54 protein-coding genes (1 of these 54 running past the window's edge) are annotated in these 57,671 nt (G+C 40.9%); 24 read left to right on the forward strand and 30 right to left on the reverse strand.

Going from position 1 to position 57,671, the window contains the following annotated elements; all coding sequences use genetic code 11:
* The first annotated feature begins 138 nt into the window (after positions 1-138).
* From CDG79_RS02760 to CDG79_RS02810, 11 genes are all read left to right on the forward strand, one after another.
* Positions 139-717 carry a hypothetical protein gene (locus CDG79_RS02760; protein ID WP_094340409.1) on the forward strand — a complete coding sequence of 193 codons (579 nt, stop codon included), beginning with the start codon at positions 139-141 and terminating at the stop codon, positions 715-717.
* Positions 718-748: 31 nt separating this feature from the next.
* Complete coding sequence (locus CDG79_RS02765; protein WP_189524856.1) at positions 749-1,306, forward strand: hypothetical protein; 558 nt, start codon at positions 749-751, stop codon at positions 1,304-1,306.
* Positions 1,303-2,487 (forward strand): hypothetical protein, encoded by a 1,185-nt coding sequence (locus tag CDG79_RS02770; RefSeq protein WP_094340414.1) that lies wholly within the window; start codon positions 1,303-1,305, stop codon positions 2,485-2,487. The genes CDG79_RS02765 and CDG79_RS02770 overlap by 4 nt, the downstream gene beginning before the upstream one ends.
* Positions 2,484-3,854 (forward strand): collagen-like triple helix repeat-containing protein, encoded by a 1,371-nt coding sequence (locus tag CDG79_RS02775; protein WP_094340417.1) that lies wholly within the window; start codon positions 2,484-2,486, stop codon positions 3,852-3,854. Before CDG79_RS02770 ends, CDG79_RS02775 begins: the two co-directional genes overlap by 4 nt.
* A gap of 2 nt (positions 3,855-3,856) precedes the next feature.
* A complete protein-coding gene (locus CDG79_RS02780; RefSeq protein WP_094340420.1) occupies positions 3,857-4,804 on the forward strand; it encodes a hypothetical protein in 948 nt (315 codons plus the stop codon).
* A 356-nt stretch (positions 4,805-5,160) separates the two neighbouring features.
* Positions 5,161-5,520 carry a hypothetical protein gene (locus tag CDG79_RS02785; RefSeq protein WP_143855400.1) on the forward strand — a complete coding sequence of 120 codons (360 nt, stop codon included), beginning with the start codon at positions 5,161-5,163 and terminating at the stop codon, positions 5,518-5,520.
* Positions 5,521-5,556: 36 nt separating this feature from the next.
* The gene (locus CDG79_RS02790) at positions 5,557-5,988 is read left to right on the forward strand and encodes a hypothetical protein (protein ID WP_094340426.1); all 432 of its coding nucleotides are present in this window, start codon (positions 5,557-5,559) and stop codon (positions 5,986-5,988) included.
* 5 nt (positions 5,989-5,993) lie between these two features.
* Complete coding sequence (locus tag CDG79_RS02795; RefSeq protein ID WP_094340429.1) at positions 5,994-6,395, forward strand: hypothetical protein; 402 nt, start codon at positions 5,994-5,996, stop codon at positions 6,393-6,395.
* 100 nt (positions 6,396-6,495) lie between these two features.
* Positions 6,496-6,633, forward strand: coding sequence for a hypothetical protein (locus CDG79_RS42060; RefSeq protein ID WP_189524857.1), 138 nt, complete (start codon positions 6,496-6,498; stop codon positions 6,631-6,633).
* A gap of 53 nt (positions 6,634-6,686) precedes the next feature.
* Complete coding sequence (locus CDG79_RS02800) at positions 6,687-7,121, forward strand: hypothetical protein (RefSeq protein WP_094340432.1); 435 nt, start codon at positions 6,687-6,689, stop codon at positions 7,119-7,121.
* A gap of 218 nt (positions 7,122-7,339) precedes the next feature.
* Positions 7,340-7,744, forward strand: coding sequence for a hypothetical protein (locus CDG79_RS02810; RefSeq protein ID WP_094340440.1), 405 nt, complete (start codon positions 7,340-7,342; stop codon positions 7,742-7,744).
* A 12-nt stretch (positions 7,745-7,756) separates the two neighbouring features.
* Here the strand turns inward: CDG79_RS02810 and CDG79_RS02815 are convergent, their stop codons facing one another.
* The 5 genes from CDG79_RS02815 to mnmE all read right to left on the reverse strand — a co-directional run bounded on the left by CDG79_RS02815 (position 7,757) and on the right by mnmE (position 11,088).
* Positions 7,757-7,972, reverse strand: a complete 216-nt coding sequence (locus CDG79_RS02815; RefSeq protein WP_094340443.1) for a hypothetical protein — start codon at positions 7,970-7,972, stop codon at positions 7,757-7,759.
* A 95-nt stretch (positions 7,973-8,067) separates the two neighbouring features.
* Entirely contained in the window at positions 8,068-8,298 is a 231-nt protein-coding gene (locus CDG79_RS02820) for a hypothetical protein (RefSeq protein ID WP_189524862.1), read from the reverse strand.
* 62 nt (positions 8,299-8,360) lie between these two features.
* Positions 8,361-9,131, reverse strand: coding sequence for an SDR family NAD(P)-dependent oxidoreductase (locus CDG79_RS02825; protein ID WP_094340447.1), 771 nt, complete (start codon positions 9,129-9,131; stop codon positions 8,361-8,363).
* A gap of 6 nt (positions 9,132-9,137) precedes the next feature.
* Positions 9,138-9,641, reverse strand: a complete 504-nt coding sequence (locus tag CDG79_RS02830) for a GNAT family N-acetyltransferase (protein WP_094340449.1) — start codon at positions 9,639-9,641, stop codon at positions 9,138-9,140.
* 25 nt (positions 9,642-9,666) lie between these two features.
* Entirely contained in the window at positions 9,667-11,088 is a 1,422-nt protein-coding gene (gene mnmE / locus CDG79_RS02835; RefSeq protein ID WP_094340455.1) for a tRNA uridine-5-carboxymethylaminomethyl(34) synthesis GTPase MnmE, read from the reverse strand.
* A gap of 234 nt (positions 11,089-11,322) precedes the next feature.
* On the opposite strand from mnmE, the gene CDG79_RS02840 reads away from it, so the two are divergent.
* The gene (locus CDG79_RS02840) at positions 11,323-11,523 is read left to right on the forward strand and encodes a hypothetical protein (RefSeq protein WP_094340457.1); all 201 of its coding nucleotides are present in this window, start codon (positions 11,323-11,325) and stop codon (positions 11,521-11,523) included.
* Between the two features lie 344 nt (positions 11,524-11,867).
* Here CDG79_RS02840 and CDG79_RS02845 read toward each other — a convergent pair whose 3' ends face one another.
* On the reverse strand, positions 11,868-12,884 hold the full coding sequence (locus CDG79_RS02845; RefSeq protein WP_094340459.1) for an HNH endonuclease: 1,017 nt from the start codon (positions 12,882-12,884) through the stop codon (positions 11,868-11,870).
* 130 nt (positions 12,885-13,014) lie between these two features.
* Entirely contained in the window at positions 13,015-13,503 is a 489-nt protein-coding gene (locus tag CDG79_RS02850; RefSeq protein WP_094340462.1) for a hypothetical protein, read from the reverse strand.
* Positions 13,504-13,666: 163 nt separating this feature from the next.
* Between CDG79_RS02850 and CDG79_RS02855 the strand changes: the two genes are divergently transcribed.
* A complete protein-coding gene (locus CDG79_RS02855; RefSeq protein WP_094340465.1) occupies positions 13,667-15,556 on the forward strand; it encodes a serine/threonine protein kinase in 1,890 nt (629 codons plus the stop codon).
* A gap of 151 nt (positions 15,557-15,707) precedes the next feature.
* Here CDG79_RS02855 and CDG79_RS02860 read toward each other — a convergent pair whose 3' ends face one another.
* The 4 genes from CDG79_RS02860 to ndhL form a co-directional block, all read right to left on the reverse strand.
* Entirely contained in the window at positions 15,708-16,373 is a 666-nt protein-coding gene (locus CDG79_RS02860) for a heterocyst differentiation related protein (RefSeq protein WP_094340468.1), read from the reverse strand.
* 235 nt (positions 16,374-16,608) lie between these two features.
* The gene (gene trpA / locus CDG79_RS02865) at positions 16,609-17,436 is read right to left on the reverse strand and encodes a tryptophan synthase subunit alpha (RefSeq protein ID WP_094340470.1); all 828 of its coding nucleotides are present in this window, start codon (positions 17,434-17,436) and stop codon (positions 16,609-16,611) included.
* Between the two features lie 87 nt (positions 17,437-17,523).
* Positions 17,524-17,835, reverse strand: coding sequence for a DUF3007 family protein (locus CDG79_RS02870; protein WP_094340472.1), 312 nt, complete (start codon positions 17,833-17,835; stop codon positions 17,524-17,526).
* A 24-nt stretch (positions 17,836-17,859) separates the two neighbouring features.
* Entirely contained in the window at positions 17,860-18,072 is a 213-nt protein-coding gene (ndhL, locus tag CDG79_RS02875) for an NAD(P)H-quinone oxidoreductase subunit L (protein WP_094327754.1), read from the reverse strand.
* Between the two features lie 1,035 nt (positions 18,073-19,107).
* On the opposite strand from ndhL, the gene CDG79_RS02880 reads away from it, so the two are divergent.
* A complete protein-coding gene (locus tag CDG79_RS02880) occupies positions 19,108-20,427 on the forward strand; it encodes a hypothetical protein (protein WP_094340474.1) in 1,320 nt (439 codons plus the stop codon).
* 12 nt (positions 20,428-20,439) lie between these two features.
* Here CDG79_RS02880 and CDG79_RS02885 read toward each other — a convergent pair whose 3' ends face one another.
* Entirely contained in the window at positions 20,440-21,360 is a 921-nt protein-coding gene (locus tag CDG79_RS02885) for a lysylphosphatidylglycerol synthase transmembrane domain-containing protein (RefSeq protein WP_094340476.1), read from the reverse strand.
* 337 nt (positions 21,361-21,697) lie between these two features.
* Here CDG79_RS02885 and CDG79_RS02890 point away from each other — a divergent pair, with 337 nt between their 5' ends.
* The 3 genes from CDG79_RS02890 (at position 21,698) to CDG79_RS02900 (ending at position 23,894) form a co-directional block, all read left to right on the forward strand.
* The gene (locus CDG79_RS02890; protein WP_094340478.1) at positions 21,698-22,297 is read left to right on the forward strand and encodes a hypothetical protein; all 600 of its coding nucleotides are present in this window, start codon (positions 21,698-21,700) and stop codon (positions 22,295-22,297) included.
* Between the two features lie 261 nt (positions 22,298-22,558).
* The gene (locus CDG79_RS02895) at positions 22,559-23,038 is read left to right on the forward strand and encodes a YbjN domain-containing protein (RefSeq protein WP_094340480.1); all 480 of its coding nucleotides are present in this window, start codon (positions 22,559-22,561) and stop codon (positions 23,036-23,038) included.
* Positions 23,039-23,225: 187 nt separating this feature from the next.
* A complete protein-coding gene (locus CDG79_RS02900) occupies positions 23,226-23,894 on the forward strand; it encodes a lipoate--protein ligase family protein (protein WP_094340654.1) in 669 nt (222 codons plus the stop codon).
* On the opposite strand, the gene CDG79_RS02905 is transcribed toward CDG79_RS02900, so the two are convergent.
* The 4 genes from CDG79_RS02905 to CDG79_RS02920 form a co-directional block, all read right to left on the reverse strand.
* Positions 23,891-24,499, reverse strand: coding sequence for an HD domain-containing protein (locus CDG79_RS02905; protein WP_094340483.1), 609 nt, complete (start codon positions 24,497-24,499; stop codon positions 23,891-23,893). The two genes, CDG79_RS02900 and CDG79_RS02905, sit on opposite strands and share 4 nt — an antisense overlap.
* 752 nt (positions 24,500-25,251) lie before the next feature.
* Positions 25,252-26,772, reverse strand: a complete 1,521-nt coding sequence (gene purH, locus CDG79_RS02910) for a bifunctional phosphoribosylaminoimidazolecarboxamide formyltransferase/IMP cyclohydrolase (RefSeq protein ID WP_094340485.1) — start codon at positions 26,770-26,772, stop codon at positions 25,252-25,254.
* A gap of 163 nt (positions 26,773-26,935) precedes the next feature.
* Complete coding sequence (locus CDG79_RS02915; RefSeq protein WP_094340487.1) at positions 26,936-27,331, reverse strand: hypothetical protein; 396 nt, start codon at positions 27,329-27,331, stop codon at positions 26,936-26,938.
* Between the two features lie 129 nt (positions 27,332-27,460).
* The gene (locus CDG79_RS02920) at positions 27,461-27,793 is read right to left on the reverse strand and encodes a hypothetical protein (protein WP_094340489.1); all 333 of its coding nucleotides are present in this window, start codon (positions 27,791-27,793) and stop codon (positions 27,461-27,463) included.
* A 277-nt stretch (positions 27,794-28,070) separates the two neighbouring features.
* Here CDG79_RS02920 and CDG79_RS02925 point away from each other — a divergent pair, with 277 nt between their 5' ends.
* Together CDG79_RS02925 and CDG79_RS02930 are read left to right on the forward strand one after the other, a co-directional pair.
* Positions 28,071-31,265: a hypothetical protein gene (locus CDG79_RS02925; protein WP_094340491.1), complete on the forward strand. Its 3,195-nt coding sequence runs from the start codon at positions 28,071-28,073 to the stop codon at positions 31,263-31,265.
* Positions 31,265-35,212 (forward strand): helicase-related protein, encoded by a 3,948-nt coding sequence (locus CDG79_RS02930; protein WP_094340494.1) that lies wholly within the window; start codon positions 31,265-31,267, stop codon positions 35,210-35,212. The genes CDG79_RS02925 and CDG79_RS02930 overlap by 1 nt, the downstream gene beginning before the upstream one ends.
* A gap of 304 nt (positions 35,213-35,516) precedes the next feature.
* On the opposite strand, the gene CDG79_RS02935 is transcribed toward CDG79_RS02930, so the two are convergent.
* Positions 35,517-35,789 carry a GlsB/YeaQ/YmgE family stress response membrane protein gene (locus tag CDG79_RS02935; RefSeq protein WP_094340656.1) on the reverse strand — a complete coding sequence of 91 codons (273 nt, stop codon included), beginning with the start codon at positions 35,787-35,789 and terminating at the stop codon, positions 35,517-35,519.
* A gap of 527 nt (positions 35,790-36,316) precedes the next feature.
* Between CDG79_RS02935 and CDG79_RS02945 the strand changes: the two genes are divergently transcribed.
* Positions 36,317-37,471 carry an endo-1,4-beta-xylanase gene (locus CDG79_RS02945; RefSeq protein WP_094340500.1) on the forward strand — a complete coding sequence of 385 codons (1,155 nt, stop codon included), beginning with the start codon at positions 36,317-36,319 and terminating at the stop codon, positions 37,469-37,471.
* Between the two features lie 352 nt (positions 37,472-37,823).
* On the forward strand, positions 37,824-38,462 hold the full coding sequence (locus CDG79_RS02950) for a peroxiredoxin (protein ID WP_094340502.1): 639 nt from the start codon (positions 37,824-37,826) through the stop codon (positions 38,460-38,462).
* A 296-nt stretch (positions 38,463-38,758) separates the two neighbouring features.
* Here CDG79_RS02950 and CDG79_RS02955 read toward each other — a convergent pair whose 3' ends face one another.
* Together CDG79_RS02955 and CDG79_RS02960 are read right to left on the reverse strand one after the other, a co-directional pair.
* A complete protein-coding gene (locus tag CDG79_RS02955) occupies positions 38,759-39,436 on the reverse strand; it encodes a DUF305 domain-containing protein (RefSeq protein ID WP_094340504.1) in 678 nt (225 codons plus the stop codon).
* Positions 39,437-39,599: 163 nt separating this feature from the next.
* The gene (locus CDG79_RS02960) at positions 39,600-40,064 is read right to left on the reverse strand and encodes a CYTH domain-containing protein (protein ID WP_094340507.1); all 465 of its coding nucleotides are present in this window, start codon (positions 40,062-40,064) and stop codon (positions 39,600-39,602) included.
* A gap of 964 nt (positions 40,065-41,028) precedes the next feature.
* Here CDG79_RS02960 and dnaN point away from each other — a divergent pair.
* Positions 41,029-42,192: a DNA polymerase III subunit beta gene (dnaN, locus tag CDG79_RS02965; RefSeq protein WP_094327737.1), complete on the forward strand. Its 1,164-nt coding sequence runs from the start codon at positions 41,029-41,031 to the stop codon at positions 42,190-42,192.
* 426 nt (positions 42,193-42,618) lie between these two features.
* Here dnaN and CDG79_RS02970 read toward each other — a convergent pair whose 3' ends face one another.
* The 5 genes from CDG79_RS02970 to CDG79_RS02990 form a co-directional block, all read right to left on the reverse strand.
* The gene (locus CDG79_RS02970) at positions 42,619-43,032 is read right to left on the reverse strand and encodes a hypothetical protein (protein WP_189524858.1); all 414 of its coding nucleotides are present in this window, start codon (positions 43,030-43,032) and stop codon (positions 42,619-42,621) included.
* Positions 43,033-43,412: 380 nt separating this feature from the next.
* Positions 43,413-46,724 (reverse strand): GAF domain-containing protein, encoded by a 3,312-nt coding sequence (locus CDG79_RS02975; RefSeq protein WP_094340513.1) that lies wholly within the window; start codon positions 46,722-46,724, stop codon positions 43,413-43,415.
* Between the two features lie 256 nt (positions 46,725-46,980).
* A complete protein-coding gene (locus CDG79_RS02980) occupies positions 46,981-48,168 on the reverse strand; it encodes a TRC40/GET3/ArsA family transport-energizing ATPase (protein ID WP_094340516.1) in 1,188 nt (395 codons plus the stop codon).
* Positions 48,169-48,738: 570 nt separating this feature from the next.
* Entirely contained in the window at positions 48,739-49,569 is an 831-nt protein-coding gene (locus CDG79_RS02985) for a peptidoglycan-binding domain-containing protein (RefSeq protein ID WP_094340518.1), read from the reverse strand.
* Between the two features lie 368 nt (positions 49,570-49,937).
* Complete coding sequence (locus CDG79_RS02990) at positions 49,938-50,489, reverse strand: 2'-5' RNA ligase family protein (RefSeq protein WP_094340521.1); 552 nt, start codon at positions 50,487-50,489, stop codon at positions 49,938-49,940.
* Positions 50,490-50,911: 422 nt separating this feature from the next.
* Between CDG79_RS02990 and CDG79_RS02995 the strand changes: the two genes are divergently transcribed.
* Entirely contained in the window at positions 50,912-51,628 is a 717-nt protein-coding gene (locus tag CDG79_RS02995) for a hypothetical protein (protein WP_094340524.1), read from the forward strand.
* Positions 51,629-51,645: 17 nt separating this feature from the next.
* On the opposite strand, the gene CDG79_RS03000 is transcribed toward CDG79_RS02995, so the two are convergent.
* From CDG79_RS03000 to surE, 4 genes are all read right to left on the reverse strand, one after another.
* Positions 51,646-52,422, reverse strand: a complete 777-nt coding sequence (locus tag CDG79_RS03000; protein ID WP_094340527.1) for an MGMT family protein — start codon at positions 52,420-52,422, stop codon at positions 51,646-51,648.
* A gap of 24 nt (positions 52,423-52,446) precedes the next feature.
* Complete coding sequence (locus tag CDG79_RS03005; protein ID WP_094340530.1) at positions 52,447-53,100, reverse strand: PAP/fibrillin family protein; 654 nt, start codon at positions 53,098-53,100, stop codon at positions 52,447-52,449.
* Between the two features lie 113 nt (positions 53,101-53,213).
* The gene (locus CDG79_RS03010; RefSeq protein ID WP_094340533.1) at positions 53,214-53,837 is read right to left on the reverse strand and encodes a hypothetical protein; all 624 of its coding nucleotides are present in this window, start codon (positions 53,835-53,837) and stop codon (positions 53,214-53,216) included.
* A gap of 156 nt (positions 53,838-53,993) precedes the next feature.
* Positions 53,994-54,674, reverse strand: a complete 681-nt coding sequence (surE, locus tag CDG79_RS03015) for a 5'/3'-nucleotidase SurE (RefSeq protein WP_094340536.1) — start codon at positions 54,672-54,674, stop codon at positions 53,994-53,996.
* A 352-nt stretch (positions 54,675-55,026) separates the two neighbouring features.
* On the opposite strand from surE, the gene psb32 reads away from it, so the two are divergent.
* Positions 55,027-55,764: a photosystem II repair protein Psb32 gene (psb32, locus tag CDG79_RS03020; protein WP_094340538.1), complete on the forward strand. Its 738-nt coding sequence runs from the start codon at positions 55,027-55,029 to the stop codon at positions 55,762-55,764.
* 46 nt (positions 55,765-55,810) lie between these two features.
* Here the strand turns inward: psb32 and CDG79_RS03025 are convergent, their stop codons facing one another.
* Positions 55,811-56,194 (reverse strand): DUF4346 domain-containing protein, encoded by a 384-nt coding sequence (locus CDG79_RS03025; RefSeq protein WP_094340541.1) that lies wholly within the window; start codon positions 56,192-56,194, stop codon positions 55,811-55,813.
* A gap of 261 nt (positions 56,195-56,455) precedes the next feature.
* Positions 56,456-57,671 carry the 3' portion of a carbamoyltransferase family protein gene (locus CDG79_RS03030; RefSeq protein ID WP_094340544.1) on the reverse strand. Its footprint extends 533 nt past the window's final position, so the window shows 1,216 of its 1,749 coding nt (coding positions 534-1,749); its start codon lies off the right edge, out of view; its stop codon occupies positions 56,456-56,458.

Here is a 57,671-nt window from a genome sequence, read left to right on the forward strand (position 1 = left end):
GTGTGATTGACGAAAATAATATTCCCATTACCTACGACAATCATCTTTATTACAGCAGTACATGGGTGCAATTCTGGGGATACTTACTATCTAAAAATTGGATAAATTTTTGTTTCTTGTACTCTCAAATCTCACCTTATGAAGATTGACCAATACCCTGCTATAACAACAGTTTCTAATGACGACTTGCTACTTGTTGAAACAATATCAGACAGCGCATACAAGAAGGTAAGCAAAGCTAATCTACTTGCGGGTATTAGCGGCGGTGGCTTACTCATCTCGCAGCTTGCAGACATTCGTCCAAATGGAGTTTCCGCAGGTTCAGCAATTCAGAATACTTGGACTTCTAGAACTATTAATACAGTCCGCTCAGATGACATTGGGCTAACCTTAGCAAACAATACTATCACCCTTGGAACTGGCAAATATTATCTGAACTGCAATGCAGAATTTTACCTCCCTGTAGCAGCAAGGCTTAGGTTACAGAATACAAGCAATAATTCAACGGTATTGCTAGGAATGGCATCCTATTCCTACGCAAGCTATGAGGCGACTGATTGTCACCTTTCCGGTGTTTTTTCTTTAGAAAGTAGTAGTAACTTACAGATTCAATATTACTTTTATGGAAGTAATTTGCAGGTTCACAACTTGGGAGTTAATAGTGCTTGTGGGGTAGATAAAGTTTATTTGTTAGCAGATATATTCAAGGTAGGTTGACATGTCTTGTAAAGGAAAGAAAAGGGGGAAGGTGCTTTTCACAGAACGGGATACTCAGAAGCAAATTGAAGTTCAGGTAACACCATTTTTCGTAAGCTGTAATCCGGTAGGTGACTGTGGTAAAAGTGGTACAAGAACGATAACAGTTAATGTTGCCAACCCAGCAGCTAGTAGTAATAACGGAAGTCAGCATTCCTACGCTAGCTTCAAGGATGAAGTCTGGCATTTTGTCGCCGTACCGCAAGTAGGAACTTATGACGGCTATCACTACGACCTGTACGGCAACTGTCACGGTACGGAGCGACTAATCCAATCTGGCTTCTCAGTCAACTCCGGCGCACTAACCGTCATCAACAACGTGTTCGTCAGTGATGGTGCTACAGGCTTAGTGGTCAAGGATAACAATGGGAACACACTCTATAACATTGCAGTGTCGGAATGTAATTACCAAATTGCTTGCGATGGCAATTGTCCAGAAGGAACGTGTGAATGTCACAGTGATAGTTACCCTGGTTACTGTTGCAATGATTGTGCTAGCACATCGGCAAAATTAAAAGCAATTGGCGACGAACTGAGGTCGAAACAATGAGCAGTAGTTGTGATGATTTAGCTCAACAGATAGCGACTCTCAACACACTGGTAGGTAGATTAAATAACCTATCTGAAGCCAAAATACGGCAAATAGTGAATGAGATCGTCAATCCTCAAATCACTGAAGTTACGATCCATCTTGAAGCAGCTAGCACTACTGCGAAAAATGCTCTCAATAAAACAACTTCGTTTGAGGCGACATTGCGTCAGATGGAGGGTGCGATTTCTTCTGCCGCGAGGACAGCTGGGACTGCACTAAGTACGGCTAATACTGCTAATACGAAGGCTACGAATGCAGAAGCCTTTGCTGGGAGGCAAGCGCAAGAGACAAATGCAGCATTCGCTGAAGCCAGACAAGCTAGAGCTATAGCTGAACAAGCCGATAGGGGAGCAAAAACGGCTGGTAATGAAGCGATGGAAGCCAAGGCTGCTGCTGGTACTTCAACAAAGATTGCCAATAATGCTATTGACGAGGCTGAACAAGCGGCAAGAAAGGCGGCTCTAATGGAAAAGCAAGCAAATGCAGCTTTTGCAAAACTAAATCGCGCAGAGGACATTGCGGTTACTGCTCTGCGTGAATCAAAACTCGCTAAGGGGATAGCGAATGTCTCTCTAGATAAATCTGCACTAGCAAATTTTCAGTCGTCAACGGCAATCTCAAAAGCCGCTAATGCTGCAAATGAAGCGCTTGAAGCGAACAATGCAGTAGGTGGGCTTAAAGGAATAGTGGAAGGACTAAAGGGACGCGTTGGCGCTTTAGGCGAAGCTATTACTGCATTTGAAAGCAGGATAGGTAATGCACTTACATCTGCTGCCAAAGCAGTGGGTATTAGTGAGGAGGCATTAGCTGCGACAGGGCGGTTAGCAGGTAAGGTTGCAGAAATATTTAATATTATTGGAACTTTTGCAGTTCTAATTGAACAATTAGCAACCCTCAAGGTGTTGGGGGGACGCATTGACGCAGTTGAGCGTGGGTTGGAATTTCTCGGCAATAGTGTATCCGGCATCCTGGGTAAATTGCTGGGGTTGCAAAACCGCATTGCTCGGAATGAAGCAACAATAGTTGATGTCAAGGCGATCGCAGTCGATGCCCGACTCATCGGAGAGGGTGCAGCAAGGATTGCAGGTGATGCACAAATCCACGCCGACAGACGCAAACTACCGCAGACAATGCATTGAGCAAGGCAACGCAAGCACAAACGACATCTGACGGGGCTGTGAGGAATGCTGCGATCGCCAACAGTAATGCTACGACCGCATATCAAAAAGCAACTGTTGCTGAAGGTATTGGGCAGAAAGCATTACGCACCGCCGGGGATGCTTTCGGCAAGGGGGTGGAAGCATTGGGAGTAGCTACCACAGCTTTGTCACTTTACTACTTACTTAAAAACAGACCAGGAATACCAGGATTACCCGGCAGGGATGGCGCACCCGGTAGACAAGGAGAACGGGGATTACAAGGAATTCCAGGCAGGGACGGTGTAACAACTGTAGTGCAAATTCCTGGTGTACCCGGTAGAGATGGCGCACCAGGTAGACAGGGGAATCCAGGCATTCCCGGCGTAAGAGGACAAAGAGGGTTACAAGGAGCGCCAGGTATTCCTGGAAGGAATGGAAGGGACGTGAACCCAGCAGACTTGGCAGATTTGAGAGCTTTAATCGTGCAGCAGCACGCACAAACGAGGACATTAGTAAATGCCACTATTACTGGTGTATTCGGTAGACTGCAAACAATCATCGCCACAGGCAATGCAGCGCTGACCGCCTTAGTAACTGCGATCGCCACTAACACCTATATCGAGAAAGCTATGCAGCTTCTCACCCTCGCGGCTACATTACACAATGCGGCAATGTTATCCAATAATCTCGCACAAACGTTAGGAACGATTATTAATCAGTGCGTGGGCTTGATTTTACCAAAGGGTATAAACGGTACACCGATCAATATTACAGAGGTACTAGGACACGCGATAGAAGACCTCGTAAAAGAAGCAATTGGCACTGATAATTACACAACAATTACAACCGATTGGGCAAAAGCAAATCGGATCTATCAAGCGGGAAGTAATGTATTTAATCAGATCAGCAATGCCATTGGCATCCTAACATCTGGCTTAGAAATGATAGGCGGTAATATCGGCAAAATTGGTAATGCTCTGAAAATATGGGGTGTCGTAGGGCAACACGCTTACGCTTTCATGAATCCACAGCCAAATATGAAAGGCAAGTTTTTTGATTTCATTAATACTGCCAGCGCTGAGGCGAATACTATTCAAATGATGGTAGCAATCCCTGTTGCATTCTCAGCAGCAGCAATAGCGGTGAACGAAAGCACAGACGCGTTCACTAAAGCACTAGATCAAACAGATCCGGTTGATATACACGGGAACCCAATACACAATGCCGATGGTAGCGTGAAAAAATACGAACCAGGATTAACAGTCCCAGATCCCACAAAAACAATACTTGCACAAGAGCAAGCGAAAGCAGATAGCACAAATATTGTCGAGGCGACTATTGATGACATTTTCAATGGGAATGACTAACTATGACTAGTAATGGTGTAAATATTCCACCAATAACTGATAGTGGAGGTCAGTTTCCACCTACTTCTAGTATCGCCACAGGTGACTCGTTAACTCATGCTAGTGCGACTGTAACAGTGGCTACGCCTCCTGAAGATGCCTTACCTGAAAATTACGATCCTTTTCAACACCTTAAGCAAGTTTATTATCCTCAGCACAATGCAGCGGTAGCGCTTTATTTTAAAGATTTACCAAATGATTGGAAACCGAACATTGCAACCGCTCGTAGTAGCTTACGAGTAGCGTGTACTATTACGCCTGATGACAATGAATTACTGATTGCTATGAGGCATCGACTCTTTTGGGATTTGCTGGGATACGGTAACAGCAACCTAATTGTTTATAATGGCTCAACTAATGACATTGCCCCACCTGTTGCAGGACATCCAAAAGTTTACTTTTACTTTTCACAGGATATAGCAAGTGTCCCGCACGGTACAGCAAGGTTAGATGCAGAGTATGGATTCCGTCTTACAAAGGAAACTGCTGCTACTTATACGAAGGCAAAAGCAACTGCATTGGCAACATTGATCAAGGAATTTTTTGTTGTTGGTAGAGAAGGGATACAGTTTGCTAAAGGAAAAAATATTTATAGCTATAGTGACCCAGCGAACGGCTACAGACTAAGAATTTATGCACACCAGGAAACTGATGCATTACCGATAATTCAAAAATTACTAGAATGCACCGAAACTGCTTACGATCAAAATAAACTGACTACTCACGAACCATTACGAGATAACACAGTAACACCAGCAGAACAATTAGTATACGAGAAAGAGATAATCCCGCCAAAGTTTCGCCCAAATGCTAATGTACGCTTTCGTTATGCTTACATTCAAATACCCTTGGTGAAAAAACCTATTTATTTAGTAGATACAACATACCGACATATACCCTTAGTACATTAATTTAACTTTTAATTGACGAGAAATTGACTTTTAATTGACGAGAGATTGAGTTATAGTTCACGAATAAAAGATGACTGCTGAATCGATATTTAATAACTAGTAAAACTAAAATTTTCGGAAACACCTCATAAGTAGTACATGAGCGATAATTAATCGCTTATCGTTTTACTTGAATTTTGGTTTTTTATCCATTTTTTGACACAAATGCTTTTTAAGTAATACGTATATAAATCTTGCTGTATTCATTCGTGCGTCAAACGTGCCAAGGAACTATTTAAGGTTTCCTAGTCATTCGTGTGTCATTCGTAGAGGCTATAAAGGTTTTACGAGAAATAAAACGAAGGGACGTATAGAAAATGGCAACGGTTGCAAGATTACCTCACACTCTTTCTATAGGAGGAAGGACTTATGTAATGATTCTGCCTGATGAGTATGAATCAGCTAATCCTGCCAGCACAGTTGGGACAGTTCTTGGTATTACCAAGGTAACGGGTGCGCTGCCTGCTGGTACAGAACACTTAACGTTGAAGGCTGGACTAAATGCTGGGCTGATATTCCACATAGCTATTTCTTATAAAATCGGCACAGTTCGCAAGCGTTCCAAGCTTGTATGCGGACGAGATAACATCGCCGGTGGATTAGCTTTAGCAGGTTCCACTTTTAGGGGACAACCGATTACAAGTAGTGTCATTCCAGAACACTTAACTTTCTCATAATTCATCCGTCAATTACAAAAAAAAAGGGGATAAAGAATGGCACTTTATGGTATCGCAAGATTAGCGGTAGTAGTCACTGCTGCTACTCCAGGTGTAGGCAATGAACCAGGTACTCCTGCCGAAACTGATGTGTATTATTTCAGAGTCAGCCCTGAATTTTATAGTGCTGGAGCAATTGCTACAGCAACAGGCATTACAGAGGTAGCACTTACTAAGGCCACTGGCAAAGCTTTAACGCCAATTAAGGAATTAATTCGCGCTGGAGTTTTAAATACTGGCACAGCACTTGCTCAAGGGAGCGATGGAAAACGCTATCGCATCAAATTACACTGGGCGGATGCCAAAGACTCGACTATCGGTAGCGATATAATCAACAAAGTTATTCCTACGACTGTTAATAACACCAAGAGCAAAGGAGCAACTTTTACCGGGATAGTTGGTAGCACTCGTGTTACTGGACGTAGCTAGTATCTATGGTTTTGGCTCTTGATAACATAGCAAACTGGAATCTTGCTTACACGGGTACATTCACCCGAACCTTTGATTTAACACTACCATTAAGTGATTATGGCTATATTGGTGAAGTGCAAATCCCGTCAACATTTGATTCCTCATATCTCACCGTCAAAGCCACTTCACCAGACGCAAAACCGAGTTGGAGGCAATTAGGATATGCTAGACAAAAATTTCGAGTAGGTGTACAGGATGGTGGCGTAGATGCCGTTCTTAATAAGAGATATTTACTATCATTGAATCAGCCTACATTGCTAGTATTTGACCCCAGTATTGCCCCAACATATACGCTATCTTTAAGACCTTTTAACTGGTTCAAAACAGTGACCATATATATCTACAAATATACTGGGACACTATAAAAAACTGTCTAAAACGGTTGCGATATTAATTTACGGCAATATTCCAGTTTGTTTTACTGGAATGTTGCTACAAAACGTCTATTCCAAACTAGGAGATTTTATGCGGATAAATGTTTCTACTATTTTTCAAATCATAGCCCTATTCGTTCAAGACGTTTTAGAGCTTGAATCAAAACAAAAAGTCGCTACCCCTACTGAGACATCTGTGGCGACTGATAACCAAACTCCAATTCAATAAATAGGAGCGATTGCAGAAGTAATTAAACTTTATTTCTGCAATTGAAATACAAAATGGTTCTTCATGATTATGTTGCTTTAATTGTTGGCATTATTACAATTTTATCGGCTCTCTACAAATTTGTGATAGAGCCGAGTATAGATAATAAGATTTCTAGTTTACAAACAAGTGGCTTTCTTTTAATTGATAATTTAAAAGATAAACTTGGTGAAAGAATCACTGTTATAGATAGAAAAGTCGATATCCACTTGCAAGATTATGCTAACTATAAAGAGACTAATCTTTTACACTTCAACGGCTTAAACGAAAAAATTATTCATAGTTGGAATAAAACAAAAGAATTATTTCATGAAGAGAAAACTGATAGGAAAGAAGCTCACGCAATGCTTCAAAAGCAGAATGAAGTAATTCTTCAAAAGCAGCACGACCTTCAAAAGCAGAATGAAGCGATCCTTCAAAAGCAGCATGACCTTCAAATCCGTGAGTAATTTACGATCGTTACCCTCTGGGGATTCATTCTAGACTAAAAATTAGGCTGAACAGTCCAAGGTAAAATGCAAAGCCTAAACACAACATTCCTATTAGCTTCATCCGTCCCCAAGGATAGCCATATAAATCATCGTAATAGGCTATAAACGTTGAGAGCAGCGATAACCAATATTTGTCAAAATTCTCTAACTCTTTTATTAACTTTTCAAGGATGAGCATGATAGGTAAATTTACACTAGAAAATTACTTTCAGTTACACGATGGAAAAGCAATTGATTTTAGGCTTAGAGTCCAAAAAGACCAAAATAATCAGTATAGCTTTTACATTCATCCCCAAGATGTTGATGGTGAAACTTGGGATTTTAAGGTTATTGGTAATTTTTTAGAATGCACAACTTCTACATCTGAAGCTTTGAACAGCCTGCTCGTAGATGGTGAAACACTTTCCAACCTTGATAAAAATGTATTATTTCTGATGATTAAGCAAGTAGCCATCAAAATCCAGGAGCTAGAAACCGTCAACACTTCACAACGCGATCAGCTATTTAAGCGGGTAGAAGAATTAGAACAGTTTCAGCGTAATTACGAAACCGCGCAGGAGTACGAACGCGATCGCAGTTAGTGAGGATTCATCCTAGTTGCCGTATTTACGATCGCGTCTCTCCCTTTGTCTTTTAGCCATTTCCTCTGCTAGTTGCTTTACTCGCTCACCTTTGCTTGGTGAACGGCTAACCACAAATTTAAGCACAAAATAAATTAGCAGAAAAATAGCAGACGGCAGCAATCCATACTGAAGAGTCAAAAACGTGGATGCACACCCAGCACTATAGTCAGACACAGAGAATTTCATTTGCAAAAATCTTTTACCCCAGTTTAGCCCTATGGGGATTCAGGGTAACTGGAAGTTTTGGTGATCCACTCTTAGTTCAAAAATTGCACAAGTATTTATTCCCTGCCTCCCCCACTGAGAAAGAGTTTACCCTTCCCCGCGCTATGTCCATTATCTTCTAGCAGGCGTTGATAATGTACTGGCAAATGTGCGCTGTTTTCCCATGTGCGTTTCCAGTTTACTCTCTGGGGATTCCAAATACGCTTTTCGGTTATTGGTGCTTTGAGAGACTGAGCAAGAGCATTATATACCTGCTCTGCTTTGATATCATCCTTGGCTGCTGGCACAAAAAACTTCATAGGCTGAGGTTACAAGTAACGTAGGTTTCATTAGCACCAGCGTAACGCAGTTACCAAGGCAATCTGCTCCCATCCCACGAGAAAAACTGCCCACTATCGCCTTCTTGAAGCTGTTCAATCACAGCCAATAATTGGGTAACGGTACGTTCCACTGAAAACAATTTTTCCGCAGGGACATTTTTCTGGAAAGGACGGGAAAGGCGCGTATCAGTTGTACCAGGATGTAATGTCACTATTAATGCTTTCGGACAACTTCTTTTATACTCAATGGCCGCAGTTCGCATCAACATATTAAGTGCTGCTTTAGAAGCGCGATAGCCATACCATCCACCAAGTTTGTTATCACCAATACTGCCCAATTTAGCAGAAATACTAGCGAACACACTGCGTTCTCCATGACGCAAAAGAGGCAATAGATGTTTAGCTAGCAAGACAGCACCAATACTATTTATCTGAAAATAGCGCAGCAAGTTTTCTGAATTAATTTCTCTTAAGCTTTTTTCAGGTTGCAAAGTATCTTCATGCAACAGTCCTACACAGTTGACTACTAAATGCAGTTTGTCAACTTGAGTACGTATTTTTTTAACAGCTTCAACAATTTCTAACTCATCAGTAATATCTATCTCCAAACAAATTAATTTGTCAGAGTGTTTATCTACTAAAGATAGTAATTCTTCAGCAGCATTTTTTTGGCGATATGTAGCATAAACTTTAGCTATTTTTTCATCTGGAAGCAACTTTTTTACAAAACCTAAGCCGATACCTTGATTGGCTCCGACAATTAATGTATTGACAGGATTAATTTCATCAATAAAAGACATATCAATTTAGGTGACTTGTGGAGGGATTTCATATTCGTAACGAGAGACAAAATAAGCACCAACTTGTCTGTCGCTGTGATAACGGAAACCAAAGCCTTCATATACTGCTCTCAGGCGTGGACGAGAAGCATCGCAATCTAGACGTAAATAACGTTTACCAAGTTTTTGTGCGCGTTCAACAGCCCAAGTTAGCAGTGCTGAAGAGACTTTACCACCAGAGTAGCGTCGTCGAATTGCAAAGCGATGTACAAATGCTGACTCTTCCTGAGAAATATCAGGCCAGAAAAGTAAATCTTCAAGCTGAAACTTTATTGTACCAGCAGGTTCACCACCACATTCGGCAATGAAAAACAAACCTTTAGCAATATCTTCAGAGATATTTTCTGGCGAAACTTCGCTATTACACCACAGAGGTTCACCACGCTGCTGGAGCCATAAAGCTGCTTCTAATAGCACATCCGACACTATCCCCGTATCTTGTATGGTTGCTTGGCGAATTGAAATGTACATTTAGTTATTATTATATTTTTGGAGTTTACTTCCCAATACAAAACTTGCTAAAAATTCTATCTAAAACTGATTCTGTAACTTCTTCACCAGTAATTTCTCCTAGCGCCTGGATTGCGCCGCGTAAATCAATTGTCCAAAAATCAAGGGGGAGTTGTTGGGCAATTGTTGCTTGTACTTGTTCCAAAGATATTTTAGCTTGAGTTAAAGCTGCTGCTTGCCTTTGATTAATGGCTAAATCCATGTCAGCAGCTTGGACTTTTTCTGCTTTAACTATCTCTAAAATTGCCGTTTCTAAAGCATCAATACCTTGATTTTGGGCTGCTGCTGTGAAAATTTTGGATTTTGTGTCACAACCTTGGTGCGCTTCCAGCGCAACTTGGATTTGAGATTCAAGAATTTTTCTTTCAATTTCTTCTACTAAATCGATTTTATTAATCACTAAAATTAACGGACGGTGTTGTACTTGTTCGTAAATTTCTCCATCGCCTTCTGTCCAACCGGCTGAAGCATCGATGGTAAGCAAAACTAAATCAGCTGCATTAGCGGCACGGCGCGATCGCTCCACACCAATTTTTTCCACTCGATCTGTTGTTTCCCGAATCCCGGCTGTATCTAGCACTTGTACGGGAATTCCCCCCACAACTAGCTGCGATTCCACCACATCGCGGGTTGTACCGGGTAAGTCTGTGACGATCGCGCGATCGCTCTGGCTCCAAGCGTTCAATAAGCTCGACTTACCCACGTTTGGCCGCCCAACAATTGCCACTTTTAAACCTGTGCGTAACAACTCACCTTTGTCTTTGGTTGCCAATAATCTAATTATTTCGGCAGCAATTTTCTCGATTTCTGATATTATTGCTTTATCATCCAACGGTGGTAAGTCTTCTTCAAAATCAATTCGAGCTTCGATTTCTGCCAAAATATCTAAACAGTTAGCGCGTAACTGCCGGATCGGATGAGCTAATTTTCCCTGTAAACCAGCTAAGGCAGTTTGGGCAGCTTGAGGCGATTTAGCTCCCACTAAATCAGCAATGCCTTCGGCTTGAGTTAAATCCAATCGTCCATTCAAAAAGGCGCGGAGTGTGAATTCTCCGGGTTGGGCTAATCTGGCACCATTTTCTAAACAGAGTTGTAATACCTGTTGCACCGCCATAATTCCCCCGTGGCAATGGAATTCAACTACATCTTCACGGGTGTAAGAACGGGGTGCTTTCATAATCAGCAATAGTGCTTCATCTACCAACTGTAGCGTTTGGGGATGATGAATATAACCGTAGAGAATCCGATGAGTTTCCCAAACTTGTCGCCCTGGTGCGTGAAAAAGAGTTTGGGCTAGAGCCATTGCTTGGGAACCGGATACCCGAACAATACCAACACTACCCTGTTGCGGGACAACAGCAGTAGCGATCGCAGCTATAGTTCCAGTAGTGGCAAAAACTTCTGACATGAGCGCCCTTTATATAGGAGTAGAGACACGATTAATCGCGCCTGCACAGGAGTTAGGAGTAAAAATCATAACTCATAACTCATAACTTTCTAAATGGTAGGTACTTAGACTAATAGGATAGCAACTGGCAAGGTAAAATTTACTTAGAGGGTAATGCCTGATAGTAAAGAGTTAGGGGTGAATATTAGAACTCACAACTTAATAACTCATAACTTTTAAAGAGAGGAATTTACTGTGGAGCAAAAGATTAACTGCGCTGTAGCCTGTGTTAACGGGTGTGTTTTAGGGGATAAATGCCCCAATATCGAGTTTAGAGAGGCGGCCGCAAAATTTATTGAAGATACTCCCCTAGACAAAATGTTAGAATTGGCACAAGAACGTCTGCGAAAAAAAATGACGGAACCGCCAAAATGGGTTTTTCCTGAAGATCCGTAGTATTTCTGTTACCAGGCATAAGCAAGACAGCGAGGAGCTTAAATAGTATCTGGATCTATATTTAATTCTCGCAGTTTTGCCGCCAAGCGATCGCTGTGTTGAGAACCTGTTACAGAATCGGATCAATTCGCAAGGCATTAAGGGCTGCGATCGCTCCTATCCTCAGAATACTAATACAAATGCAGTTTTTTGACACTCTCAGCCCTAAGGGATTTCCAAGTAAAAAATATTCCGTCGCAGAGGGACAAGGGGGACAAGGAAGACAAGGAAGAAAGAAGTCTAGTTGAGTAGACAAATTGAATAATTTATTTTTTGGAGTTCCCTAAAGGGACTGAGCTTTACGCTTATAGGGTATTGCTGTAAGCCTCAGCAGTTTCTATCCCAAAACCTCCAGCTTCGACATGACGGACTAGCGATTGAATGATTGGTGTAGCAATACTAATACCAAGTAAAGCATTGAAGCCTGCAACAACCACTGGTGCTGACAAAATTACTGTAAATTCTGGAAATAAAGCTAACACAGCTACCAAGACTAAAAAAACAATTGGTGTCGCAATCCCTGCTGCCTTTGCTGCTTCAAAAATTAGATTTTTATACTCTTCGACAGTAATATCGCCCCGATAAAGATCCAAAGAGTAGGAAATCGCCGTTACTACAACTTGGGTGAGAATAGCTGTTCCCGTTGCAGCAATGCCAAGTCTAGCGATTGTCCCAGAATTGGTAACAATAGAATCTACCGCATTATAAACCCGAATATAAAACTGTTCGCCAACGGTCATGACTTTAGCTCCGCGACGGAGATTGTCAACACCTACTTCCCAAAGGATATTATCAGCAGCATTCGATCCACCTTTGGAACGGGGATTGATGTGGCTACCATGTTTATCTCTCAGAAATTGACGAATTGTATATTCTTTGGCTCCAAGCTTTGATGTACCAGGAATTTTCTCAAAAAGCTTCATGACATCTGCATTAGAACGAGGTGAGTCTCCCACCCGAACACCAGCACGATATTTCAGCCTATTTGCAATCTTGGGCATCTCTTGGGCTAATTCGGCAGCTGTCTTAGGTAAATTTTGCAAAGCATCAGCCATAACCATGCTCGATGTGGCAACTGCAACAGCATTTTGTTGAAATGTTTTACTAACATTTTGAACAGTTTGAAAACCTGCCTGTGTTGCTATGGTTGACAAACTTTGTAAATCATTAACTGCATGGACACTTGAAGTAGTTATTTCGGTAGTAGCGTTCTTGATTCCATCAACTACCTCATCCATCCCGTTTACTACATTGCTGGCTGCTTCTTGAGCTTTATCTCTAATGGTATCTGCCAACTTCTGTGCTTGGTTGATAAAATCCATGTTTCAATAACCTTTCATTTCTGCTGTGGAGTGTTTGCTCCAGTTTCACTTTTTCAAACTAAGAAGCACCTCAGCATTCATAACCAATTTACTTCCAAAATTTTAAAGATATAGTAATTACTTTATTTTCTCAACTCTCTGGTAAATTAGCAAACGCCTGTTCAACCAACTCCTTTGCCTTTGCATCCAAACGCAGCCAATCCACTTCACCCAGTTCATCGATTAAACTAGTATCAATATCAGCACCTTCCTTTTTTGGACTGTATTCAAGAAAACACACCTCATAACACAATTCCCATAAATCGATACTCGCTTCTTGCTGTTGACGCTGCAAACGGAGATGATATCCTGGATGGGGCATCGGCAGACGAGCCAGAGTCTCTCTGATTTCATCTGCTTCTTGGGGCGTTGCAGTTTCCATCGCTTGCAACAACTCAGTCACCAATGCTTTGATTTCATCAGTGGTGCTAGGCGGCCAAATCAGGACATCGTGGTAAGTTCCCGTCCAGGAAGATTCATCAAGGGACTTGCGGATATTGTCGATAACACGAATGAAAGCAGGTTGCATGAGGATTTCAGCCTGCTGCCATGCAACTGAGTTTGTTATTTTAGGTGGCATTGGTAATAAACAGGGGCACTAAAAGAAAAAGAAACAGTCTGCGTTTATTAAAAAGCTGCGTTTTTAATCTAAATCTTTTCTCAAGATAGCGGATTTCATTGAAGAAAATTTGGAGATATTTATTACTAGCTGGAAAATTAGGTAATAACTCTGGGGAGGGAATATGATAGGCAAGCTACTAGACCATCGTTACCAAGTAATTAGAGTCCTCGCAATGGGAGGATTTGGTCAAACCTACATTGCCCAAGATACTAGGCGGCCGGGCAACCCTATCTGCGTTGTTAAGCATCTCAAACCCGGAACTGACCCCAGAGTTTTTGATACTGCTAAACGCTTGTTCAACAGCGAAGCCGAAACCTTAGAAAAACTAGGCAACCATGACCGAATACCCAGGCTGTTAGCGTACTTTGACGAAAACCAAGAATTTTATTTAGTACAAGAATATATTGAAGGACATACCCTAGCTGAGGAACTTCTACTTGGTAAACGCTGGAGTGAAAGCCAAGTAATTCAACTATTGCAAGAAGTTCTGGAAATTCTCGAATTTGTCCACCGCCAAGGCGTGATTCACCGCGACATCAAACCGGATAATATCATCCGTCGCGCTTCAGATAATAAGTTAGTTTTAGTAGATTTTGGGGCTGTAAAGCAACTGCGTACACAACTGGTAACAGTGGGCGGACAACCCTCTGCCACTGTGGTTATCGGCACTCCTGGTTATATGCCCACAGAACAAGGGCAAGGTAAACCCCGCCCCAACAGTGATATTTATTCCCTCGGCATCATTGCCATTCAAGCATTAACAGGATTACAGCCAACAGAATTGCAAGAAGACCCGGAAACGGGCGAAATCATTTGGCAGCAATCAGTAACCGTAAACTCCCGATTGGCGGCAGTGTTGTCCAAGATGGTGCGTTATCACTTCAAAGACCGCTACCAAAACGCCACGGAAGCACTGCAAGCATGTAAAGATGCGATTAATCCAGTACCTACACTTTCTCCACTTCAAGAATCCACCAAATCCCGACCTCAAGTATCTCGGCTGCAAACGGTTGCAGTTGCACCAGCAAATCCTGTCAAACCTGCCCGTCAAGACTCTAGTAAATCTGACCCATGGCCAATATTAATTGGCATATTATTGGCGGGTGGTGCGGCTGCCTTGGTAGCAAATGTATATCCAAACGTGAAAAATTTAGCTTTAAATCTGACAGGTAAGGATACCTCTTTAGCAAATAAATGCTCGGCTGTTGTCGTCGGAAATTCTAATATTCGTTCTGAACCTAGTTCGATAAATTCTGATAATGTTCTGCAAACAGTTGCGGATAATACCAGTTTCGAGGTGACTGGCAAGCGAACAAGACGAGGTTGGATAGAAGTTAAACTTAAATCTGGTCGTTTGGCTTGGGCACACTCGGATGTGATAACTAATAATGGAGAATGGGGCTCTTGCCTACGCGAAAAAGGCATTGCAACTAAGATTGTAGATGATAGTACCCTGATTGCGACTCGACCAACTCCCAAGCCAAAAGCACAATCTAGCGATGTTGTCACTCCATTACCAGAAAAGCCGAAGGGGTCAAATTCCGACGCTGGAAAATCGCAGCCTAATGATAACAGTGCAAATACTATAGAACAAGCAAAAAAGAAGTATGATTCAGGAGATATAGTTGGAGCGATCGCACTTTTAAGGTCGATTCCGGCAAATGCTGCTTCTGGTATCCAAGAGACGGGCAAAATGATTGCCCAGTGGCAGGACGATTGGGCTAAGGCTGAGGCGTTATCTAATGAAATCAACAAAGCAATAGATGATGGTAAATGGGATAAAGTTTTAGATTATAGAAACCATCCAGAAAAATTGCCTAATACTAAATACTGGCGAAACAAAATAGAACCATTATTTAAACAAGCAGCCGAAAATTTGGCAAAACAGGCACTAACTAAACTAGAAAATCAAGGTAATCAGAAGAGTAACCAACAGAAACTTCCCGATACTAACCAACCTGCCACTAAAGAGAGTCCCACTACCACAGAAACTCCGAAAAGCGGCTTTTAACAGTTACGAGTGTTTACCTCGTTCCCAGCTTATGTCTACAAGTAGGTTCTGCCTCCTCAATTTGCAGCAACAACCAAATAAAAAACGTTTCCAGGTAGAACCTGGAAACGTGATTTTTAATCGGTGTTTATCTATAGTTTGATTTTCCCTATTAATGCATTTCGTCGTATTCTGGGGCTTCAACTCGTCTTGCTTCCATCCGCGAAGCAGGAAGAAACTCAGCACGACGGACTGGAACCAAGGGTGGCGTATTTCCTTGGTAGGGGTGAATCACTTGTACAGTACGGGCTGGACGCTGCCGTGGTGAGAACAAAGCCAATACCCCAGCGACGACAACACCACCACCAATAGTTAAAGTTGCGCCTCCCACAGCCCAAAGCATAGGTGAAGACCACCAAGCAGGATTTTGCGGCTGGAATGCTGCTACTTTTTGTTGGTTATACTGCTGGGCTTGTTGCCACTGCTGCTGAGTATTGAAATTTTGAACTTGGCCTTGGAGTTGTTGATTTTGCAACTTTAGCTGTTCATTATCGTTTTTTAAACGCTCCAACTGCATCTGCGTGTTCAGCTTCTCCATCTCTACGCGTTGGTCAGCACTAGCAGCAGTTGGTGGCTGATTCGGATTGGGATACACTGGTTGCCCATAAGGGCCGTAAGGATACATTGGCGACTGCATTCCTGGTGCTACTACAGTCCCTGGCATTTGCGGAGCAACAGCAAAGTTAGGTTGTAGGGGGGTATTTGTTCCTTTGAGCAATACGAGAGCCGCCAGCCCAGCTACGGCGACCCCGCCGATAAACGCCATACTTTCACTCATCGCCTATGCTCCTCAATTGCGACGTAACTATAATCATTTGTGACTGACTCACTCTCACACTCATAAATTATGCCTACTTGACTTCACATAATACTCAAACTATAAGCGACCGGATCAGCTAGTTTTTTTACATCATGATATCTGATGTTAATATTCAAAACCATAATGGTCAAATTGTCTATCAAACAAGGGTAGAAAAACGGCGCTGTTATACTTTTTAATCTACTTGACCAGTCTAATCAAGAGGAGTATTTGTACTGGTGTTGGTAGTCTTGATGGCTGCCTTGAGACTTTGGCAGAATTGGGCGATCGCATTTAGTCCTTGCTCTGGTGTGCCTTCTGCTAACCGTTTTACAAAAGCACTGCCCACGATCGCAGCATCTGCGCCCCATTCCTTTACCTGACGGGCTTGTGCGGCTTCAGAAATCCCAAAACCTACACCGATGGGTTTATCAGTAACACCACGAATTTGTTTGAGTAAATCGGACACGCGGTTTTCCAGTTGCGATCGCACCCCTGTAACCCCTGTGACGCTGACTAAATAAATAAATCCAAGAGATGAATGAGCGATCGCTTTTATCCGTTCCGCATCACTGGTGGGAGCGACCAACAAAATTACATCAATTCCCATCTCCTTAGCTGGTTCGAGCAAGCCTGCTGCTTCTTCCAAGGGCAAATCTGGTACTACCAATCCTGCTACCCCAGCCGCAGCAATTGAAGAGAGAAATTTGTCTATTCCCCGATGCAGAATTGGGTTGTAATAGGTAAATAGAATAATTGGCGATCGCAATTTGGGAGTAATCCCTTGCAACATTTCCAGCACCTGCTCCAATTTTGTCCCCCTTTGCAGGGCGCGGGTAGCAGCAGCTTGAATCACTGGGCCATCAGCCAGAGGATCGGAATAAGGTATACCCAATTCAATAATATCGGCTCCACTTCGATCTAGAACCTGTAAAGCTTTTGCTGTTGTTTCTAAATCTGGATCGCCAGCAGTAATAAACGGAATCAGAGCGCACTCACGATTCCGTCCAAGGGTTTCAAAGCAATCAGAAATCGCAGTCATTTTAGTCAAGTGTCAATAGTCAAGTGTCAATAGTCAGTGGTCATTGGTCATTTACGAATGGCAAATGACAACTGACCAATGATAACTTTACACCTGAGATTGCTCTTCTTGTTCTATTTCAGCTTGAATTCGTGCTAGTTCTTCGGGAGTAAGCTCATCTAGCCGCTTTTGCAGAAAGTCTTGCTCGTACTGTTCCCGTTGTTGGTGGTAGGTCATTTTTTGTCCCACCGCACGGAAAAAATAGGTCGCTAACCAGCCAATTAAACCACTGACTAGTAAGACTTGGCTCCATATACCAGCTTTCTGAGTATCTAAACCGACTAGCTGCAATCCTAAATATGCCAAGCCGCCAGCAATAAAAACACCTAAGCCAATTCCAATAGCGTCAATCCGTCGCATGAGAGTTATGACCTACCAATCTCGTTAAACTTGAATTTGTCGCCGTTGGGGTCGGAAATTTACAAACGGCGATAGAACCAACAAGCCTGGGAAGAAGAAAAACACCAAAAAGTACATCAACAGACGCTCAATGGAGCTAGCGACATACCAACGCTGCTTTAGGTACAGCAAAACAGCGATCGGGATTACCAGAAGGTAAGCTCCAGCCAAAACCAGATAGAGGAGGGCTACAATCATAACTTTCAAGTCTTAAGCATCTGTTTTCCATCATAGGCTGAACAGCCAAACTCAGGGAAGTATAGTCATGATGCTTTCACCATAACTACCCCAGAATTCCTTTTTTATATCCAGATTGATTGATAAAAGATAATTTTATGCTACTATCGTAAGTCTGCCGACAAATAAAGGCTTTAGTCAGACAAAATCGAAAATTCATCCAGTTTGATTACGAAAAAACATGAAAAACTTCCAAATTTGGGAAGCGATCGTACAATCTGGAAAAATATTTTCAATCTAGTTGGACAAAAGACACAATTGATGGTGGAATAGATAAGGCGGTATTTGCTGCCTCCAAAAAATAACTAGGTCTATACTAGTTAATTACCAAACACCTGCGGGGGTGTGGCGGAATGGTAGACGCTACGGACTTAGATAACTGAGCCTTGAAGGAGAAATCCCTCAAGTGGAAGCTCTCAAACTCAGGGAAACCTAAATCTGGTGACAGACATGGCAATCCTGAGCCAAGCCGAAAAAAGTCGTGAGTGCAGAGTAAATTAAAACTCTTAACTCCTAACTATTCGGAAGGTGCAGAGACCCGACGGGAGCTACCCTAACGTTAAGTCGAGGGTAAAGGGAGAGTCCAATTCTCAAAACCTGATTTGGCTATTGCCATCAGGCAGCAGTGAAAACTGCGGGAGGATGAAAATCCGTTGACCGTAATAGGTCGTGTGGGTTCAAGTCCCTCCACCCCCACTTAAAATTGAAAATGCCAAAAGGCTCCTATATAAAATTATATGGGCGAGTTGATTTACCATTAAATACAACTCGCCCATATAATTTTGTATTGGATTTAATTATTGAAGCTAAGTAATTTCACTGAATAATTTGATGAAGTATTAGACAATTTGGGTTTAATACTTTATTTATGGTTGGATTTTATCAAATTTGTGTAAAAAGATTACTGAATTTGAGAAGAATAGATTGATGCTACTGTTCGCCAAGGTTAAGCTGATAATAATATGAACAGGAAGCCTTTTTGTCCTGATAACTGGAATGAACGCTAATAGTTTATCAATTAGTCAGGAAAATACCCATAGTGTTACGTCTAACTCTAGCCAGACAAATGTGCAAATTGCACAAGAAGAGGTTTATAGCTTCTTCATGGAAATTGTCAAAAGTTTGTCGCCAGATGATGTTTTACGAGAATTCAAAGGTTTATTTATAGAAGGGCTGGATTTAGAAGATTCCGATTATATCCCCGGAATATATAGTGTTTTTTTAGATGATAACGAACAAGAGCTATGTAATACATTAAAACGGTGCTGCTACATCATAGTTAATAATTGGAAAAGTAACAGGAAAGATAAATATATCCAAGAGTTAGTTAACTTATTTGTTAATGAAAATCTCAATATAAAGGAGAATAATGCTCCAATAGTAAAAACTTGTAAAACTTGGCTAGAACATTTTGTCAACAGCAAAGACTACCAAGAATTGAAATTGTTTGCTGCTAAATATGATGAATCATCTAAAGGTCATTGGGCTAATCGCTATAGTTCTTATTTATTAATCGATCAATCTGTTAATAAGAATAATCCCATAGAGCAACAAGAGGCTGCTAGAAAGCTTTCTAAACAGATAAAAGAAAAATTTAAGTTTGAACTAGCAATGTATATTGCTCGTTCTCAATCTGTCGTTTCAAGCACAGCCCGCTATAAAAATCCTAGTGTTTTGGGAGACCAGGCTCTGCGTTTAATAAAAGCGATTGTTTTAAAAAGAGGTGTTTTTAGTCATGAGAATATTGCCCATATATTTATTAAACAAACTCAAAATCAGACATTGGAAGAATTTAAAATTAATCTCGAAAAATACCTATTTATATCTGTAGGTAAACAAGAATCAGTAGAGACTTGGAAACAGCATTTTATAAAAACTTTATCATCATGGAAGAAGGATTACGATCGGGAAGTTGTTACTAAAGAATTGTTTTTGAGAACCTGTAATCGAGTAATTGATTGCTTGACAATAGAAAATGGGAAAGAACCTTCGTCATTATTTGTATTATTAATTACTCAAGGTCATGCTTTAACATTGGTGATTATACTATTAAAGATTATTTTAATTTGTCAAAATTCCCGTAAGCATTTAGAAACTCGGATTGCTCGTCTAATTCGTTTTTATGAAAATTATCCTGAAGATGAGTGTAAGGGTGTAATCAATTTTATGGAGATTTTTAATATCACCTTTGCAATTTATGCAGAAAATGTAGAATATAACTTGATTAAGATGGAAGAAGAACAAAGTAGTAATCCGCAGTTGAATTTAGATGGTTATCGTGTGTTTTCACAGATGAAAGTAGATAGACATAAATAAGTGTCGCCTAATTTAGGCTTTAGCAAGACGTTCGTCTAACCAAGCGAGGGCAGCGCCCGCAGTTTCAGCTAGAATACTAATAAGGCGATATAGAGCGATCGCACTAAATACTAGGGCCGCTGGAAAGTGATGTTGCAAAAGCTGATATGCAGTCGCTTCAAACACACCCAACCCACCAGGCGCACCTGGAATCACAAGCCCTAACAGCCAAGCGCAACTAAAAGCCCCTAACAACAAAGGAATTTGATTCGCATTCAACGAACCCAGGGCGAACATAGTCAATATAAACCCAGTGGCACGTAATCCCATAAAGCCCAGTTCTCCTAATAAAGGTCGTACAGGGTAGCTTTTAAGACTTAAGGGAATAGTTTCTTCAGTGGTAGCAACAGACTTTTTTGCTTTAAATCTGTACAAAAAACGAATAACTGGGTTTAAAAACCAAGGATGAATCGCACAAAGAACTACAGCTAGACTCAGTAATTGTAGTATTTGGATAACAAGGGTAGTATTAGCTGCTGCAAATTGGCTACTGCATAAGACAATGATGATTAAAGCAGCTGCTAGCATGAGTAGGGGTTCTAGCAAAACGCTTAAGGTGGCTGCACCAGCCGAGACATTGGCATTTTTGGCGGCGACAATTCGCCCGTAATAATGCCAGATATTACCTGGTAAATACTTAGCGATGTTCGTTTTTAGGTAAACTTGGATAAATTGGGGAGATGATACAGGTTGATTTAACTCTTGCAAAATCCAAGTCCAGATCCAGCCTGCCCAAGTATGTGCTAGTAAAGTTATGCCTGTAGCGATCGCTATAATTGCCCATCCTACCCCATCAATGCGGATAGCAGTCACTCCAATCCAATTATCCTTCAAGGCTTTGGCTAAAAAAAACAGCGTTCCCCCCAAAATTATCCAGCGTAAAAATTGCTTCATGAATTTAGTAATTTAACGGTGAGCAACAACGGCTGAATACCTCAAATTTTATAGCACATCAGCTATATACCCAAAGCTTTTGAAGCATCAAACAGGTTGACATAGTTCTTTTTACGACAACCATATTATTTTAATTTATATCTTCCTACAGTTAGATAAAGTTATTCCTTTTGTACTAATTAATATGTGACTTGCGCTAGAGGTAAAAATTATTTCACTATTTATATTATTAGGTAAAGTTATTATTCATTTCTGAATGCTTGGGATACAAAAATAATTCCAAATGCTATCTTAGTTGAAGTCTAACTCGATCGCAAAAATACAAGGAGTGAGAACTATGAAAAAAGCAATGAATTGGTTGAAAAACATTCGTCCCTTGAAAGTTTTAACTGTTCTTTTAGTAGGAATATTTCTATTTACTGCACAAGCTTGTGGTGCTCCAGGAGTAGCATCACAGCCACCACAGCCGGGTTCTCAAGCACCTAATACCGAACGATACGATCCTACAAAAGATTATCCTCTTTCCTCCCCGGCTGGTGGAATCAATAACTTTAGTGATGTAGATCCCAGAGCGAGAGATGAAAAGGCAGCAAATGATAAAGCTGAGGCGCTAGTAAAAAATGCTCAAAAAAATATTGAGCAGAAGGGAATCGACAGCCGAGAGCAATATGGTCGAAATTTCCAACAAGGTACACCCCTTGGTGAAAGAGTGAAGAACTTGGGTGAAGATATCGGCAGTTCAGCTGATGAAGTCCGGGAAGGTTTAGTTAAAGGGACTCAGCGCGGATTTGAAAATCTCAAGGGAAATACCCAGAATGCTGCCGAAGACTTGACGCAAAATGTTCAGCGTGGGGCTGAGGATGCTGGTAAAAATGTTCAGCGCACAGCTGAAGATACAGGCAATGCAGTGAAGAGAACAGTTAAAGACGTTGATTGAAATTAGTCTTTAATCTTCTACAAAAATATGAACCTGCCTACAGACTTTAGTCTGTGGGCATCTCAAAAAAGTCTGCCTACGCAGGCTTTTTTGAGTTAAAAAGGCGTTTAGAAACCACGTCTACACCAGGCTTTAGGTCAATACTACTACTAGTATCAACAGTAAATCGAGAATCCGTAAAAGGAAGCTCAAACTAACTGCGTCCACAAGTTATAAAGTATGTGTAGATGAAACAGCAAGTATGTCGAGAAAAAAATCTGTATGACAAGCTACCAAGAACCCCTAACTAGTAATGAATCCGTTAATGAGTTAATCGCCCAGACGGCAGGCATTAACCATCTGGAGGTAATTGAAAATGTCATCGACTCTTTGGAACAAGATGATAGTGCTATGGTTAGCCATACTCCAGAGGGTGGTTATCTCTGGAAGTTTAAGTACGGAAGTGTGGAAGTATTTGTCCAACTCAACGGCACAACCGATGAAGACACCATAACGGTTTGGTCTACAGTGCTAAATTTACCTGCTAAAGACGAACCTAAATTGATGCGTTATCTGTTGGAGTTGAACTGCTCCAGCACTTTTGAAGCGCGTTTTGGTATTATAGAAAACCGAGTGGTTGTGATCTCAACACGCACCTTGGCAGAGTTATCTCCTGGCGAAGTGTCTCGGCTGATTACCATTGTGGCAACGATCGCTGATCACAACGATGAAGCCTTACAATCTGAATTTGGTGCAACTTGACTAATCGCTTCGCTTCAGTTAGGAGTTATAAGTGCTGAGTTGTAAGTTGATAAACTTTTTAACTGACGCGATGAATCGCGTCTCTACTCCTAACTCCTGTACAGACGCGATTCATCGTGTCTCCTAACTCTTGAATTCTAAAGTGTGGCGACTACTTCCTTTGTTAGAGGCGGCTGGCAATGTGCAGATGGCGATTGACCGTTGGTTACTAGAACAACACCAGGCTGGAAAGCATCCGCCAACTCTGCGCTTTTATACCTGGTCGCCATCTGCCATTTCTCTTGGCTATCATCAACGGCAATACCCTGAATATTGGCGAAATTTGACTTGGCAAGGACAGAAACTGGATTTAGTGCAGCGTCCTACTGGTGGACGGGCGGTGCTACACCAAGGTGATTTAACTTACGCTGTAGTAACATCTGGACTAGCGGGTAGTCGCATCCAAGTGTATGAAAAAATTTGTGAGTTTTTGATTCAAGGCTGGCGATCGCTTGGTGTAGAATTACATTATGGTACAGAAGGGCGAGGTTACATCCACAACCCTAACTGTTTTGGTACAGCAACCAGTGCAGATTTAGTTTTGCCAGATGGTACTAAAATTATTGGTAGCGCTCAACTGCGACGTGGCGAGGTAATTTTGCAACATGGTTCCATCCGTTTACAACCTGATACCGAACTGTTTGCTCAAGTATTCGGTGCAAAATCTTTTACGACTGGACAACTGCCTCAAAATTTGAGTGTGGAAAATATTATTGCAGTTTTAGTTGCCGCAGCTAGTGATTATTTTGATGTGCAGATAGAGTTGCAACCCCTTTCTTCATCTGAGTGGGAAGAAATTTTGGCATATCAACCCTAAATCTTCAGGGTAGGAGTCTCTTTTAGATCCCCTGATGTCACACAATCATCAATCAATTGCAGGACAAAGGGCCAAAGTTCCGGCGCACCACTTTCTACAGGTGCTACCCGTTTCATCACCTGGTCGCGGCTAATGCCATGAATAAGCCAAGTCCCACCCTGAGTTTGCTGATTGTGCAGTAAAGGCTGTATCCGGTCTAGGGCTGCGGCAAATTTAGCTGTGGGTGTTTCTCCTGTTTCAAACTCATCCCAAAGTAAACGCAATTCCCTACCTCCATCTGCTGGCAAAAGTCCGAATAAACGCAAGGCTGCTTGTGCTTCTCTTTCTGCTTTGCTGTCGTTACCCTGCACATCGTAACAAAAGGTATCACCTGCATCAATTTCTACCAAATCGTGAATTAGCAGCATTTTGATGGCATGGAATATATCAACACCCTCTGGGGCATATTCAGCTAATGCGATCGCCATTATAGCTAAATGCCAAGAGTGTTCTGCACTATTTTCCCGGCGTGACCCATCCATGAGTAGGGTTTGGCGCATCACCTGTTTCAATAGATCGATCTCGATGATGAACTGAATTTGTTGAGTCAGCCGATTGATTTGCACCTAAATTTATAGTTTTGATTGCGGGTGGAGTTTACTAGATTTTGGACTGTAGATAATTATCTCAATAACTCCAGCAAATCTGCAAGTAATTTTTCCTGCATCCGAATTAAAAAGCGCCTGGGAGTGTTGCCGTGTTTCCACCCCAGGCGCTTTTTATTTTTAACTTGCTCCTCACACAAATAGATACTATCACTGCTGCAATCAAAAGGTGAGTATATTGAGTGACACTTTCAAAACTGAACTAAATAATCTAATTCTTTATACTTTTATCCGCAAATTAAAAAATGCCTGGGAGTGTTGCCGTGTTTCCACCCCAGGCATTTTTTATTCTCAACTTGCTCCTCACACACAACTAGACCATATCACTACTTCTATTAAATGGCAAGTACATTGAGTGACATTTTCAAAACTTCACAAGCAATCACATTTCTGAAAAATTAAAAAGCGCTTGGGAGTGTTGCCGTGTTTCCACCCCAGGCGCTTTTTATTTTTAACTTGCTCCTCACACACGATTAGACCATATCACTACTTCTATCAAATGGCAAGTACATTGAGTGACATTTTCAAAACTTCACAAGCAATTACATTTCTGAAAAATTAAAAAGCGCTTGGGAGTGTTGCCGTGTTTCCACCCCAGGCGCTTTTTATTTTCAACTTGCTCCTCACACACGATTAAACCATATCACTAGTTCAATTATAAAGAAAGTATATAGTGTGACACTTTCTCAACTGCACACTACATCAGCAGTGATTTAGTGTAAAAAGTGACGTACACCAGTTAAGACCATAACTAAACCCAGTTCGTTAGCAGCAATGATAGAATCTTTATCGCGCAAACTTCCCCCTGGTTGGACAATGGCTGTAATTCCTGCGGCTGCGGCTGTTTTGACTGAATCATCAAAGGGGAAGAATCCATCGCTGGCGAGAGTTGCACCTTGGGCTTTTTCTCCAGCTTGTTCTAGAGCAATTTTTACTGAGCCAACGCGGTTCATTTGACCAGCACCTACTCCTAGTGTAGTGCGAACGCTTGTCACAACAATGGCATTCGATTTAACGTGTTTGCAAACTTTCCAAGCAAACAACAATTCGGCTAATTCGTCGGGTGTGGGTTGACGTTCGGTAACAACTTGCCATTGACTGGTATCAGCAATGATGTCATCGCTAGCTTGGACAAGGAAACCACCTGCGATCGCTTTTACGGTATCCTTAGTCCCACTGCTCAAATCTGGTAGAGTTAAAACCCGCACATTGGATTTTTTAGCAAGGATTTCTTGAGCTTCGGTATCACAACTTGGTGCAACCACACATTCTAAAAATGTTTTAGTTAACTCGCTAGCTGTAGCCGCATCAATCGGACGGTTGAGTGCGACAATCCCCCCAAAGGCGGAAGTAGAATCAGCATTGAAAGCTTTTTGGTATGCTTCTGCAATCGTGCTTCCCAGTGCTGTACCACAAGGATTTGTATGTTTGATAATCGTTGCTGCGGGGGTATCAGTGAATTCCGCAATAATTCGGCGTGCGGCTTCTAAATCAACTAAGTTATTGTAACTAAGTTCTTTGCCTTGCAGTTTTGTAGCAGATGCCCATCCCGTTGGGGTAGTACCAGTTTGATACCAGGTGGCGGGTTGATGGGGATTTTCGCCATAACGCAGAGATTGTAATTGTGTGCCGTTAAGAGTGTACTGCTGTGCTTCTGCGAGGTAAGATGCGATCGCTTGGTCATAGCTAGCAGTGTGCGAAAATCCTTTTAATGCCGCCTTTTGGCGAAACTCTAGGGATGCTACGCCGTTATTTTGGCGCAATTCCTCCAAATACTCGTCATACTGTGCTGGATCGCATAATACAGCGAGATGGGCGAAGTTTTTCGATGATGCCCGTAGCATTGCTGGCCCACCGATATCAATTTGTTCAACAGCCTCTAATAATGTTACCCCTGGTTTAGCGATCGTTTCCTCGAAAGGATATAGATTCACCACGACTAAATCAATCGGGCGAATTTGGTTATTTTCTAAATCTGTAATATCTTCGGGAACATCTCGCCGCGCCAAAATCCCGCCGTGAATTCGGGGATGTAGGGTTTTGACTCGGCCACCTAAAATCTCTGGCGAACCTGTGTAATCTGCAACCTTAGTAACAGGGAGTCCCGCATCTTTGAGTGCTTGGGCTGTTCCCCCACTGCTGATTAAATCAAAGTCAAATTCTTCAACCAAGCTACGGGCTAGGTCAATTATACCAGTTTTGTTAGATACACTCAGCAGGGCTAGACGCGCCATTGATCAATTCCTTAAAATTAGGCTAGAAGCGAAGGATCTCAAGTTTTGCATAAGCCTTGCTTCACTTCAAGACCATGAGGAATAATAGCGTTAATTATCATCTAGCCATCACTTTTATCAATTAAGACTGCTACAGATGGCAGGCATTGTGCCAGTGCGACATTTATTCTTCCTCTTCTTCCTCATCCATAATATCTAATTCACTTATGTAATTAATATATTCTTCATGATATTCTCGCTGTTCTAAAAGCCTGTCTACTCCATCAATATTAATTTTATTTAAAACCTCTCTTGCCGCTTTCATAGCTTGTTTCTTCATTATCAGTTTATTTTTATTTGATGAAAATTCTAATAATCCTTCTGCCACTAAAGCATTGATTATCTCAAAACCAAACCCATTCCAACAGTTAACGCCAGTAAAATTTTCTTTAGACTTTTCACGACTATTGCTAAGGTACTCATTATGTTGATCTCCACTTGAAAGGTATATAATCATTAAATATAAAGGTTTCATAACTGCGTAATGCTCCATAAAAATCCTTAAACTTTCTTGTTGCACTTCAAATTCATCTGCAAGATTACAAGCTCTACTATAGGCTTCTTCTTGGCTCTTACAAAACCAAGTAGTCTTTAATAAATCTGGTTCTTTAGTACACTCTCCTATAAAATTTTTGCCAAAAATATCTGATTATGGAAGTTCAAAAACAGTAATTTTCCAATCTTTTCTGTTTTTACTAAAGATTTCTTTTTTATTTGTCAGCAATCTTTCTTTTTCCGCTTGCTCTTTCGCTTTCTTTTCTAACAATTGTAGTTCGCGTTCTGCTTGTTCTCTAGCCTGTTTGCTTTCATAAGCATCATTAGGAATATTTAGCTTCTTATTAACCTCTTCCCAGAATTCACTATCTTTCGCATATATACCTTTTTTAGTCAAGCTATCAATAAATTCTTGACCACAGACTTGAATAGCATTTTTTTTCAATGCTGGTAAGTTAGTAAATGCTTCAAAATTATTTTTATCCATTTTTGCTTTTTAGAAAAAATTAAAGTTTATATTATTTCTTTTCTGTTTATAAATTTATATTCATTAAGTTTCCCCTGATCTTTTCAAAGATACACATTATCATTTAAAAAATTATTTGTGTAAAAAATCTTAAAAAAAGTATTAGAAACGTAAAACATATTTATCTTGACAGATTAGACACATTTAAGATATTAAAAATACAGAGTCCATTTGCTGAGACTGTAAAGTTCAGGCAAATGAAGCAGTCGTGAGACTGAAAATTACCAAGGAAATAATTATGCCTTCACAAGGTACTGGCGCTAACGTTGAACCGCGTTCGCTTAAGTCTTCTATTGACCTCGCTACAGTCATAGAGTTACTTGCTCAAGCTATTTCTCCTAGCAGTAATCAGGCAAATACTAACCAGCTAAACCCTAAAGGGATGCAGCTGTTTGAATTTGATGAGAAGCAAAATAAACGCCTGAGAATAAGTACTTCAGCCGTTATGTATCGGCTATTTGCACAACCTAAATTTAGAGAGGCTTTTAACCCTGCTCCAGGCAGTGGATTTATTCAAAATTTATCGATGCCATCATACGGCAACAGGTCGCGCGTTGGCGGCTGTTTGAGTGATGGTAATGCTACAAAGTTACCTGGTGCAATAGACAGATTAATGGCTGCTATTGATCAAGCACTGAATACTGCTGTGCCTTCCGAAAGCTTATTATCGACATTGCTGTTAGATGAAGCTGAACAGCAACTCAAACATCTTGCTAAAAAAGCAGGTACATCTTTCCAAAATATAGCCAATACTGCCAACCTCGTACATCTAGCATTTCAATCTGGAGATACTAAAGATAACAAGTCTGTGGCGACGGTTATTTGTGCGCGTGAACGAGTTGAAAATACTGATTATTTTGAGCAAATGTGCAGTGCTGCCACAGAATATTTAGAAAACGAACTTGGCAACGATGAAGATGATGTTAATTCATCGATCGCAACTTTGAAAGAAGAAAAAAATCGATATGATAGCCAAATCCAGCGTTTTTTAAATTTTATAGACGACGAAGCATTGTCACGAGTCCGATTGACAATTAGCTTTCGGATTATGGAAGCGATCGCAGAAAATGCCCGTTCAAGCAACGACCCAGATTACCAACTTTTAGTAGAGTATGTCAATCGAATACTCACTCTAGTTGAATCTGCTAAGGAAGAAGGCTATACGGTTGATTTAACGGCTCATTTCGGTAGTGCAGCAGAGTTCGATTTGGCAGATGAACTTAGCAAAGCGACCTTTTATTATTGTCTAGCTGTTTGGCCTGAGTGGAAAACTCAAATTTTCGAGCAAAAGACTAAAAATCAAGTAGAGCGTGAAGTAAGTTATCGTTTTCGAGTCAATGGGCAAAATCCAGAATTAGGCAAACCTGCTTTTGAAGTACGACTCGATCAAATTAGAGAATATTTACTGAGTAATGATGAATCGTCCTTACAAAAACCTTGGGAAATTTGTCGTCGTTTAGCTCAACTGATCTTTTTGGCAGTCGTCGTTCCCAAAAAGGACGAGGAACCGCTAACTAAAGAATCACTAACAGATGTGGTGAATCAACTCCTAGCAAATTTTAAATCGCAGGGTACAGAAGCTATTCGCCAGACTTTAGAAGAATTACAGGAACGCTCTGAGTCAATGAAGTCAATTGCTAAGGCTCTGAAAGAAGTACTGCGCGACAGGAACCAAAAAGTCATATCTCAAGTTCAGGATCGCTCCTCACAACAATTCATCTGTGTAAAAAGCAGCATCATTAATTGGGATCGGCTAGAAGGGGCAACATTAGGTGTGAGAAAGTTGCTTGTAGAGCCACAAGAAAATTCCAGCGAAAAGGTTGAATGGTTCAAACATATTGAAATTTGTGAGCAACCAGCAACATCAGGACTTCTTTTCTCAGTTAAAGTTACTGCCGAGCTTTCGGAGTATGACTTAAAAACTAAAGATACACTTAGCCAATTGTGGGCAAAGCGTTTATTACCACAGAAACTCCTCCAAGTTTGTTGGGTTCCTCGTTCTTGGGAGAAGAAAGACGATCAATGGACTTATGAACTTTCGACAAATGCTTCTAAGGCTGCTGGATGGGTATTACCAGCAGCAGTCATAGTGGAATACGATGTTAAAACGGTGAAGCGGCAACCAGATACAAAAGGCTCTGAGGAAAAAAAGCAGTATCATGCCGCCGCCGTTACTGCCTTTGCTGTGCTAGTTTACTGCTGTTTGTGGCGTATCATTAGACGATTGCAACAACGCGATCAGGAGAAATCGGTTGATTTTACAACCTTAATGCTGCGGTTGCAAGAAAAGGGGAAAGAACTAGATGATAACAATGATGAGAAGGAGAAGAGCGGCGATGCTTATATTTATGCAGCTGCCCAAACCTTAGAAGCCATACTAGCTGAAGATACCCCAATCCGAATGCAGGGACTAATTCTGGAAAATCTGGCGAAACAAACTGATACGACAAAATTTATTAAATCCGGCACTTTTAAGGCGCTGTTAAGTGCGTTTCCAATTTGCATCAGTAGCCCAGGTTCCGATTCAGTCCGCAAGATTGGTTTAATTTCATACGCCAGCCGTCCCTGTAATGAGGGAAATTTTCCCAATGATAGTGAAAAGGCTTATCTTTTTCTCACTCAAAGTTATATTGCTACAGCTGTTAATGAACCGTTTCAAGGTTATGAACTCAAAAGAGAACGGATGCAGTCTGATGTGCTTGATTCTCCAGAACAACTGAAAACGCAACGCCTAGTTCAAGAAGAAATTCGTCACCTTAAAGCCCAAGGATGTCAGCACATTATTTTATTAGCTCATGCCTATGGCGATCGCCGCATTAATCGAGCCGCAAATTACAATTCTTCTTTAAGAGATACAGAATTTTTAGAAGAAGTCTCTCAAACGTTTCCTGATATCAACATTTACCCAATGGTAAGGGATGTATTTCCGGCTACACGCTTGCGCGATCGCGGATACAATGAAGCAGCATTTGAAATTTTGCAAGCTGGAGATCATTCAAATTTTCAGCGCTCCGTTAGAGCAGACGATTTTCGTGATTTCATTCCGGTTTATACTTTTGCCACACTTTATGCTATTCAAGCAGAAGAGCGCATACAATCTGGTTTCTGCATTTATTTTCTAGTATCGGATGCAAAAGTTAGCGATATCAACTGGACTGAACGCGCTCGTCTGCATTTGATAAATCCAGAACAAAAGTCTCCTATTCATGACTGCTTACTAGCTGTACTACGGGGCTTGCATTTTATTGAAGCTGAACGAGGTGTGCAAAAAGGTCAACTGATCCCAGTACTAGATCCATTTAGTTGGATATCGCCTAATACAGTTGAAGAGGCTGGTGAAGTCAAAGTTCTTCATACACGCCGCAAAGGACAGGTATTACTTAATTATCGCGCTGTACTTACCCACGTTTCTCAAGTTCTGCACAGAAAGTAATGGAATCATCCCTTCTACAACAAGCCTCTATTTGGGGGCAGGTATTTGAAATTGCTGTTAAACGCGGTGTTTTACAACAGTTGATTCACAGAAACTTACTGTTGAACGATCATCCTGTTCTCCAGCCTTGGCAATCTCACAAAAATGCAGATGTCTCCCAGCAATTGGTGAAAGCATTCAAAATAACAGATCCCAATAACAAAGAATGGGTGGAAACAATGCTGCGTCATCTGCTGGTACTCGGCTATGGTTTAGGTTGGACAGCAATGCGTGAGTGTCTCAAGCACAGTCAAATTAGACAACCTAAACTAGAAGCAATTTGGTGTCCGTTGACACTGCCAGAACAGCAAATGCAACGGGATGAAGAAAAAGAAGAGACAGCAAAAGCATTTCAAGAAGCTTTCAAACTACCAGGAAAACCAGACGAGAACTTAGTCAACCGAGGACAACCAGCCAGAGCCGATTTTATTTTATGGCTGTCCAACGAATCTAGTCCACCCAAAGATGGCAAAACTGACCTCTTCCAATCAAAAGATCCAAAACACAAAAAAATTGAGAATTTAATTATCTGCCTGGAATTTTCGTATAACGCACCCCTCAAATTTGCAGATTTTCAAAAAGAAGCCCCTCATAGAGAAGAAATGAGTCGCTATGCCCGTTACATTGAATCACGAGGGGTCTTCTCTAGAGTTTGTGCAGAGGTTGAAGGTGAAGAGTTTTTACTTTCTAAAAGGTTAGAAAATTTTCTTTCAGCATTTAGTGGTCAAGATAAACCATTATTTAAGCTCTGTCAGGCATCATCTTATACCGATCGCCTGATTCATCTGTTACGCGTGCATAAGCGATTAGAAGGAAGTTGTCACGCTAGAGCGATCGCTGTCACATCCAATGGTATTGAAAGTCTTACGGCTCAATTCTTCGGTGTGGAACCTGAACCAGATACTAGAGCCAAGTTAATGCAATCATTGGGAAAAGCATATCGTAATACTAAACATTCAAATGATGATGTGCCACTCGATCTAGATGCAGAAATTCATTTGGTGTTCACAAAGCTAGTGCGATCGCTACCCTCTGCTTTTAAAGAACAAGCACAACATCTAGCTGAAAAGCCAACTTTAGGTCAATACTCTCACTTTCTCTTTCAGGAGAATGTGACGGATTTTTACAACCCAATGGGTGAAATTAGCAAGGCTGAGGCGATCGCATCTATTGAAGACAACGACGCATTACTTGAGTTCTTTGGAGGCAACCCTGTTACCCCAATTGCCGATTGTATCAATGAAATCAATCCCGATAAGGCAACAATTCCTCTGCGACAAGTACACCAGGCAGCAGTATTTGCTGGTATAACTTCTGCTCAAGTTGGTAAAATTAACGTCCTAGCTTTGGAAGGAAATCCAGGTATTGGTAAAACTACTGCTGTGATGAAATTTCTCAAGCAGCAGGATCGAGGTTTCTTATTTTTGTATCTCAGTCCGCGAGTTGTCATTAATCGAGATGTTACCGACAAACTTGCTAGAGAAAACGAGCAACCCACTGGGATATTAACCATCACCAGCAATAAAAATTTGATTGATGCAGCTCCCGAATGGTATAAAAAACAGGTTGAGCAAAACAATTTTCCACCTCAGAGTATCGATAGTGCTGTTCTTGTTGATGGTATTGAAAATCTCACACGTCCTCTTGGCAGTATCTTCTTCCTAACCCCAAAACAAGAACATGATATTACTTGCAACGAAGCAGGCTCGAATAAGATTAAACGTCGTCTCAACGAAAGAGATTACAGCATAGAATCTCTTTACAGTCCTGGTGTATTGGGTACGATAGCAAAGTCAGCCCGCAAATTGCTAGAAGCCAACCCGCAGGTTAATCAACTAGTGATGACTGCTGCTATTCAAGGTTATCGGACGCTCAACAATCAATCAACCACAGTTAATGCCTTCAACAACTTATTTCTAAAAAAAGCCGATACTCAAGCTGGAAAAAAGGAACGTTCAGCATTTGCAGCGCGGATTCCCACTATAGTTGTCATGGTAGATGAACTGGCTGGTGATGGTGCAGGAGCGCCCTTTGTCCGTAAGGTAGCAGAATGGTTGGAACAGCAATTTATTAAACCTTTTGATACAAATCCATCTCCGTTTAAAATTGTGCTGATTCTTGCTGATGCCTCACTCAGCAATGAAGTTGTGTTGGATAGATTTTTGAACTCAGGCGATCGCGCTCCTGATAAAGTTCTAATAAGTCAAAGTCGAGGTGAAGCGCCGTTTCGGGTGACAGGCACTGATACAAAAATTGGCCTCAGAAAACACCCAACGCTACACGTCATGACAAATAGCTATCCCGCCAGTAAACTCAGTATTGACTACAGTATTAGACTATCGCCCATTAAACCAGGTCAAAACAGTGACGGCACAGAGCAGACGATTAGACAAGCAATTCGAGAAAAATCAGAAGAGGAATCGCTAACAAATGCCTACTTAGAAATCAAGGGTGGGTTACAACAGGGAGCAGAGCAGTTAATTTTCTTTGCTCAGGATAAAGCTTTTCTGCGTCAGTTGCAGGAAAAATTGACCACTGGTAAAGAAGCTCTGGTAAACAGAGAACAGGTGGAGGTTTTGGATCAAAGTGTATCACCCGATCGGCGATTGAAATTAGTCAAGCCGCCACGACGCGATGAAGTTCGAGTTTTCCTTATGACTTCTTCAGGCGCAAGAGGTGTTTCTTTCCCGAAAACAGATTGCATTATAGCTGCAATTCCCAGATTTAATATTGAAGCCGCTTTAATGGAAGTCGCGCAATTAATTTACCGCGGTCGAGGAATGTATGCAGATCCAGAAACCGGAATGGAAGTTTCTGGAGATGGCAAAGATAGACGGTTAGTTATGCTAATCAATGATTTCATCATTGAAAGAGAGGATATTGACCCCAAAAGACTATGGTTGCGTCAGTCCAGCGATTTATTGACTTTGCTGGTAATGTTGCGCTCTACAATTCACACCCGCATCAAAGGTGATGCCGGACTTAATAAAAACCGAATTGCATTTGTCCCAGTTGGCTCTGTTGGCGATGAAGAATTGCTGCGTTTAATGTCTGATGATGTCTTAGATTTCTTGCGTGAAGCCAAAATTTTTATCAGCGATAGTCATCCTCAAGAAGCAAAAAAAATTGTGAAAAGAGCGGAGCTGTTAACTGGAAACATCTTTAAACATTTTGACTTGAGAGGTCAATCATTAGAGAGAAATGCTAAGTCCTATGCAAATTATCAAACTTTACAAGCTTTAGTCAAAACTGTCTCTAGGATTTCGAGCCGATTATTACCATCTTTAGATAATGACGAGCTAAAGATACCGGATAATCTAACTTGTATCGGCCCTTTCTGGATAGAAGACTGGAGCGATCGCCAAACTGAAGAAATATTTAGCTTTGAAGCATGGAAAGCTGATGTTAAACAAAATAGCAGTCGTCTTTTAGGATCGCTAAAAGAAATTGCCGAAAGCCAGAAGTTCAAATTTCCCTCAAAACTCAAACGTCCTGCCAACGAACTGTATAAACTATTGAGTCGGGAACAAGAAGGATTTGTGATTGAATCTTCCACACGTCAAGCATTAAAAACTAAAAACATAGTTATTGGCTTACCTCTAGATTATCCCCATTTCTGGAATGAACAATCAGAAGATGACACCCGCCAACAGGTATTACAAGATCCCCAAGCTTGGAGAAGTGCGCTAGGACGTTCTCTAACTCCTCAAGGCTTGATCGTACCCGTAGTACCTCACTATCGCACATTTCCTTGGGTAGCTGTGGCAGGTAGACGGATTTTTGCACAATTAGAAACAGTTTTTAGCGATCGCTACTTTATGGCATCCAGTGAATTAAATCTTCTCAATACCATCTTGCTTGAAGATGAAGCAGATAAAAATAGTTATTTAAACAAAAAAACAGGCTAAAAAATAATTAATGCGGCACTTCAGTTCGGTGTTGCTTGCAATCCAAACTTACAGGAATTTCTATCACCACTGGAGATTACCAAGCTTTACCATTCATGCTCTTAAAAGTGGGAGGAGACAAGGGCGATTCAAGAGTTTGAACGGAAGTTTCTTTTGTGAGTGTTTAGCAACTTGTAAACGTTACTGCAAATAATAGCGCCTACCTAAATATAGGTAAGCGCTATTGTTTTATTTCAATTCAGGGATAAAATATAGTCAAATGAGTTCCCTGATTTTTACTATTAATTAATTCAAATTTAATTTCTTACAAAGCACTGCGGCTAGTTAACACATTCCACAAGAAAACAGCGACAATTGCGCCAAGAACCGCTACTGCAATACCAGGAATGCTCAAAGTGGGGGCGGCTAATGTCAAGGTTCCTGTACTGAAAAATACACCCAAACTACCACCAATAAAAGCACCGATAATTCCTAATAAGATTGTTGCTAAGATTCCGCCGCCTTGATGACCGGGGTAGATAGCCTTTGCAATAGCACCAGCAATTAGACCTAAAACAATCCAAGCAAGAATATTCATTGTTTTAATTTGAGTAACGTTTTGTACTAACAAATACACAATAGCAATCCAAACATTGATATTCAATCTACCAGCAGAATCAATTATTAATAGTCTTGAGGATGAATGCTGTTACTTCTCGTGATGAACTCCCCTAATTCCAATGCGCCCCCAGTCGATAGACGAAGCACAAGAAGCTCAGTCCAAGCCAGAAGCTAGCACAGAAAGATAAGCTATCGGAATCATATCCGATCGCACCCTGGCTTTCCTCTTTGAATTCAAGTTCGGCATCACTTAAAAAACTCCCTTCATTCATTCAAGCAAGAAATTTTACTAAAAAAACACAAATTGCGCGTATTTACTGATGGAAGCTCAGATTTCGCATGGTTAGATTGCTATCAAAAACCCCTTGAACATCAAACAGCCAGAGTCCTGGGAGATATTCATAACTTGCGACTTGCTTTAGGGTTAACGCAAGAACAATTTATAGCAACTGTTCTGGCGTTGCATATTCGACAATCAACCGTTGTGAAAATGGACGAAAATTTATGCTTTCTCGGAGAAAACTTTTAAAAAATGCAGGATACACAACCCTTTCTGCTTTATTGAGTATGGGGGTTTTACAAAAGGAGAATCAAAAAGAAGGGCATAGCACTAATGTTGCTATGGCAAGTTATATAAGTACAAATGTAAATTCTCCCCTTCGGCAATTAGCTGCTACCAAAGGAAAACTTTATGGCGCAGCAATTGATAGTGTCGCTTTACAAAAAGACGCAGGTTATGCTGCCCTACTCGCTCGTGAATGTTCGATTGCGACACCGAATGGTGAATTAAAATGGAACGCCACTGAACCATCGCCAGGAGTATTTACCTTTAAGTCAGCAGATGTAATTGCTGATTTCTGCCAAAAATATAATATAGAATTGCACGGTCATACTCTTCTTTGGAATCAGGCATTACCTAGCTGGGTTTCTTTTCCCCCTACAATGCAACAACTCCAAGAACATGTTACTGGGGTCATGGGACATTATAAGAATAGCCCCGTTTTAAAGTCTTGGGATATTGCTAATGAAATTATCGCTGCTAATCCAAATCAAACCAATGATGCTATCTATGGTTTACTTCCAGGATTAACACCGGAATATATTCTGGAATTGTTTAAATTTGCAGCTTCAGTTGATAGTACTAAGCTATTTTACCTAAACGATAGTAGCATGGAAGGCGCTTCATGGAGAGCAGACCGATGGTTAGCATTGCTCGAATACTTAAAGAATAATGGAGCTAAAATCGACGGCGCAGGTCTGGAATCGCATCTATGGTTTTCTACTGCATACCCTTTTGATGCTAAAGGATTTAGTTCTGTCTTAAAAAGACTTAACGATCTGCAAGTGAAACCAGTAATTACGGAATTAGATATTATCATTGATTTCCCATTACCCAACACTATCCAAGAGTTAGACCGGATGGTAGCTGACAGTTACACGCGATATCTCGATTTATGCTTTGCGGCTAATGTTGATACTGTGATTACATGGGGGATTACCGATCGTTATAGCTGGATACGCGATCTCAATTACATGCCAGCAAAATTTAAAGCCGATCGAAGTCGCCAGCAATTTTTGCGTCCGCTTCCCTACGATCGCAACTTACAACCTAAACTTGCCCGCAATGCTATTGCCCAAGCTTTTCAGCAAGCAACTTAGAAACTTCTCAAAATATTGTATTTATGCCAGAGAAAGTTTATCATAATTCTGCAATAATAATGTGGAAATGTTGCAACTCAATCAGGCTAGACTTGCAATAGCTTGTAGTCAGCTATCGCCCTGATATTGGCAATCCTCTATGTAAGGAAAAACCTATAGGGAAAACATATTAACTAAGAGCATATATGTGTATTTTAGTCAATAGTTTTCATCTCTCTTTCGTCCTTTATCTGAGAACGCCGACAACCTAAAATTTTGTTTCAAACTGCTAAAGTCCGATTGGGAAATCGGGGTTTTATGTCATGATGGCATACTAGAATATATATGCCTTTCTAACTACAGGGAATCTCACATGGCTCTCCGTCTAGGTGACACAGTACCCAACTTTACGCAAGCCTCAACACACGGCGACATCGATTTTTATCAATGGGCAGGTGACAGCTGGGTTGTGCTGTTCTCTCACCCTGCTGATTTTACACCTGTTTGCACAACAGAACTCGGCACAGTTGCCAAGCTAAAACCAGAATTTGACAAGCGTAATGTCAAAGCGATCGCACTCAGCGTTGATGACGTAGAATCTCATAAAGGCTGGGTGGGAGACATTGAAGAAACTCAAAACACCACTCTTAATTACCCAATTTTGGCGGATGCAGATCGCAAGGTTGCTGACCTTTACGACATGATCCACCCCAATGCTAATGCGGCTGTGACAGTGCGCTCGGTCTTCGTGATTGACCCCAATAAGAAACTCCGTCTCTCTTTTACCTATCCTCCCAGCACGGGACGCAACTTTGACGAACTTTTACGGGTGATTGATTCTCTGCAATTGACTGATAATTACAGCGTGGCGACACCAGCTGACTGGAAAGATGGAGAGGATGTTGTAATTGTCCCCTCACTCAAAGATCCAGAAGTACTCAAAGAAAAATTCCCCAAAGGCTACCAGGAAGTCAAACCATATCTGCGGTTAACTCCTCAGCCTAACAAGTAATATCATGTTCGCTTGATTACTTATTAAACCCGAAGAACCCCACCCCGCCAAAGCTACGCTTTGTCTCCCCTCCCCGCTCTTCGGGAGGGGACTAAGGGGAGCCAGTGCGGTCTTCTCCCAAAGGGAGAGGCTAGCGCCTTCGCGGAGCGTCTCGTAGAGAAGGGGTCTCTCCAAGTGGATCATCTGGCGTGTGGGGTGTAATGACTGTGGGAATTATAACTAATTATGCGAACTTGATATGAAACCCTGATTCTTTCGTCAACCTCCAAAAGTTTTCGATCTACTGAAATTACGGATTACTTGTTGTACCAGGCTTTTCGCCATTGCTGCATTTCTTTAATCTCTACCTCTTGCGCTTTAACAATTTCTTGGGCTAATTTCTTGATTTCAGGACGCTTAGACTTACTTAAAGCATCTTGTCCCATTTTTACAGCCCCTTCATGGTGAGGAATCATCGCATTTATAAAGCGCAAATCAAACTCAGAATCAGCTGCACCTAAATCCTGACTCATCATCATGCCTTTCATTTGATCGGACGACATCTCCATCATGTGACCCATTTGGCTGTTGTAAGCCATTGGTTTATCTCCCGCCTTGGGATACCAACCTTGTCGCCACTGCTTCATCTGAGTGATTTCTTGGTTTTGCGATTTGATAATATTGTCTGCGAGTTTTTTGATTTCAGGACGTTTTGATTTCACCTGTGCTTCTTTAGCCATTTCCACAGCCCCTTGATGGTGCGGTATCATAGCGTCGATAAATCGTAAATCAAAATTAGTATCGGCTGGGCCTAAATCCATTCCCATGCTGTGATTCATCATCTGCTTGTCATTAGCAGTGGTGGCGGTTGCTTCTGGCCCTTGGCTTTGGTTCTGGGAAGCAGTGCTAGTACAGCCTGTGATTAACCCACCTACTGAAGCGATCGCACTAAAGGTTAACGCTAAAAAGCCATTCTTCAAAAATAGCAGTTGCATCAGTCTCACCTAATAAGTTTCCTATTTCTATATTTACTTATTAGTTTGGCAGCCAGAAATGAAATTAGGAGCAATCCCCAGCGAATTAAACCACCCGTATGAAGTCTATATTATATTCGTTAAGTCTTTTTACAAAATTGGGATGTTCACAATTTTTTCGCCATTACCATTGTGAAAAAGGGTGTTTTACTAAATTGCTGTTAAAATATCTGGAGTCATCGGAAACTTCTTGTCCAATCCAGTTTGGTAGTTCAATTTGTTGATTTTCATCATTGAGTTCAACTTCTGCTAATATTAATCCTTTGTTAACACCGTCAAACTCATCTATTTCCCAAATCAAACCACCAAACTCGATTTTATATCTGACTTTTTCTATAAAGGGACGTTCACATAATGTCTCAAGTATTTCTTGAGCATCTTTCACAGGAATAGGATACTCAAACTCTAATCTCGAATATTTGATACTGGGGCCCTTAATGGTCAAATAACTTTTTTCACCTACTATACGTATACATACAGTTGTTTTGTCTTGTGTGGCAATGTATCCTTGACGATATACACTACCCTCGGCTAATCCTCTCCAACTATCTCCTCTAACTAAATATTTCCGCTCTATTTCTTTCGCCATTTTTACAATACCTTCGCTAAAAAAAGACTATGAATAAAGAGGGCTGATGTAGTAGAGTTGTTGTCTTTGAAACACCAACTCCAAAGCTACAAGCAACTCATATTCGACATCCTATCATTATTACAAGTTTACAAAAACTTACCTTAATTCTAAGAGGTTGTTAAAGAAAGTATCAATACTTTGATCGTCGGTAGTACTTTGTTCAATATTTTTAGCTCGAATGCAAGCTACCTTAAAGCAATAGCCTACTAATTTCAGAATAATTGCCGCTAAAATCAAAATACCAATGCTCTGAACACTACCAAGGGCACTCAGTAGCTAGTAGAGCGATCGCACTAACATTTTTCCATTAGGTGAAGGAGACTAAAGAATGAGAAAATCGCAGATAAATTTGTATTTTCTCTCGCAGCATAAAACTATTTTGAAAGCTACATAGTGCTTTTTTTAAATACGTATTTTACGCTATACAATCTCTCGTCATAAGGGATTTCCAAGTAAAAAAATATTCCGTCGCAGAGGGACAAGGGGGACAAGGAAGACAAGGGAGACAAGGGAGACAAGGGAGACAAGGAAGAAAGAAGTCTAGTTGAGTAGACAAATTGAATAATTTATTTTTTGGAGTTCCCTAATATCAGCAGCAGCAGGAGAAGACAAGGACAGTTAAGACAGTTAAGACAGTTAAGATAACTAAGTAGGTCGGCGAAAATATTTGTTGTTAGGATAAAGAGGAAGCAGGAATTAGGATACAAGAAGGAATAGGGTTTTAGCCTAATTCATTTTTTTAGATAGTTTTGTTTATTTAAATCACATTTTATATAGCGATCGCACCAAAAACCCTGACAACAGATGAACTCCATAACATTCATGCCTACTGGCAGGGTGCAAACTACCTTTCCTGTTAGCTTACGTAGTTTTCCTGGACGCGAAGGATGTTACGATATCCTTCACCAGCTGAATCTGACTTATGAAATTAGTTTGCTCCCAAAGCGATCTCAGTACAAACCTCTCACTCGTCAGTCGTGCAGTACCTTCACGACCAACTCATCCAGTACTTGCCAATGTGCTGTTACAAGCGGATGCTGAAACTAACCAAGTCAGCTTAACAGCCTTCGATCTCAGCTTGGGAATCCGCACCAGCTTTAACGCAGAGGTATGGCAAGGAGGTGCGATCGCACTTCCTGCTAAGTTACTTGTAGATATCACCTCTCGTCTTCCAGAAGGCGAAATCACTTTAGACGATGAATCAGCCCTTACAGGTGCAACATCCAGTGGAGAAGGTTTAATAGTCACACTCACACCCAAGAGTGGACATTACCAAGTCCGAGCAATGGGGCCTGAAGAATTTCCCGAACTACCTGTAATTGAAAATACCGAAGTAATCCATCTCACCACCGCCGCATTAATTGAGGGATTACGGGGTTCATTGTTTGCGACGAGTGGTGATGAAACTAAGCAAGTACTCACAGGAGTCCATTTAACAGTTAAACAAGATACCCTAGAATTTGCAGCTACCGACGGACATCGCCTAGCAGTGGTAGAAACTAACAACGAACGTCCTCTAGGTGGAACTAGTCAATTAGAGGTGACAGTACCAGCGAGAGCATTACGCGAACTCCAACGAATGCTAGCTCATAGCGCCTCATCAGATGAACCTGTAGCTTTATATTTCGATCGAGGTCAAGTTGTCTTTGCGTGGCAAAACCAACGCTTGACTAGTCGCACATTAGAAGGGCAATATCCTGCTTATCGACAATTGATCCCGCGTCAATTTGAGCGAGAAGTGACAATTGAACGGCGACAATTCGTCAGCACTTTGGAACGGATTGCCGTGCTAGCAGATCAGAAAAATAATATTGTCAAGGTCAGTATTGATAGCGAAGCTCAAGAAATTACCTTGTCTTGTGAAGCTCAAGATGTGGGTAGTGGTAGAGAGTCAATGCCGGCACAAATTTCTGGAGAAAACATTGAGATTGCCTTTAACATTAAATATTTGATGGAAGGCTTAAAAGAGTTACCATCTTCTGAAATTCAAATGCATCTAAATCAAAGCCTGACTCCAGTTATTTTTACACCATTGGGTGGTTTAAAAATGACTTATTTAGCTATGCCGGTGCAGCTGAGAAGTTAAAATAATAGTATAAACTCAAAAAATTCTTTGCCTTATGGTTAAGAGACCATTTATAAAGTAAATCTTCAGCAGAGTGTGTTATGTCATGTCCGGTTAATTAGTTATGATTCCCACGTCTGTGCAAAAATCAGAAAACCCTCTTTCCCCCTGCACCCTGCCCCCAGTAAGAACTGCGGTCTTCACGATCAGTCCTTAAGCGGACATGATATTACGACTTGAGCCTAACGCACTGCTCATAACACGGTGCGTTAGGTGCGAGAGTCATATTTATCGTGACAAATCGGATCGAAATATGCGCCTAACACACCCTAAAATAACTTTCTTTTTACTTTATAAACACCCTCTAAGATTTGATCGTACCTAACGGGACTTAAAAAGGAGGAAATTAGCTATCAGGGGCGAGGTCTATCCTCGCCCATCCAGTCTCTATCTATGATGTTCAATATCGTAAACGGCACGCTTAGTCGCTTTGAGTGCAGCATCGATATGCTGAAGAGAACGATGTTGTAAACCACGTGCAACTCGATCGTCTTCCTCACGCCTCACATCGGAATGCACTTTGTTCAATATCTCTTCTACCTTGTGTAACCGTCCAGGATGATTATTGGGGACATCGATATTTGGATGATTGTGGATGTCTTTGCCATCATCAATAGATGCCTTCTTAATGTCGTTAATAGTGTAATCTATCTGCTGAATAGCAACATCTTCTTGGCCACTAACGGCAGCATCGCCTGAGCGATGTTCCAGCAGCCAACGTGCAGTACGTAAATCAGTGAGCGCGTGCAGGTAATAAGGATGCTTTCCTGGCAAGTCTGCATACGCAGATCCTGAAGTCATTGAGATACTGTTACCTAGAACTACTGCTACAAGTCCTGTGAAGGTACTAATCGAACGAATTTTATGCTTGATCATATTTGTGAATAAGAAAATCAATGAAGTCTACATTATTTAGACTTCTTGGTTTTACAAAAGGTTTAATTATATTTACGTCAATGCTGTGTAGTTAATATGTCAATCTTCTGCCTTGTGCCCTCTGCCATTTTTTGTAACAGATTGGAAAGCAACACTCTCAGCAAGGTTTTATGGGTGAGGGATTTAACCCATCGTGAATTGACCAACAGCCTCATTCCATTCGCTTGGGCTTAAGTTGACACCCATTGCGAATCATTTTGCATTACCCTGCCTTAAGCTAGACTATGCAAGTTGGTTTTTGATTTCTACGATTTGGTGATTTGTTTAACCGGAATTTCAATCCAAAATTCTGTACCTAACCCTGGCTGAGAATCACATTTAAACACACCACCGTGTTTATCTACGACAATTTGATAACTAATTGATAGCCCTAAGCCAGTGCCTTTACCCACTGGTTTAGTAGTAAAAAATGGGTCACAAATTCTTGCCTTTAGGGTTTCTGGTATTCCTGGGCCATTGTCCGCAATGCGAATAACTACGCTTTTAACATTCCTTTCCATCTCTGCGATCGCAGTCTGGATGGTAATTTGACTGCTATGAGGTTTTGATCTAGACACTCTATAATCTTCTAGAGCATCGATCGCATTGCTCAAAACATTCATAAAGACCTGATTCAGTGGCCCGGCATAGCACTCTACTAAAGGAAGGTTGCTGTATTCTTTAACTAATTTAATCGCCGGACTTTCCGGTTTTGCTTTCAAGCGATGCTGCAAAATTAGCAAGGTGCTATCAATGCCCTCATGAATATCAACTGGCTTCATTTCTGCCTGATCGAGGCGGGAGAAATTCCGTAAACCCAAGACTATCTGCCGGATGCGATCGATGCCAATTTTCATGGAAGATAAGGTTTTGGGCAAATCCTCAATGAGAAATTCTAAGTCTATCTCAAATGCGCGATCGCGAATCTCAGGGTTGGGGTTAGGACAATTTTGCAAATAGAGGTCTAATATACCGAGTAAATCTTCGGCGTAATCATTAACATGATTGATGTTGCCATAAATAAAGTTCACCGGGTTATTAATTTCATGAGCAACACCAGCTACCAATTGACCTAATGAGGACATTTTCTCAGTTTGGATCAGTTGGGTTTGAGTTTGCTTTAAATCATTCAGAGCTAAAGCCAGCTTTTCTGTCTGCTCTTTGGTCTGATTATGCAATTGAGCTTGTTGGAGCGCAACCCCAAGCTGATTGGCAATTTGAGTGATAAATTTAATTTCCGAAGCTTCCCAATGACGGGCGGCAGAGTTCTGATAAGCTGCTAGCAAGCCCCATAGCTGTTGTCCGATAAATATAGGTGCGATCGCATAAGCCCTTGCTTGAATTTGCTCTAGAACTGCAACGTGACATTGAGAATGTCCAACTTCATAGATGTCATCAACTGCAAAGGTTTCATTGTGACGATATCGCCCACCTTGGGTTTCCTGCAAATAGCTATCTTGCCAAACTGTATTAGTATTAGAATTTACTAACTTTATCCAATCATCACCCACAAACTCGGCGATATATTCACCACTCCAATCAGCCTCGAAGCGGTAGACTGCAACTCGATCCGCTTGTAATGATTTACAGATTTCTTGGGTGGTTGTCTGAAAAATCGCATCTAGATCGAGAGATTCCCTAACTTTTGCCACAACTTCAAACAATACCCGTTGTTGTTCTGCTGCCTGTTGCAAATTTAACGTCTGTTGTCGTGTCTGAGTCAGTAATTCAGCTTGCTGGAGTGCTACCCCCATTTGAGCCGCAATCTGACTGAGAAAGTTAACTTCAGAGGTTTTCCATTGCCGGGGGCCAGTGTGTTGATAAGTTGCTAGTAAACCCCAAAGTTTTTGCCCAACAAAAATCGGCGCAAGCACAAAAGCGTGAATTTGAAACTGCTCTAGATTGTCGATATGACACTGAGCAAATCGCATTTTGTAGATGTCATCGACTGCAAATGTTTCATTGTTGCGATAACGTCCTCCCTGTGTATCTTGTAAGTAGGTGTCATTCCAAATTGTATTAATACCTAATTCGGACTCATTCGACCAATATGGACTAGCAGCCTCGAAATCCCCGACAAATTCACCACCCCAATTAGAATCGAAACGATAAACCGAAACGCGATCGGCTTTGATTAATTGACAAACTTCTTTAGTAGTGGTTTGAAAAATAGTATCTGTATCCAGAGATTCTCGAATCTCGGCAATAACTTTAAACACAGCCTGTTCTTGTTCAGATGTCCGTTGTAACTCAACTATGCGTCTTTTAACTTGTTTTTCTAAATTTTCATTGAAGACTTGTACTTGTTGGTATAGTTCATACTGCTGAACTGCTGAAGCAAAGTGTTTACCCAAGTTTCTAGCCAGTTCAATTTCTTCAGCCGTCCATTTTTGAGCTTGTGCTTTTTTAGATTCGCGCCAAACCTCAAAGGATTGTCGGGGGTACAGTTGCCTTTGATCGCTGTCATACTGCCCCGCCCATAGAGTTTCTGTCTCTATTTCGTTGCGGAAAATACTTAAATAGCCCAGTAACTGCTGACGATATTGGAGTGGGATCATCAACATGCTGCGAATTTTAGTTGGTTGAAAAGCAACTTGCAAAGTTCGCAAGCCAGGAGTGTTATATATATCTAAAATCGGCCAAACATCGTATTTACCGGACTTGTAGTGTTCTTGCCAGACACTATACTGCTCTATGAGTGGATATATAGTTTGTTCTGGCATCACAGGTTGCTGTCCACAGATATAAAGCTTGATACAAGTATTTCCTGGTATTAAGCATTCTGTTAAGTTAGTCACGTTGCCATTGTGGAAATCAAAAGCTTCATTTCTAATGCAAAGCCTGCCACCAACGCCATTAAAGGCAGCAACAGCCGCTTCTAGGGCTGGTTGTAATACAATCGTCGGTAGTGAATGCAGCAGCGTAGCAATGCGATTTACGATCCTTTCTTGTTCGGCTGTTTTGCGGACTTGAGTGAGCAGGGAACTTTGAGCGATCGCTACTGAGAGCTGATCTACTACCATTTGTACTGCTTCTAGTTCATATTCTGAAATCAAACGCGCTTGGGAATTATGAGACACCAGCAGCCCCCAAAGTTGATCTTGATAAAGAATAGGGGCTACTACAGAGGACTTTACCCCCATTGCTTTCAAATATTCAATATGGCAGGAGTCTACAGAACGGTAACGAATCTCCTCTGATATAGTTTCTCCATTATCCAAGTCACGCAAGTGAATTTGACCAATTTCTTGAGTATCAACATTTACAACAGAACGCACCCGTGATTTAACAAATAGTTCGCGGGCGTTGAGTGGAATGTCATCAGCCGGGAAATTCAGCCCCAGTAATGACGGCAAACTATTATTATAGATAGACTCAGCAATGACCTGACCATTGCCATCGGCATGAAATTTGTAAATCATCACTCGGTCAGTTTTTAGGAGCGATCGCACCTCTGCCGTTGTCACTGTGATAATTTCTTCAAACTCTAAGCTTCGTCGGATACGGTTTGTAATCCGGCGGAGTAAACTTTCTTCATGACGATACAAGGATAAATCTTGTTCAGGTTTGGAGGTCATTGCTTATAACAAAATCAATTAATAATTTGTAAAATTGACATAATTAAATCTAATTCCATTTTGAGATTTATTTAAGTAATTTGTCTTCAGTAAAACTACGGTCAAACCATTAAGAAAAATATTTATTTACCTTTTATAAAAATTTATCAAAACATCACAAAAACAGACGCTAAAAAAATGCGTCTGTACTAGCTACAATAAAAGATTATTGCTTTTGAATTTTGAGTTTTTGTCAAACATTGCCGAAGCAAAAAACTTAAACTCTTATATTGTCAGTAAAGCGAATTTTCAGATAGTCATCTTCCATCTTTGCCCCTCCTGGTTGTAGTGCTGCTAAGGCTTGTGGTAAAACTAAGTTGCGACGGTGATTGCCAATAGTGATGTTTAATTCATCTCCATTCTTACTGAGTTGAACTTGGTTTTTAGGAATACCAGGTAAATAAATTTCTAAGCTGTATTGGTTTTCCTCTTGCACGACTCTCATGGTCGTTTCTTTATAATAAACCTGAGTTGGATCTTCATCTTTATAAAGAGTTTCCTTCAGGCGTTCTAATGCAGCCAATCCGCACATTTCCTCAGAAAAAAGTGGAACTTCTTTCACAGGTAGAGGGTGGAAATTATCATGAATTTCCTGGCGATATTGCTCCTGACTTTCTTTCCAACGTTGGAAAAATGGGTCTTGGACAACGCTGGGAATAATTCGATTAGCCACAACTAAATCTGTTGCAACATTATACAAACTCAGATAAGCATGGGCACGCAGAGACTCCTTAATTACCATCTTTTCGGGATTTGTTACCAGACGCACTGAGGTTTGAGTATTGTCTGTTAATACTTTTTCCAGAGCTTCAATTTGTTCATAAAACTCATAAGGTGCATCCATCACCTCTTTATCTGGTAGCGAGAAACCAGCAATTGGTCTAAAAAAAGGTTCAACCAGAGGGCGAAGTGCTACCGAGATGTTTTGAAATGGTTTGTAAAAACGGCGCATATACCAGCCGCCGACTTCAGGTAAACTCAGCAAGCGCAGTGCAGTACCAGTGGGGGCTGAGTCGATAATTAAAACATCAAACTCACCCTCATCGTAATGGCGTTTCATCCTTACCAAGCCAAAAATCTCATCCATGCCTGGTAAAATAGCCAATTCTTCTGCCTGTACCCCATCTAAACCCCTTGCCTGTAAAACTTGGGTAATGTAACGTTTTACAGCACCCCAGTTTCCCTCCAGTTCTTGCAGCGCATCCAATTCTGCACCCCAAAGATTTGGGCGAATTTTTTGGGGTGCGTGTCCCAGTTCCATGTCAAAACTGTCTGCTAGGGAATGAGCGGGATCTGTACTTAAAACCAATGTCTGATAGCCTAGTTCCGCGCAACGGAGTCCAGTTGCAGCAGCAACAGAAGTTTTGCCCACGCCGCCTTTACCAGTCATCAAAATTACACGCATAGATGCTTCTATCCTGCCTGAGAATTTTTTACATTTATTTACATTATCGACTGTTTAAGGAAAATAAATGTTGTGCCCAGGTATGAACAGTGTCTAACTCAAAAAAAAATCGGCAGGCGGCAATGCAAGAAAATCATATCGGAAGCCAAGGGATGTTTTCGTAGCCGTGGAATGAGTTAAGTCCGCGATCGCCACAAAGCTAACGCCACATCGGAGAAGTCATTTTATCAAGGAAGGCAGGAGGCAGAGGGCAGGAGGCAGGAGGAAAACTGCCCTCTACTCTTGAACTGCCGCGATCGCTAGTTCATAAAAATTCTGCCCTTTTCTCTCTGTCACCTATAGTTAGAGAAATTAATAACCAATTAGTCGAAAATAAAATTAGCTACAGGTTCAAATCTAAAGTAGATCAAAAAAAGGTTCCTCAAATCATACAGATCCAAAATTAAGTTTGATGAGACAAGGGGAAAAATCCCCTTGTTCGGGAGCAACCTCAGATGTAATCGTTATCAGCATGGGCTAAAGCCCCGCTAACCCTAACAGCACTTTGCCACACATCCCATTTCCATTTCTTCACTTTTTATTCCAAAGACTTAAAAATGCTTGAGAAATAGCTGGGGTAATCTGACTTTGTAGGTGATTTAGTGCATCACGATGGTTTTGATTGTTGTCATCATAATAAGTGAACACATTCGTCAGCTTGACAATCTCAGGATTTTGATCGTTTGTCCCTCTCCATTTGTTAGTAACTTTGTGTAAAACGTCTTTGGGTAGGTTTTGTTGTAAGTTATTTAACGCTGCGATGTAAGAAGGATTTTGAGGATTCTTTTTGAATTGGAAGCACAAATCTATCAGTTTGAGTTGTGATTGTGGCTGCGGCTGGGGCTTATCTGTTAGGCTAGGTTGCTGTAGAATTTGACGCTGTTCAATAGTGGCAATGCCATTTTCAGTTAAACCCTGAGATTTCTGAAATTTCTTGACTGCTGTATAAGTAGCTGGCCCATAAAAAGGCAAGTCTTGAGGAATTTCGGCATTGGTTGCAAAACCGTGAAACTTCAATCTATTCTGAAGCCCTTTGACTGTATCTTCCATTACAGTTCGAGTCTCGGCATCAGCGTTACCATTTACCACAAGTTTTTGTGAGTACTGTTTCTGAAACTTTTTAATCGCTTCTTCAGTAGGATCGTCTGTCAATGAGTTATTATTGCGCTTCCAGGGAGCGAATTTAGTCAGATCCGGCTTCGGATCAATCTCAGGGGCTAAATATCCCAACCCAATCAATATATGACGGATGACTTCAGGGCTACTAATAGCCATACTTTTTGGTTCCTTTGCTACTAAACTACCATTTAATGTATCTTGTTTTACAAAAATTAAGTAAGTAGAAATAAACAAATCTAACATATCTTATTTGCAAGGCGTTCCAAAAGTTAAGCGATGTGTGACAACAAGTTGCTTTACTAGGAGACATTCGGCGTAGGCAACTACACATACAGTAAAAAGAATAAGCGATCGCGATCGCTTATTCTCAACTATTGATGATACTACGTAGCAGGGGCGCACATCTATCTGTGTACCCCTACTGCTCTAACCACTATGAACTTATCAAAATTAATCTGGTAGAGTAGCTAACTGACTCTCTGGCGTTGACAACATATAAAAACTCATCTTCACTCTTAGGTAAAAAAACAGAATATATAAATCACTAATTAATTCAAAATAAAATTAGCTGCGATGTCAAATATTGCTAGCGTTCATCACAAAGACATTGCTCAATTACTACCAGAGAAAAAAGCAAACTCTCGTTTAATATCCCAGCGCTTACCGTCGTTCAGCAGCAAGGTTAATTTGTCAGCAGTAAACTCAAAATGCAACTGACGCTTTTCAAACTCTGGCCAAGCAGCTTGAAAGTCTTGCTTTTTTAAATCCCGAAATGCAACCGTTATATGGGGCGTAAAAGGGCGGGTTTTAGAAACTTCGTCAACAATTCCCAAGTTGCTTTCTATATAAGCCATTAAATCAGTTTGCAAAGTCAAAAGTTCTTGACTTTTGACTACATTAATGTATATAACACGAGGTGAAAAGGCATCAAACCCTCTGAGTGTAATTGCTACTGGCTGTTGTCCACTAGCAAACTCCTCCAAAGATGCTTCTAGCAGTGGCAAGCTAGCATTTTCCCATTCAAAGGGCGGTTGCAAGGTAATATGAGGCGGAGACTTTAACGCCCCACTACTAGCATAGCGATCGGCAAAGTACTGCTTAATCTCGTTGGCGTAGTCTTGAATGTCTTGCGGTGGTAAAAGGGCGACAAAAAAACGACCCATATATACTTTAACTATCTATAACTATTAATTATTTTTATTCTGACTCATAACTTCTGAAGCGCGATCGCTAACGACGAGAAAATATTACAACTATATTACACTATAAAAATTTGAGAGGTCGCAAGCAGATGCCTTGGCTTGTCAAAAAAAGGAGCAAACCACACAAAACTAAGCTTTTCGCTAACTATAGCGCTTGTGCTACTCGTTTGCTACTTCACTGAGCCATTTTTACCCTGCTTTTTAGCGATCGCGTCAAATGCTACTCATTTTCTGGCATAGCCCATCATACTGCTGGAAAAAATGGCTGGGTAATAAATTATTTACTGTTCTATCAAATTAACGTTGTTAAGTTACTCAGCAGGTGTAGTTCTCACCTCCAGGCTGTGTTAGATATTGTGACGCGAAACAGGAGCATAGATACGTTGCAAAAGCTTTCTTCAAATTCTCCTCTATTTATTGTGTTAATTATTATTAGTTTCTTAGTAGTAACGTTGTCAACTTGGTTATCATCTAAACCATTTACTTTAAAACCATTTGGCGTTAATGATATTATCCAACTACTTACGTTGCTATTATTTATTTCTTTGTTACTAGAACGCTCTTTAGAAGTTTTTATAACTACTTGGCGAGGCCCATTCATCGAACAATTAGATATTAGTATTCAGCAAGAAAAGGATCTAGTATCTGAAAAAATGAGACTTATAGAAGTTCAACAGAAACAATTTCCTTCTCTAGAATCAAATCAAGTCAGTGGACTACCGCCTGAAGGAATGAGTTTAGAACAGCAAATCATCCAAAATTTTACACAAAGCCAACAAGAGTCATTAAAAATATTCAAGCCCCAAATGGATGATTTAAATGAAAAAGAGCGGCAGAGAGCAGCTTATAAATCTGATACACGAATAATTGCTCTATGGACATCTCTTTTATTCGGTCTTTTAATGAGTGCAATAGGCATTCGCTCAATTGAGCCACTTGTAGTTATTGATTTAGACAATCCAATTCAAGTAGTTATTTTTCGTTGTTTAGATGCATTGCTGACAGGAGGTTTAATTGCAGGGGGTAGTGAGGGAATCCATAAGCTTATAAAAGTTTTTCTCGACTTTATGGAAGCTACCTCTAAACAAATTAAAAGTTAGGGATTATCTGGTTATATCTATTTTAAATATATAGTGCGATCTTCCCATAAATAATCTTTAATATTTACAAAGCTTTTGTCTAAATTGCTTAATAAATCTGCCTCAGATAAAACCTTAACTCCTTCAGTTTCCAACTTATTTTTTTTTTGGCTTACATAAGTTATCAAATAACCTTTTGAGTCTAATATTCTATGTAACGGATAATCAGTAGCTGAAGTTTTTTTTAGGTATGCAGGAATAGCTCTTAGATAGCTATTATCTACTCCTATACCTTTGATTATTTGTTTATATGTAACTACTTTACCACTAGGAATCTTGATGATAAAATTTAGGAATCGTTCATAGGGATTTTCAGATAATGCTGAAAATTTTTGAGCTTGAACCTGAAAACTACTACCAACCTGGATTTTACCTGATTGAATAACTACGCCTAAAATTCCTCTTTTCCCTTGGATACTTTTTAATGATTCTACTAAGTGGGCTATTCGTTTACATGGTTCGCAGTGAAAAGTTAGACGAATTGTCGCACCACTTTCAAAATTTAGCAGATTTCCAGGAATAAAATCATCAAATTCTCTACCTGTAACCACAATATTTTCTCGCAATTCTCCTGGTTTAATTAATAAGTCGAAAATATCTTCATACCTAACAATTAAAACTTGCCTGGGACTTATTGGTTCGGCATTAATATCTTCTTCTATACCATAACCTCCCTTTAAATTTAATGTTTTACGCTCTACCATCGCAGAACCTTGTTTTAGCTTGGTGAAAAGATGCGTTATTGAGAGAGCCATATTGATTCACTGGCACGAACAATTTCAAATTGAGGAGATAAAGTCAGGTAAATCTAATGATTTACTAAGAATAAATAAACTTCCATCTCCTCCACGTCCAATTATTAAGGTTTCATCTAAGTAAGTAATGTCTAGTGTGGCAGTTCTGCTAGTAGGATTATTAGCTGGGACAACCTTAAATGGGTTGAGTTGGGGGGTATTAATGCCAACAATCTTCTCAATCGATAGGTAGCGTTTGTCAAAATAAACGTTGATGCGTTTGTTCGGTAGAGACTCGAAATCTTCTTTGGCTGGCTCAAAGCTAGCTGTCACTTTCACATATCCCGATACTAGCCCCAGAGGATGTTTAACTTTAGCTAGATTGAAAAACAATTTATTTGCAACATCAATCACTTGATAAACTTTACCTAGCTTTAATCCCAATGGGAGAGAAACTAAAGAACGGATTTCTCTAGCTGTAGAGTATTGCAGTTGCCAAGCTCCCTCTAGCAAAGAAGTAGCGTTGACAAGAGGATACAGGTTAGGATTTACGCTCTCTAATTCCGTCGTTAATTGTTCAATTTCTTCGGTTAAGGTTTTGTCTAGCTGCAAATCTGTAACGGGAGAGCCACCGCTATTGACTTGAATCTTCTCAAGCTTGGCTTGTAATTTTTCTTTAATTAAAAGCTGATTGTTCAATGTTTGAAAATTTTCTTTGAGAGGATGTTTTAAAAGTTGCTAGTGATGTATCAAATACTTGTATATTTCCTAATTTCCCCTTAATAGGGGAAATTATAATTATCTAGATAAGATTAGTCAATGAGTTGTGGTGTAGGAATTTGCGTATCAATATCTGCTTGGGAGAAAGTGGGAAGCAACCAGCTACTCTCACCAGCTTTGAATACTTTGGCAGGTTCAACATTCAATTCAATTACACCAGTGGCTGGATTAGTTCTAGCAATAGATTGTGTACCATCGACAAACTTGACGGCGATTGGTTCAGTCAGTTTTTGTGGTTGAACGTTCGGGCCTAGAACCACTTGAGAACCTGCGGGTAAGTAAATGCCATCACAATCCCAATCATCATCAGTGATTGTTCCTGCGCCTAGAAAGTAGAGTTGGGTTGGAGATTTTTTTGGTTTATTGGCATAGACAGCCAATGTATTTCCAGTTTCATTGCGGCACTGCGCCCGCTTTCTAGCTGTTTCTATGACATTTTTCTGAGACTGCAATTGTGCCAGTCGCTGCTGGAATTGCTCAGGTGTATAGCCAGCTTGCTCAGGTGTATCCTTTACAGTTAGAAGCTGATTGAGTGCCTGAGTTACCTCAGCATAGTCAGCCCCCTTGGTAAAATCCTTCCCAGCCCAAGAGGGTTGAGCAATTACCAGGTTCACCATCAACACAAGAGTAACAAGAGCAATTTTGAGAAACTGCATATTTTTCTCCTTTTTTGAAATCAGTATTCAGCGCCACTGAAACTTTACCAGATTTCAAAACCTTAAAAATTGTGACTTGATCAACGATCGCGATCGCACAAACCAATAGCTGTAAAATTAATAGTCCTACAAGCTCTCCCTAATGTCTAAATATCGTCAAACCCTTAATTGAGTTACCGCGATATTGCCGGAAAAACATACATCGACATCGCTACCAGGAGTGCGATCGCGTTTGCCATATTCGCCTACATAATAAAAATTATCGCCTTCAACTCGATAGTTCACGGGTAAAGGTTTGGTACAGGCTTGGCAAAACACCATTTCCGGTTCTGGTTCTCCTGGTTGCAGATGCGGTAGGTTGACATTCCAAAAGCTTCCCGGTTCTAGGGGACGCTTCAGTAAGTCGGCTAAAACTTCAACTGTTAATTTAGCGGCTAGATCCCAATCAAAATTTTGCTTGGCTTTGCGATAGTGAGAAATTGCAATTCCGGGAATACCGTGCATTGCAGCTTCCCGCACAGCAGCAACTGTGCCAGAAATGTAGGCATCGACTCCCAAGTTTCCCCCGGCATTAATACCTGAAAGCACAAGTTTGACATCTGCGTTAATTTGTGATAAGGCAATTCTTATACAATCGGCGGGAGTGCCTGCGATCGCATATTCAGTCTCAGAACGTCGCTGGAGGTTGATGGCGCGAGTGGTAGTAACTTGATGTCCACAGCCAGACTGATGATCGGCAGGAGCAGCGATAATAAAATTTTTGCCGTTTACAGCTTTGATTAGAGCTTTTATACCAGGGGCATCAATGCCATCGTCGTTAGTTAGAATTATAGTCATGTATATATATTGATATATCTTTAGCTATTTAGCTAAAATATCAGAAAATGCAGATATCACCCATTCATGGGTACAGTATGAAAAGCGAATTGCAGAGATGAAAACTTATGCTAGATTCTGCAAAAAACATTGATTATACGATATCATTTCTAGATGGTTTGCAAATTCCGCCCTAAGTATTTGGGTTAATTCCTAAAATGGGCGGTATTTCTTGTCAATTTAATGCTTGCAACCGCTCTCAGAACAAGTTTGTGCAATCAAAAAATCCCGTAAAATGTATACCTGCTGACAGGAGCATAAATTTTATACTGGAGTAGTATTTTTGGTGCAAGTCTGTCTTAAGGATCACACGATGAAACAACTCCTCAAACAAGTATTTAGCAGTCAAAAACACCTCATCCGGCTGATTCTACCATTGGTGACGGTTATATTAGCAGCAACGCTTTTTGCCGCACCTGCTTTAGCCACAGGTGTGTATCAAATACCCAACCTCACAGCAGGAAATAACACCTGGGTTTTGGATCGAAGTGAAGTCATCAGCCGTCTGAATGAAGGCAAGATTAGCAGCGCTTTCGAGGATTTGGCCAAGCAAACAGATAAGGAAGTTAGAATTGTGACTGTTCGCCGTCTCGATTACGGTGAAACACCAGAAAGCTTCACTAAAGAGTTGTTTGAAAAATGGTTTCCCACAAAAGAAACCCAAGCCAATCAAACCTTATTAGTTATTGATACAGTTACCAATGGTACTGCCATTATTACTGGGGATAAAGTCAAACCTTTACTTACTGACTCTATTGCCGAGAGTGTAGCCACAGAAACAGTAAGTGTCCCATTACGCAATGGTAATAAATACAACCAGGCATTCCTTGATGCGAGCGATCGCCTTGTTGCCGTCCTTTCTGGAAAAGCCGATCCGGGGCCACCCAAAATAACTGACAATGTGCAGGTAGAAGGAACCTACAAGAAAGCAGAAGAAACTAACCAAGGTAACGCTACTGCTTGGGTTGTAGGATTGTTAATTGCCGCCACCGTTATCCCAATGGCGACTTACTACATCTATCAGATAAATCAGCCATCATCTGATGGGTAATGTTAAGAGTTAGGAATTAGGAGTTAGAAGTTTCTAACTCCTAAGTTTAATCTTGAACATACTCTTGTCCTGTTATTAAAGCCACCTCAGCCCGGACAAATTCTCGACCCAAATAAGCTGCATGATCTAATTGGGTAACAGGAGAGGGCTGAGTTTCTTCAAAAATCTTGACGCAAAGTTCTTTCGCCGTTCTTGCGCTAAAAACCGTTGTGTAAGTTCGTTCCACCCTTTCTCGTGCTGGAATTACCTTCCCTGTTTCTGGATCGATAGCTAAACCGCGATCGTCAATCACATTTGTAAAATGCTTGGCATAAATTAACCGTGCATCTTTATCTAAGTAAATAATGAAATATCCACCGGGATCGAGGTCAATATGACGTTTGGAAAGTTTATCATCAATTGCGGCTAAATTTTCAACTATTAAATCCATAAGCATTATAAAAAGAAAATTTCTTTCTCTAAGGTTTTTACACTCTAGATCAAGTGTAATTCCTATCTTACTTAGGATTCTTTATATCTTTAAGATATTTGTAATTCCTTTTACTGAAAAATTAATATGATAATTGGCTATAAATTATACATTTTCTTAAATATTCCGTAACGACGTGATTGTGTATTTTGCAACCCGCAGATTCCCGACTTCTCAAAGAAGTCAGGAATCTTACTGCTCACGAATGCGCGATCGCTTCAGCTACACCTTAGATTCTGATTTAATATCTTTGCGTTCTACATAATAGGAACCCAAAACCAATGCATCCATGTGAGTTCTCAAGAAGCACTGAATGGCTTCTGTAGGTGTGCGAACAATCGGTTCATTTTCATTGAGGGACGTATTTAAGACGATGGGAATACCAGTGCGTTGAGCAAAGGTATTAATCAAATCCCAATAAAGAGGATTAGTTTGGCGGCTGACACTTTGTAAGCGTCCAGTACCATCAACATGGGTGACAGCAGGAATTTGCTCTCTTTTTTCAGGACGAATTTTAAAGACTTTTTCCATAAATGGCGCTGGTTCATCAACCTCAAAGAATTCGCCTACCCGTTCTTCCAAAATGCTGGGAGCAAAGGGACGGAACTTTTCCCGGAATTTGATTTTCAGGTTGATAATATCCCGCATATCAGCACGACGCGGATCGGCGAGAAGGGATCTGTTACCCAAAGCCCTAGCAGCAAACTCCATTCTCCCTTGGAACCAACCGACTACTTTACCTTCACAAAGCGCGTCAACAACGTGGTTTAGCAGTGCTTCTCGCTCTCGGATTTGAGGTTGCAAATCGTGTGATTGCAAGGCTAGCAAGCATTCCTCATCAGTAAACTCCGAACCCCAATAAGCATGATCTAAAACAAAGTGACGTGGTTGCTTGAGTAGATGATTCCAGATAAAGAAGGCTGCCCCAATTGATGTACCATTGTCAGCAGCACCCACTGGAATATAGATATTCTTAAAGGGAGTATTTTGAGTAATCTTGCCATTGGCGACAGAATTCATTGCCACACCACCCGCTAAACAGAGATTGTCACTCTTGTAGCGATCGCTCAGTCGATTAATTAAATGAAAAACGATCTCTTCTGTCACCGCTTGCACAGAAGCAGCAATGTTTTGATGTTTTTGGGTAACTTCTGATTTGGAATGTCGCGCCGGCCCTAATAATTTTTCTAGCTCTGGGCTGTGGAAAGGTTCAACAATCGGCGCTCCATCTTCCCACTTCATGGCAATACCTTGCTCATGGTGAGTGAAGTAATCTAAATTCAACTCAAAACTATCACCTTTGGGATAAATAATTCGCCGAAACGCTTCCAAATATTCTGGTTCTCCGTAAGGCGCTAATCCCATCACCTTATATTCATCTCCATAAGCGGGAAAGCCTAAATAAAGGGTGATGGCATTGTAAAGATAACCGATAGAG

This window comes from Nostoc sp. 'Peltigera membranacea cyanobiont' 232 (genome assembly GCF_002245985.1).
GTDB lineage: Bacteria > Cyanobacteriota > Cyanobacteriia > Cyanobacteriales > Nostocaceae > Nostoc.

Excerpts from the sequence above, each read along its gene's own strand:
- CDG79_RS02810 (WP_094340440.1), top strand. The coding sequence starts at position 7,340 with ATGATAGGTAAATTTACACTAGAAAATTACTTTCAGTTACACGATGGA.
- CDG79_RS03000 (WP_094340527.1), bottom strand. The coding sequence starts at position 52,422 with ATGGCTCTCTCAATAACGCATCTTTTCACCAAGCTAAAACAAGGTTCT.
- surE (WP_094340536.1), bottom strand. The coding sequence starts at position 54,674 with ATGACTATAATTCTAACTAACGACGATGGCATTGATGCCCCTGGTATA.
- psb32 (WP_094340538.1), top strand. The coding sequence starts at position 55,027 with ATGAAACAACTCCTCAAACAAGTATTTAGCAGTCAAAAACACCTCATC.
- CDG79_RS02885 (WP_094340476.1), bottom strand. The coding sequence starts at position 21,360 with ATGAAGCAATTTTTACGCTGGATAATTTTGGGGGGAACGCTGTTTTTT.
- CDG79_RS02890 (WP_094340478.1), top strand. The coding sequence starts at position 21,698 with ATGAAAAAAGCAATGAATTGGTTGAAAAACATTCGTCCCTTGAAAGTT.
- CDG79_RS02880 (WP_094340474.1), top strand. The coding sequence starts at position 19,108 with ATGAACGCTAATAGTTTATCAATTAGTCAGGAAAATACCCATAGTGTT.
- CDG79_RS02930 (WP_094340494.1), top strand. The coding sequence starts at position 31,265 with ATGGAATCATCCCTTCTACAACAAGCCTCTATTTGGGGGCAGGTATTT.
- CDG79_RS02800 (WP_094340432.1), top strand. The coding sequence starts at position 6,687 with ATGGTTCTTCATGATTATGTTGCTTTAATTGTTGGCATTATTACAATT.
- CDG79_RS02920 (WP_094340489.1), bottom strand. The coding sequence starts at position 27,793 with ATGGATAAAAATAATTTTGAAGCATTTACTAACTTACCAGCATTGAAA.
- trpA (WP_094340470.1), bottom strand. The coding sequence starts at position 17,436 with ATGACTGCGATTTCTGATTGCTTTGAAACCCTTGGACGGAATCGTGAG.
- CDG79_RS02780 (WP_094340420.1), top strand. The coding sequence starts at position 3,857 with ATGACTAGTAATGGTGTAAATATTCCACCAATAACTGATAGTGGAGGT.
- CDG79_RS02760 (WP_094340409.1), top strand. The coding sequence starts at position 139 with ATGAAGATTGACCAATACCCTGCTATAACAACAGTTTCTAATGACGAC.
- ndhL (WP_094327754.1), bottom strand. The coding sequence starts at position 18,072 with ATGATTGTAGCCCTCCTCTATCTGGTTTTGGCTGGAGCTTACCTTCTG.
- CDG79_RS02850 (WP_094340462.1), bottom strand. The coding sequence starts at position 13,503 with ATGCCACCTAAAATAACAAACTCAGTTGCATGGCAGCAGGCTGAAATC.
- purH (WP_094340485.1), bottom strand. The coding sequence starts at position 26,772 with ATGGCGCGTCTAGCCCTGCTGAGTGTATCTAACAAAACTGGTATAATT.
- CDG79_RS02935 (WP_094340656.1), bottom strand. The coding sequence starts at position 35,789 with ATGAATATTCTTGCTTGGATTGTTTTAGGTCTAATTGCTGGTGCTATT.
- CDG79_RS02785 (WP_143855400.1), top strand. The coding sequence starts at position 5,161 with ATGGCAACGGTTGCAAGATTACCTCACACTCTTTCTATAGGAGGAAGG.
- CDG79_RS02815 (WP_094340443.1), bottom strand. The coding sequence starts at position 7,972 with ATGAAATTCTCTGTGTCTGACTATAGTGCTGGGTGTGCATCCACGTTT.
- CDG79_RS02900 (WP_094340654.1), top strand. The coding sequence starts at position 23,226 with ATGGCGATTGACCGTTGGTTACTAGAACAACACCAGGCTGGAAAGCAT.
- CDG79_RS02870 (WP_094340472.1), bottom strand. The coding sequence starts at position 17,835 with ATGCGACGGATTGACGCTATTGGAATTGGCTTAGGTGTTTTTATTGCT.
- CDG79_RS02955 (WP_094340504.1), bottom strand. The coding sequence starts at position 39,436 with ATGCAACTGCTATTTTTGAAGAATGGCTTTTTAGCGTTAACCTTTAGT.
- CDG79_RS02980 (WP_094340516.1), bottom strand. The coding sequence starts at position 48,168 with ATGCGTGTAATTTTGATGACTGGTAAAGGCGGCGTGGGCAAAACTTCT.
- CDG79_RS03010 (WP_094340533.1), bottom strand. The coding sequence starts at position 53,837 with ATGCAGTTTCTCAAAATTGCTCTTGTTACTCTTGTGTTGATGGTGAAC.
- CDG79_RS03025 (WP_094340541.1), bottom strand. The coding sequence starts at position 56,194 with ATGGATTTAATAGTTGAAAATTTAGCCGCAATTGATGATAAACTTTCC.
- CDG79_RS02970 (WP_189524858.1), bottom strand. The coding sequence starts at position 43,032 with ATGACTTCAGGATCTGCGTATGCAGACTTGCCAGGAAAGCATCCTTAT.
- CDG79_RS02960 (WP_094340507.1), bottom strand. The coding sequence starts at position 40,064 with ATGGCGAAAGAAATAGAGCGGAAATATTTAGTTAGAGGAGATAGTTGG.
- CDG79_RS02990 (WP_094340521.1), bottom strand. The coding sequence starts at position 50,489 with ATGGGTCGTTTTTTTGTCGCCCTTTTACCACCGCAAGACATTCAAGAC.
- CDG79_RS02985 (WP_094340518.1), bottom strand. The coding sequence starts at position 49,569 with ATGTTAGATTTGTTTATTTCTACTTACTTAATTTTTGTAAAACAAGAT.
- CDG79_RS02925 (WP_094340491.1), top strand. The coding sequence starts at position 28,071 with ATGCCTTCACAAGGTACTGGCGCTAACGTTGAACCGCGTTCGCTTAAG.
- CDG79_RS02860 (WP_094340468.1), bottom strand. The coding sequence starts at position 16,373 with ATGAGTGAAAGTATGGCGTTTATCGGCGGGGTCGCCGTAGCTGGGCTG.
- mnmE (WP_094340455.1), bottom strand. The coding sequence starts at position 11,088 with ATGTCAGAAGTTTTTGCCACTACTGGAACTATAGCTGCGATCGCTACT.
- CDG79_RS02975 (WP_094340513.1), bottom strand. The coding sequence starts at position 46,724 with ATGACCTCCAAACCTGAACAAGATTTATCCTTGTATCGTCATGAAGAA.
- CDG79_RS02795 (WP_094340429.1), top strand. The coding sequence starts at position 5,994 with ATGGTTTTGGCTCTTGATAACATAGCAAACTGGAATCTTGCTTACACG.
- CDG79_RS02790 (WP_094340426.1), top strand. The coding sequence starts at position 5,557 with ATGGCACTTTATGGTATCGCAAGATTAGCGGTAGTAGTCACTGCTGCT.
- CDG79_RS02770 (WP_094340414.1), top strand. The coding sequence starts at position 1,303 with ATGAGCAGTAGTTGTGATGATTTAGCTCAACAGATAGCGACTCTCAAC.
- CDG79_RS02855 (WP_094340465.1), top strand. The coding sequence starts at position 13,667 with ATGATAGGCAAGCTACTAGACCATCGTTACCAAGTAATTAGAGTCCTC.
- dnaN (WP_094327737.1), top strand. The coding sequence starts at position 41,029 with ATGAAATTAGTTTGCTCCCAAAGCGATCTCAGTACAAACCTCTCACTC.
- CDG79_RS02945 (WP_094340500.1), top strand. The coding sequence starts at position 36,317 with ATGCTTTCTCGGAGAAAACTTTTAAAAAATGCAGGATACACAACCCTT.
- CDG79_RS02845 (WP_094340459.1), bottom strand. The coding sequence starts at position 12,884 with ATGGATTTTATCAACCAAGCACAGAAGTTGGCAGATACCATTAGAGAT.
- CDG79_RS02825 (WP_094340447.1), bottom strand. The coding sequence starts at position 9,131 with ATGTCTTTTATTGATGAAATTAATCCTGTCAATACATTAATTGTCGGA.
- CDG79_RS02950 (WP_094340502.1), top strand. The coding sequence starts at position 37,824 with ATGGCTCTCCGTCTAGGTGACACAGTACCCAACTTTACGCAAGCCTCA.
- CDG79_RS42060 (WP_189524857.1), top strand. The coding sequence starts at position 6,496 with ATGCGGATAAATGTTTCTACTATTTTTCAAATCATAGCCCTATTCGTT.
- CDG79_RS02830 (WP_094340449.1), bottom strand. The coding sequence starts at position 9,641 with ATGTACATTTCAATTCGCCAAGCAACCATACAAGATACGGGGATAGTG.
- CDG79_RS02895 (WP_094340480.1), top strand. The coding sequence starts at position 22,559 with ATGACAAGCTACCAAGAACCCCTAACTAGTAATGAATCCGTTAATGAG.